Source organism: Gemmatimonadaceae bacterium (assembly GCA_036003045.1).
Classification (GTDB): Bacteria; Gemmatimonadota; Gemmatimonadetes; order Gemmatimonadales; family Gemmatimonadaceae; genus JAQBQB01.
This window is the reverse complement of the sequence record DASYSS010000042.1, coordinates 57,672-115,342: the sequence shown is the minus strand read 5'-3', so window position 1 is coordinate 115,342 and position 57,671 is coordinate 57,672. Positions and strand designations below refer to the sequence as shown.

Here is a 57,671-nt window from a genome sequence, read left to right as displayed (position 1 = left end):
GTCTACGACGCGCTCTTGTCCAAGCGGAGCTACAAGGGCGCGCTGTCGCACGAAGCGGCGCTCGAGATCATGCGCTCCGACCCGGGGCAATTCGACCCCGCCCTATTCGGATTGTTCGAGGACCTCATGCGCACGCGCGCCCCGTCGATGCGGCAGCGCGTCACGGCGCAGGCGCATCCGACACCGGAACACCGCGTCACGCCGGCGCGAGAGCTCACCGTCGCTGGGCCGTCGGACGACCTCACCGGTCTGCTCACGCGGCGCCCCTTCATCGAGATCGCGAACACGATTCTCGGCGAGCGCGGCACCTTCGCGACGATGTCGCTCATCGTCCTCGACGTCGACGAGTTCAAGCAGGTCAACGACCAGCACGGACACTTGCAGGGTGACGCCGTGCTGCGCGTCATCGCCGGCACGTTACGCGAGCTCGCGGCGTCGTCGGGGATCATCGGCCGATATGCCGGCGACGAGTTCGTGATCCTGCTGCCCCACGCCTCGATCGACGAGGCGGGCGAGCTCGCCGAACGCATTCGCGCCACGGTGCGACGGACTTCGATTCCGCTGCGCGAGCGCTCTGGCTCCATCTCGGCGACGTTGTCGATCGGTGTCGCCGGCGCGCGGCCCGAACACCGCGACTTCGACGCGCTCTTCGCCGTCGCCGATCGCGCGATGTACGAGGCGAAGCGCCGCGGGCGCGACACGGTGGTGTCGGCGTCTGAAGGCGACAGCACGTCGCAGGGCCCGGCGATCAACCTGAAGCACTTCGTCGGCCGCGAATCCGAAAGCAGGCGTCTTCTGCGAATCCTCGAGGCAGTCGAGAACGGACCACAGCTCGTGTCGGTCGTCGGCGAAGCCGGCGTCGGTAAATCGTCGCTGGTCCGGCGCCTGGCCGGCGAAGCGCGTCTGCGCGCCGGCTGTCTCGTGGCGGGTCAGTGCAGCGAGGCGGGGAACAAGCCGCCGTACGCGCCTTGGGCCGAAGTGCTCACCGCGATCGACTCGCTCGGCATCGTCGGCGCGCGCGAGTGGCACGAGCTGCCCAGGCTCGTGTCGTCGATGTCGACCGCGGCGCTGGCGCCCGAGGCGAACCGGTACGCGCTGCTCAACGAGATCGTTTGGTATCTGCGGCTGGCCTCGGAGACGAATCCCGTCGTCGTCCTTCTCGACGACATGCAGTGGGCGGACGCGGGGAGCTGGGACGTCCTCGAGCACGTGATGTCGCAACTCGAAATGGAGCACATCCTCCTGTGCATGACGATGCGAACCGAGGACATGCGGGGACCGGCACTGGAGCGTCGCAACCGGCTGCTGCGCGACGAACGTTTCAACGAGGTCCCGCTGTCGCGGCTCTCGGACGGAGATCTGCGGCAGTGGCTGTCCGGCGTGTTCGGCGGCGAAGCGAGCCGCGAACTGTCGACGTATCTACAGCGCTACTCCGAGGGGAATCCGCTGCTCGCCACGCAGGTCGTGCGCATTCTCCTCGACGCGGGCGTGGTGCGCTTCGAGCACGGGCGCTGGGGATTGTGGTCGGAGCCTTCGCGTGAGCTGACGACCGCGCTGAGCGGCCTGATGGGCCGCAGACTCGATCGGCTCACTCCAGAGGCGCGCTCCATCCTCAACACCGCCGCGGTGATCGGGCGCGTGTTCGACATCGACCTCGCCGTCGCGGCGGGTGCCGGTACCGAAGACGAGGTGCTCGACGCGCTCGACCAAGGAATCGAGCACGCGGTCCTCGAGGCGACCGACTCGAGCGGCTGCGAGTTCTCGTTCACGCACGGGCTTCTGGTCGACGCGGTTCGCCGGTCGATCAATCCGCGTCGGCTGGCGCGCATCCACGAGCGGGTCGCCGCGGCGATGGAAGAGCGCACGCCCGACAAAGCGCCGGCCATCGCGGTGCATTACGAGCGCGCGGGTCTGCCGCTCAAGGCGTATCCGCACGCGATCATGGCCGGCCACGAGGCGCTGTCGATGTACGCGCAGGCCGACGCCCGGCGATTCTTCGAGATCGCCGAACGGGCGGCTCCGGGTCCGGGAGAACGCGCGAGCGCGCTGCTCGGATTGGCCGAAGTGTCGGAGATAGAAGGGCGCCACGCGCTGACGGAAGAGCTGTGCGACCGCGCGCTGGCCACGATCGGCGACGGATCGAACGACCATACGCTGCTCGCGCTGCGCCGCATGCGCGAGCGAACTCGCTCGCTGCAAGGACGGCCCGCCCGAGAAACGATCGCCGTGTGCACCGAGCTGCTCGAGAAAGCGCGGTCGCTGGGCGACCGCGCCGAGGAGTCCGCGCTGCTCACCATGATCTCGCATTGCCAGGATCGCCTCGGCGACGGCGCCGCCGCCGAGGGAGTGGCGCGCGAGGCCGTGGCGGCGGCGGAAGCGGCGAACGACTCGCGACTTCTCGCCGAATCGTTCACGCGTCTGGGCAGCGCCATCAAGGACACGAACGCCACCGAAGCGCAGGATTTCTACGGACGCGCGCTGGCGCTCTTCCACGCCGCGGGGGACCGCAGCGGCGAAGCGCGTTGCCAAATCAACATCGGCAAGATTTATCAGCGCGCGGGCGACATGGCGGCGGCGGAAGCCGCCTACGACCGCGGCCTCGAAACGGCGCAGTCGGCGCAGGCGGGCGATCTCGCCGGACTCGCCTCGCTGAATCTCGGGACGCTCTACCTGCGACGCGGCCAGCTCGCGCTCGCCGGCGAGCGCTATGGCGACGCGCTCGAGCGTTTCGCGGAGTCGTCGAACGAGACGGATCGGTTGTCGACGCTGTTCAACATGGCCCATCTTGCGCGCGAAGCGGAGGATTGGGGGACCGCCTCCGCTCTCTACGAGCAGGTGATGGCGGTCGCGGCGCGCATCGGACAGCCGGACGTCGAGCTGGGCGCGCGCGCCGGACAGGCGCTCGCCGCTCTCGCCGTTGGAGCGCGCTCGGTGGCGGAGGACGCCATGCGTTGGATTCGCGCCAACGTCGAAACGCGCCCCCAGTGGTGGTTCCAAGGGCGCGATCTGGTCGACGCGCTTCGCATCCGCCTCGCGGCGGAGCGAGGCGATGACGCACACGCGATGCGGCTGCTCGCCGACGCGGTCACGCTGGCCGGTCAACACGACATCTATCTCGCGGCGTATCTGGTGTCGGAGTGCGCGCCCTCGCTACGCCGCGAAGTCTCGCCCTTGGTCGCGCTGATCGACCAGCTGCTGCCCGAGGTCGAAACGTTCGGGCTGACCGGCGCCCGCAAGCGGCTCATCAACGCCCGAATGAGCTTGTTGGCGAGCGCCGCCGCCTGATCAGCCGCCTTGTTCGGCACTACGGATTCCGCCCGCTGCGGCCGATACTCGGTGAGATAGCGCTCGTAAACGCCCTAGGAGACACTTTCGCGTGAAGCATCACGGACCTTTCTTCGGATGGACCCGGTGACCGCGCCCTCGCCTCGGCGCCCAGTCGGCGCGCGCGATACCGGTTTCGAGTTCGCACCGGTCATCGCCGGCAGCGCTGTGATGCGCCATACGATTCAGACGGCTCACCGCGTCGCCGGAACTCCGGTGCGCGCGCTGATGCTGTACGGCGAAGCGGGCGCCGGAAAGGACCTGCTGGCTCGCTGCATTCACGCGGCTGGCGCGGGCGCCAACGATCCGTTCATCGCGATCAACTGCGCGTCGATTCCGTCGGCAATATTGGAGATGGAGCTCTTCGGCTCGGACCCCGCCCACCGCGACGCGCCGCGTCGCGCCGGAGCGCTGGAGCTGGCCGGACGGGGCACCGTCTATCTCGACGAAATCGGCGAGCTGCCGCTGTCGTTGCAGGACCGGCTTGCCCGCTCGCTCGAGGAGTATGGTGTGCCGAGACTCGGCGCCGCTCCCCCGACCGACGTTCCCGTCCATTGCCGCGTCATCGCCGCGACCCGATCGCGTCTCGAGGACGCTGTCTCAGCGGGAACGTTCCGCGACGATCTTGCCGCACGTCTCGCCGTGCTTCGCATCGAGCTGCCCCCGCTCCGCGAGCGCGACGATGACGTGCGGCTGATCGCGGACCACTTCCTGTCTCAGAATCAACGCATCCGCGGCGAGGCTCGCCGTCAGATCGGCCTCGACGCGCTCGCCGTGCTCCGGGCTCACCGCTGGCCCGGCAACGTGCGCGAGCTGAAGCACGTCATCGACCGCGCGGCCAACTCGGCCACCGGCCCGGTGATCGGCGCCGAGCATTTGATGATCAACCAGCAGCGTGCGGGCGCGAGCGCGCTCCACGGCACGGTGAGCTTCGGCGACATTCGCATTCCCGGCGAAGGGAAGCGTCTTCGCGACATCGAGCGCGAGGCGCTCGAACTCACGCTGCGCCTGACCGAGAACAACCAGAGCGCCGCCGCGCGAATTCTCTGCATCTCGCGCCCAACGCTTGCGAGAAAGCTCAAGGCGTATCGGTTGAGGGACGCGCAGGGGAAGTAGCACGACGGGTGGACGCGTGGACGGGTGGACGGGATGGTCGGCTAACAGCGGACCATCGACCCGTCGCCGTTTTGTCCCGGTCCACCTGTCCACCCGTCTACCTGCCTTTCGGCTGCTGCTGCGTCAAACAGTGCAGCGTGCCGAGGCCCCAGACGAGATCCACGGCGTGGATCCCGACTACTTCGCGGCCGGGGAAGAGCTCCGCGAGCGTGTTCAGCGCAACGCGGTCGTTGGGGTCGTTGAACGTCGGGACGATGACCACGCCATTGCCCACGTAGAAATTCGCGTAGCTCGCCGGCAGGCGCTCACCGTTCATCGTGACGGGGCGTGGGAAGGGGAGTGTCGCGACGTGCTGATTCCCTCCTCGGTCGAAGCCGGCAAGACGGAGTCGATCGAGGTTGTCCTCGGAACGACGATGATTCTCGTCGTCGGCGGGGTCGGGCTCGTATGCCAGAGCGATGACGCCCGGCGCGGTGAATCGGGCGACGTCGTCGACGTGGCCGTGTGTGTCGTCGCCGACGCATCCCTCGCCGAGCCAGATCGTCTGGCGGATTCCGAGAGCGTCTCGAAAGACCTCCTCGTACCCGTCGCGTGAAAGTCCGGGATTGCGCACCTGCACGTCGGACAGCAGGCACTCCTCGGTAACCAGCAGCGTGCCCTCGCCGTCGGTGTCGATCGCGCCGCCCTCGAGGACGACGCGATCGTCGTTGTCCGGCCTCTTGGGTTCGTCGCGCGACAACCCCGTGATGCCGGCCACTGCTTCGCCGACCTTGGCGTCGAGCGCGTAGTTGTCGTACTTGGCCCACGCGTTGAAGCGCCAGTTCACGAGACGAACGCGTCCGTCTTCGTCGACGACGCCGGTCGGTCCGGAATCGCGGAGCCAGACGCGATCAGTCGGAAGGACGTGGAGTCGATAGTTGTCGTGAGCTCCATGCGCTTCGATCGTCTTGCGAGCCGACTCGCGCAGATCCTCGTCGTGACAGAGAATCTCGACGCGCTCGTGCTTCGCGAGCACGCGCACGATCTCGGCGTAGACCCAGGCGATCGGCTCGATTTTTCCGGGCCAATCGGGCTCGTGATGCGGCCACGCGATCCACGTCGCCGCGTGCGGCTCGAATTCCGCCGGGAAACGAACCGTCATTTCAGGTTGGGATCGATCAGTGGTCGGCGCCGATGTAGCGGCTGAGTATCGGCGCGTAGGCGTCGATCCTGCGGTCGCGCAGGAAGGGCCAATTGCGCCGCGTCTCCTCGATCAAGCGCGGATCGCACGTCGCGATCAGCGTCGTCGGATCGGTGGCGGCTTCGGCGATCACCCGGCCGAAGGGATCGGCGATGAACGAATGGCCGAAGAACTCGAGCCCTTTCGTGCCCGGTTCGTCCTCGTGTCCCACGCGGTTCGGCGAGGCGACGAACACCCCGTTCGCGATCGCGTGCGCGCGCTGCGCGGTCCGCCACGCGTCGACCTGCGCCCGTCCGAACTCGGACTTTTCCGACGGGTGCCAGCCGATCGCCGTCGGATAGAAGAGAATGTCCGCGCCGAGGAGCGACGTGATTCGCGCGGCCTCGGGGAACCACTGGTCCCAGCAGATCAACACGCCGATCGTCGCGTAGCGCGTCTTCCAGACGCGAAATCCGTTCGCCTGCGCCGCGACGCGCAGCGTCTCGTCCGCCGCGGCGTCGCCCGGCGTGAAGTAGTACTTCTCGTAAAAGAGCGGATCGTCGGGGATGTGCATCTTGCGATACACGCCGAGCAACGATCCGTCGGCGTCGATGATCGCTGCGGAGTTTCGATAGACGCCGCGCGCCTGCTTCTCAAACAACGGGACGATCAGGACGATCGACAATTCCTTCGCCAGCGCCTGCATCCGCTCCGTCGTCGGGCCGGGAATCGGCTCGGCGATGTCGAAGCGCTCCGCGCTCTCCGCTTTGCAGAAGTACGGCGCGTCGAAGAGCTCCTTGAGACAGACGATCTGCGCGCCGCGCGAGGTGGCCTCGCGGATGCGATCGATCGACGCCGCGACGTTCTTCGTCACGTCGCCGGTGGCGCCGTCCTGAATGATTCCGACTGTGAATGGCGCGTTCATGGGCGGAAAACTAACGACGCCGGAGAGCGCAGATTTGCGCCGGCGCCGAAGCGCCGAACGTCAGCGGACGATCACGCCGACGACGACGTCGTTCACGTTGGTGCCCGTGTCGCGCCGCGGAATGAGCGCGCTCGCCGCGCGCAGTGCCTTGTACGACTCGTGCGCCGCGAGCGCGTTCGCGGGGTCGCGGCCACCCTCGGCGACCGCGCTCCACGTCGTGTGGTCGACGATGGCGCCGGCCGCGTCGGTGGCGCCGTCCCGGCCGTCAGTGCCGGCAGCGAGGAGAGCGATGCCGGCCGCGTCCGCGCCGGCTTGATGAAGCACGCGCGCCGCGGCGAGAGCGAGCTCCTGGCATCGGCCGCCGAGGATCGTCGCGCCGCTCGAGCCGCTCAGCGTCACGGTCGTCTCGCCGCCCCACGCGAGGCACGCGTTGTTCGCGCCCTGCGACGCCGCGCCGATCAACGACCGCGCGATCGCTTCGCCGGCGCGCGCCGCTTCGCCGTCGAGTCGCTCAGGCGCGATAGACGCCGTCAGTCGCAGCTCGTCGGCTTTGGCGGCGACGCCGTGGAGCGCGAGCCGATTGTTCATGATGACGCGGCCGGTGATGTGTGCGAATGCCGGGTGCGCCTTGGCCGGAGTCTCCGGAACGGTGCCGCGCGTGACGCCGGTGAGATACTCGCGGCACGCCGCGGGGAGACGCGCGAAGAGATTGGCCTTGTGCAGCAGATTGGCGACGTCGGCGACGGTCGACCCGTCGGGAATGCACGGCCCGCTCCCGATCACGCTCAAGTCGTCGCCGGCGACGTCGGAGATCGCGAGACAGTGGGTCGTGGCCGGCGCGAGCGCGAGGGCGAGTCGGCCCGCACCCCAACGCGAAAATCGCTTTCGCACCGTGTTCATCGCGGCGATGTCGAGACCGGAGCCCAGCAAGAGCTCCTGGAGCACGACGAAATCCGATTCGCTGATCGCGCGCACCGGCGCGCCGATGAGGCTCGACGCGCCGCCGGAGAGGAGCACGATCGCGACGTCCGACGAACGCCGGCCCGATGCGATCTCTCCGATCTTCGCCGCGGCTTCGAATGAGTGGCGGCCGGGCAACGGGTGATCGCCCCGCATCGAAACGATCGTCGGATACGGGGACGGCGCCTCGTCCGGAGCGACGATCAACCCGCCGACGATCGAGTGCAGCGACCGAAGCGTCGACGTCACCGCGGCCGCCGCCATCGGACGCGCCGCCTTGCCGAATGCGAAGATCCACAGCCGCGACCCGCGCTCCAGCGCCAGCGCGTCGACGGCACGCGCCGCCGCCGGCCCCGGTGCGGCGGCGGCGACCGCGGCATCATACAACTCTAAAGCGAGCGCTCGGCCGGCGGCCGCCGGCACATCGATCGCCGTCACCCTAGTGCTGCGGCCCCAGCGATTTCAGGGCGTTCGCGACGTCCGTGCCAAGCTCGGTGTATGCGTCACCGGCCAGCACGTTGAACTTCATCATCCGCGCGGCGATTTTGCCGTCGGGACCGACGACGAAAACGTTGCGCGTATCGAGCTTGTTGTCCGCCGAGCCATAGAGCTTGGCGACCGCCTGATCCGGGTCGCTCGCGAACAGATTCGGGAATCCCGAATCGTGCGCCCAATTGGCTTGCGTCGTATCGGCGTCGGTGCTGATGCCGATCACGACGACCTTCTTTCCGGCGTTGAAGAGCGTGGCGTACTGATCACGGTACGCCTCCATTTGGATCGTTCAGCCTTTTGTCCGCGCCTTGGGAAAGAACGCGAGCACGACGATCTGTCCGCGGTAATCCGCGAGTCGAACGGGTTCCTTCAACACGCCGAACCGGGTCGCTCCCGGAAGCGTGAAATCGGGAGCCGCCTGGCCGACGTTCGGCGCGGATGCCGCGCCGCCCGGCTGCGGAGCCGCCGGCTGTTGCGCGCCGGCGAGTGCCGCGCCAAACGCCGACGCGGCGATGGGCAGCAGAACGCCGCTTCTCTTGAAGCGCATCATGAGGAGAGAGCCCCGGTGGAATGAGGTGCGAGACGAGCCAGAATCGAAACTAACAGGAACCGACGCTAACGAAAACGAAAGTATCTCGCACGCGCAGGACAGCCACCGCCCGGCCCGCCGCCGATTGTGGACAGTCGATGTCCCGAATCGGGACGCCCGCGAGGGCCAACCGCCGATTTCGCGGCTTAGAAGCCGGAACGGCACGTGCCATATGCCTCTGATGCATGGCACGAGCGGCACTGACGCGAATTTCATTTCGGGGGGAATGGTCATGCGTACTGTCAGGTGGTTGGTCTTCGCGCCGGCACTGGTAGCCGTGGCGGCATGTGGCCGCGGCAACACCGCCGATGACGCGCTGAAAAACGATCTCGCGCTGGCATCGCAGGCCCAGGCCTACAATCCGAACTTCAACCCCAACGAGGCGGGGTACGCGCAGCAGACCGCGCCGCAATACGCGTCGTCGAACGCGCCGCGAGCGGTGCAGACGGTCGCCCGTCAGCCGGTCTATCGCCGGCCGACGTCCACGGCGCGACGCTCGAGCTCCAGTAGCAACTCCCGCTACTATCCGGCTCCCGCGACACCGCCGGTCGTCGTCGAAAAGCACACGCAGCGTGACGCGGCGATCGGAGCGGCGGCGGGTGCCGTCCTCGGCGCCACGACGAGCCGCGACAAAGTCAAAGGCGGCCTCATCGGCGCGGCGATCGGAGGCGTGCTCGGCGGCGTGATCGGAAACAACGTGGACATCACCCGGAAGTCGGGTTGGTAGGGCGAGCGTCGTTGTAAGGAACTGACAAAGTGGCGCGGGGGAGGTGGCGCGAAGAGCGCCGCCTTCCCCGCGCCGCGTTTCGTGTGTGCCATTCGTCACGACCTCGCTCGCGCGGAACTGTGCCGTCTCTACCTTATATGAGCCTCGTCGCAGTCGTTGGAGCACGCCTTATGAAAGCAACCAAAACCCAGTGGCGCTTGGTCGCGGCCATCATCGCCGCGATCGGGCTTCGAACTTCGCCCGGTCTCGGGCAGACCGCGTCGGTGCAAGGACAACCGACGCCGAGCGACCGCGCGGCGATGGCCAAGGCGAAGAAGGACAGCGTCAACCGTCCCTACACGCGGCCCGACATCGATTTCATGCGCGGCATGATCGCGCACCACGCACAGGCGCTCGTCATGGCCGGGTGGGCGCGTACGCACGGCGCGGGTCCGTCCGTTCAGACCCTCTGCGACCGCATCACCAACGCGCAGAGAGACGAGATCAACATCATGCAGATGTGGCTCCGCGACCGCGGACAGCCGGTGCCCGAGGCCAAGCCCGTTCCGATGAAGATGACGATGGACGGGGTGGAGCACGAAATGCTCATGCCCGGCATGCTCACGGACGAGCAGCTCAAACAGCTCGATGCCGCGCGCGGCCCGGAGTTCGACAAGCTTTTTCTGCGGTTCATGATCCAACACCACCAGGGCGCCGTCTCGATGGTCGACGACCTGCTCAAGCACGACGGCGCCGCGCAGGACGAGCTGGTATTCAAGCTCACCAACGACATCCACGTCGATCAGACGACCGAGATCGCCCGCATGCGGCGGATGCTCACTCAAATCGTGACCGGCGATTCTCCGTAGTCGGCGTGTCGCGGGTCGCAGCGTCATTCAATTCCAACAGTCGTTCGCAACAGGAGTCCCACCATGCCATTGATGTCCGTTTTTTCTCGGCTCGCCTCGAGGCGCGCGATGGCGCTGCTCGGTACGGTCGCATCCGGCTTCGCGGTTCTCGCACCGGCCGCCGGGGCGCAGGCGGCCTCGCTCGGCGTGGCGGCGCCGAACCCCGACAGACGCATCGGTCTCAAGGCCGGCATCTGGGACGCGGGGCAGGCCGAGTGGAACATGCATCTGCTCTCGACGACTCGGCCGTCGGAGAAATTCCTCGGCCAGGTCAATTCCGATCTCGCGTTCAGCGGACCCTATGCGATCCAGGGCAGTTTCGCCGGCTATCAGGTGTGGGACATCAGCAATCCCGCCCGCCCGGCGCTCAAGACGGCGTTTTTCTGCCCGGCGTCGCAGAGCGACGTGTCGGTCTACAAGAACCTGCTGTTTGTGTCGGCCGAAGCGGAGACCGCTCGACTGGACTGCGGCGGACAAGGCGTCGAGGCCTCGGTGAGCTCCGAGCGCATTCGCGGAATTCGAATCTTCGACATCACCGACATCGCCAACCCGAAATACATCGCGAACGTGCAGACCTGTCGCGGATCGCACACGCACACGGTCCTGGCCGATCCGAAGGACCCGGACAACGTCTACGTCTACATCTCCGGTTCGGCGGGCCCACGCGACCCGAAAGAGCTGGCCGGATGCTCGAACCTGTCACCCTCGAAGGACCCGAATTCGCCGCTCTTCCGCATCGAGGTCATCAAGGTTCCCCTCGCGCATCCCGAGAAAGCAGCAATCGTGAGCTCGCCGCGCATCTTCAACGACCTCACGAAGCCGGCGATTCACGGCCCGACCGCCGCGGACAAGGCGGAGCTGGACCAGGCCCGCGCTCAGGGCCGCTTCGTGGTCGACATCGAGGGCGAGACTCACGTCCTCTCCGACCGATTCGTCAAGCCGATTCTCGACAGCGTCGTGAAGGCGCGCGGGGGTTCGGCTCCGACGGCCGCCGACAGCGCGACGCTGCGGCGCGAGCTGCCGGGGATCATCAAGGTGATGTTCGGCATCACCGACGACGATCCGAACGCCGGCCCCACGCAGTGCCACGACATCACGGTGTACCCGTCGATCGGCTACGCCGGCGGCGCCTGCGAGGGTTACGGTCTGCTGCTCGACATCCATGACCCGGCGCATCCCGTGCGCATCGATGCCGCTGCGGATTCCAACTTCTCATATTGGCATTCGGCGACGTTCAGCAACGACGGGACGAAGGTGCTGTTCAGCGACGAGTGGGGCGGAGGTGGTGCGCCGAAGTGCCGGTCGACCGATCCGAAGGAGTGGGGCGCCGACGCGATGTTCACGATCGACGCGAGCCACAAGATGCACTTCCAGGGCTACTACAAGATGCCGGCGGCGCAAACGCCGCAGGAAAACTGCGTCGCCCACAACGGCTCGCTGATCCCGATTCCGGGCCGAGACGTCATGGTGCAGGCGTGGTATCAGGGCGGTCTCTCAGTGTTCGACTGGACCGATCCCAAGCACGCCACGGAGATCGCGTATTTCGACCGCGGTCCGATCGACGGAACGCGTATGTCCATGGCCGGCTCGTGGTCCGTCTACTGGTACAACGGCGCGATCGTGAGCTCCGAGATCGCGCGCGGTCTCGACGTGCTCGAGCTCACGCCGAATCCGATGCTCACGGCGAACGAGATCGACGCCGCCAAGACGGTGCACATGGACTACCTCAACGCGCAGGGACAGCCGAAGTTCGTCTGGCCCGCGTCGTTCGCGCTGTCGCGCGCCTACACCGACCAACTCGAGCGCTCGCACGGACTCTCGGCGAACGGCCTCACCGCGGTGCGTTCCGCGCTGTCCGAGGCGGAGCTCAAGTCCGGCGTCGACCGCCGCGAGTCGTTGAACAAGCTTGCCGGCCGCCTCGACGGCGACGCCCGCGGATCATCGGACCCGGCAAAGGTTCAGCTGCTCGCAAAATCGGTCCGCGATCTGGCGTCGGCATCGAGGTAAGGGAATCGCCGCAGCCGGCGCGCCTCACAGAATTCCGGGCGCGCCGGTTTTTTTCGGCCGGACCGGTGCGTCGCGCGCGCTGTAGCTTTCGGCATGGATCCACTGGATCTCTCGCGCGACGAGTTGCTCCGTTATAGCCGCCATCTGATTCTGCCCGACGTCGCCCTCGACGGTCAGCAACGAATCAAGGCAGCGCGCGTGCTGCTCGTCGGGGTGGGTGGTCTCGGCTCACCGGCGGCGCTGTACCTAGCCGCGGCAGGCGTCGGAACGATCGGCATCGTCGACTTCGACGTCGTCGACGTGTCGAATCTCCAACGCCAGGTGCTGCACGGCACCGCGGCGGTCGGCCGACCCAAGCTCGAGTCGGCGCGAGCGCGAATCACCGATCTGAATCCGAACGTCAACGTCGAGACGCACGAGACGCGTCTCACGTCCGACAACGCGCTCGAGATCCTCGGCCGGTATGACGTGATCGTCGACGGCACCGACAACTTCGCGACGCGCTACCTGGTCAACGACGCCTGCGTGCTGCTCGGCAAACCGAACGTGTACGGCTCCGTCTTTCGCTTCGACGGACAGGCATCGGTCTTCTCGACGGCCGACGGGCCCTGCTACCGCTGTCTCTTTCCGTCGCCGCCGCCGCCGGGCAGCGTGCCCAGTTGCGCGGAGGGCGGAGTGCTCGGCGTGCTCCCGGGTCTCGTCGGAACGATTCAAGCGACCGAAGCGCTCAAGCTGATTCTCGGAGCGGGCGACGCGCTGATCGGTCGGTTGCTGCTCGTCGACGCGCTCGGCATGAACTTCCGCACCGTGCGCGTGCGGCGCGATCCGACGTGTCCGGCGTGCGGCACGCGCGAGATCACCCGGCTCATCGACTACGACGAGTACTGCGGCACTTCACCGACAACGACTACCGCGAACATGACACGCGTTCCCGAGATGACGCCCCGCGAACTGGCGGAGGCGCTCGCGCGCGGCGACGACCTCGAGTTGCTCGACGTGCGCGAGCCATATGAGTGGCGACTGGGCGTGCTTCCGAACGCCAAGCTCATTCCACTCGGCTCGCTCCCCGCCGCGATGTCCTCGCTCGACGGCGAGCGCGACATCGTCGTGTACTGTCGCTCGGGAATCAGAAGTGCCGACGCCGTGCAGCGGCTTTGCGCCGCCGGTTTCCGCGCGACGAATCTCACCGGTGGGATTCTGCGGTGGAGCGACGAGGTAGATCCGAGCGTGCCGAAATACTGAGGGGAGGTCGGGAGGCCGGAACTACTCAAAATCTCATGAGTCGTTCCGGCCCTGTGGCCCCGCGGCCCCTTCACGGTTTCACCAGCGCCTCCAACGCCGCCCAATCCAGTTTGTCGCGAACTCGAATCGCGTCCGCCAGGTGTCTCTCGGCGGTCGCTCTCTCCTGTTCGCGCTCTTCGCCGGCGTATGTCTGGTAGGTCGAGTCGGCCACGCCTTGGAGCCCGGGGAGGCAGATCCACAGCACCTGCGGAAGGTTGGGCGAGAGGGACGCGTCGTAGAACGCGGGATTCGGTTGCATCGGTAGAATCACGTCTTCATCGGCCTTGCTGCCCAGCGTGTAGTAGCCTCGGCCGTGGTCGATGAGATACGCGGGCGACTTTCGTTCTTCGGGCGAGAGCGCGTCGAGGCTCGACCGGAGCTCGGCGATGTGCGCCGCCTCGGCCTCTCGACCTTGTTTGACGATGTCTTGGATATTCTGATCCGAGCCGCCGGCGACCGCCCCGCGGAGGCCGGCCTCCTGTTGTTTCTCGGCCTCATGGAACGCGTCGGTCATCTGCTGGATCGTCGCCGCGTCCGCGCCTGCTGCACGCAGGGCGTCGATGGTCTTGCGGTTCGACGCTTCGCGCTGCGGGCGGTCGCGCAAGAACTTCTGAAGCGCATCACTCGCCGGTGTCGACGTGGTCGCCGCGTGCTGCCCGGCGTGGAAAGAGGATGCGGCCTTCGCTTTGAGCAGCTCGAGGGTGTAGTACCGCTCCTTCGTCAGCGGAACGACCGGCGGCGCCGGCCCACGGGAGACATACGTGCAGGCGCCGTTGTACACGGGGCGTCCGCGGAAATCGCCTGTCTTCTTGAGATCGTACATGATGCGTGGGCCGTGGTCGGCTTCTTCGTCGGTACTCTCGATTTCAGCTTCGCTGCCGACCGTGTTGATCGCGACGTGGAAGGACACGATGCCTCCCGTCGGCCCGATCTCCTTACCCCCGTGTCCATTGTCCTCGAGCCCGAAGTAGGTGAGCTCCCCGAGGACTGCTTCGTGATAGGGCATGCCGGGCGCGTCGCCGGAGAGCCGCTCGCTGGCGAGCCGTCGCAGTACGACCGAATAGCCGATCGGATTCGCGAGCGCGGCGTCGCTGCGCAGGAGGTCGAGCACGCGTTGCGCCGACGCGAACGCCAAGGTGCGCTGCGCGCCCGGCGGCATCTGCTTGCCGTGTCCGACGTCGGGCTTGGCCGAGAGAGTGCCGGGATGAGCCTTCGGGTCGCCCTGGGCGAGCGCGGCGGTCGAGCAGAGCGCGGCGGTGGCCCAGAAGGCAAAGGGACGAATCGGTGGCATCGTAAAAGTGGTATGTGCGTTTTTGTCAGGGAAACGCGGCGGTGCGCCCCGACGCGATGTCCGTGATCGCGAGCTGCCGCGTCACGAGTGACAAGTGCCCGACACCTCGGGCTCCATAGGGCGTCGCCGTCGGCGCGTTGAATCCGGCGAGCGAGGCGCGCTTGAGCCACACGACGATTCCCGCCGCGCCGTCGCGCCCGAGGAACGAGATCACGGCCTCGGTCAACTCGTGGCCGCTTTCGACGGCCGACGCGACCTCCGAGTCGTCGCCACCGGCCGTCTTGTCGATCGGATCGATCGAGATGTGCAAGTCGTCTCTCGGGAGGCCCGTGCGCTCGTCGACGGCCCACGCGGCCGCGATGCGCTGATCACCGGACGCGAACGTCACGTCCAGACCCGCTGCGCGCGCGCCGCCAGCGAGTCGCACGCTCGTTCCCGCCACCCCGTTCCGCACCCACGACTCGGCCACGCCGCGCGGCACTGGTGAGATGTCCGAGTAGTTGAGTCGTCCGTTTGCGGTTCCGTGGGGCGGCACGCCGGTCACTCGCGTCGCCGTCAGATCGAGCGTGATCAACGGATAGCGTGTTCCACGCTCGTCGGCAGCGGTCGAGAGCTCGACGCGGGTGAGATGCGCGTCGTCGAACGCGACGGCGGTCGATCGTTCGCCGGCCGGTGGAACGATTCGTACCTCGAGCCGCTCGCGCGAGAAGAGAGCTTGGTACAGCGGCGCGACGCACGACGATGCGACCCGAATCTCGAACGTGCGATGGCGAGAGCCGCTGGGCGTCGTCTCGCCGAACGAGCGCAGTCTCACGCCGGACGCTCCAGCCTCCGAGCACGCCGCGGGCGGGATTGCGCCGTGCACGCTGCCGACGAGCGACACGGTTCCACCGTCGACCACCGGCGTCGCCCCAACTCCGAGCCCCGACGACGGAGCAAGAGCGAGGGCGAACGCCGGCACGGCGGACCGCGCGCGCATTCTCATCGCCGGGCCGAGCCGGTGTTCAGTTCTTGACCAGCTCGACGCGGCGATTCTGCTGGCGGCCTTCCGGCGCGTCGTTCGACGCGGCCGGCTTCGTCGAGCCGAAACCCTTGCTCCCAAGTCGCGCGGCGTCGACGTGATAGTTCGCGATCAAAAACTGGCGAACGGCGGCGGCGCGCCTGTCGCTCAGCGTCTGGTTCGACGCCGCCGAGCCGACGTTGTCGGTGTGTCCCTCGATGGTGAGCTTGAGATCCGCGTGGTCCTTGAGCATCTGCCCGATGAGATCGAGCGTCGGCTTCGACTCGCCTCGAATGCGATCGCTGCCCGTGTCGAACAGAATGCCGTGCGTCGCGACGCGTCCGTCGGCCATGATGGCGTCGTAGAGCGGCTTGCCGCCGGCGGCAATCCGGATGTTCGACAAATACCCGGGCTGATCCTCGCTGCCGGGAAGGCCCACGACCACGACCTTGCCGCGACCAATGTTCGCGTTCGGCACATTCGACACGCGAACGCCATTCACGTACATCTTCACGTACTTGCCGTCGGCCATCACCGCGACGTGCGCGATGGGCTTCACAGCGGCTTCGGGCAGATCCGACCCTGAACTCACACCGCCACCCGCCAATTGCCCGCTGCCCGGCGAGAACGAAGCCTGCGCCAGATTGTCGACCGCGTCAGGGTCGGCAAAGTTCACTTCGAGGTTCCAGCCGCTGGAGCCGCTGTAGTCGGCTTCGAAGGTGAATCGTTGCGGGAGAACTTCCGGAAGCGGGATGGTGACGACTCCGCTGCTGTTCGTGCGCAGATACTGCTGCCCCTGCCACTTCGCGACCTCGAAGTTGCCGTGGCGAAGCTCGAGCCGCTTCGGGAAGTCGCCGATGGCGTCCTTCGAGAAGTCCTCGGCGAAAATCACCCGGTCGCCGGGAACGAAGTCGTAGTTGACCAGCACCGTGTTGTCGAACGCCGGCACCGACGTGCTCGTCGCGGCGGTGCCGTTCGATGTCGCGGATGCGGATTGCATCGCGGCCGGCACACCGCCCGCCGCGTCGACCGCCTTCGCGGAGTCGGCGGCCGACACCGGTTTTCCGTTCTTGTCCACGACCTTCACGGTCTTTCCGGCGCCCAACGCTTTGTGGATGCATTGGGTGTTGGTCGCCGCGCACGTGATCGCGCCCGTCGCTTTGTCGAGCGCGGCGTCGGTCAGGCTGTCCTCGGCGTTGTTCACGCGATCCTGAATCTTCTGTTTTGCGCGATCGATGAGGCCTTGCGCGTTGGCGCCGGCAAACGGGAGGGCGGATCCGAGCAGCATTGTCAGGACGAGAATTGCGCGGACGCGTCCGGACGACTGTCGGGTCGGCGTGATGACCGGGAGTTGGGGCATGTGGAGAGACTCCGGAGGTGATTCGTATGAGAGCGGGACTGGATCCGGCCGCGCGCGGCCTCGCGAACGCGGCGCTATATTAGGCGGCCGCCGTCCACGCGATCTCACCATGTCAACATGTTGACGCGCCGTTACTTCCGGCTCCGCACGCTCGGCCGACTGACGCTCACCGTCGTGGATGGTGAGACTGAGTCGCTCGCGGAGATTCGGCCGCGTCATCTCGCCGTGCTGACAGTGATCGCGCTGTCCGCGAAGGACGTGTCGCGAGACAAGCTCGTCGCGATGTTCTGGGGCGGCGAAGACGAAACTCGCGCCCGACACTCGCTTTCGAACGCGCTCTCCGGTCTGCGCGCTGTGCTCGGCGCGGACGCGATCACTTCACGGCGCGACCACATCGCGCTGTCCGACGACGCGCGGGTCGAAGTCGACAGCGCGCAGTTCAGCGCCGCGATCGAAGCCGGCGATGACCGGCGTGCGGTCGCGCTCTATGGCGGCCGTTTTCTCGACGCCGTCCATGTTCCCGACGCGCCGGACTTCGAGGACTGGGCGAGTCGCGAGCGCGGTAAGCTCGAGCGGCGGTTCGTCGAAGCGTGCGAGCGACGGGTCGCGCGGCTCGAGAGGGATGGCCAGTCGAACGAAGCACTGGTGCTTGCCGAGCGGTGGCTCGACGCCGCGTCGAGCTCCACTTCGGCGGCGGATTCGATCGCACGACTTACAGCTCAGCGTAGGGTCGCGGAGCCCGCGCGCGTTCCGGCGTCGCCGCGCGTCGAGGCGCCGTCGGTCGAGGCAGAGCCGACGCCTTCCTTGAAACCGACGCCGATCGCGGGGAAACGCCGGCGGCCGCTCGTTCTCGCCAGTTTGGCGGCGGCGATCGTCATCGCGGTCGTCTGGCAATTCCGACGCGCATCGAGCGAAGCGGCGGCGGCAACGCATCCGGTCGTCGCCGTCACATCGATCGAAGACGTGCGCGGGGACACGTCGATCGAGTGGCTGCGCGTCGCGCTGCCGCGGATGATCGCGAGCGATTTGGACGGATTGCGCGGCGTGGAATCCGTCGCCCCGGCGCGCGTACGCGACGTCGTCGCGCGGCTCGCCGGTTCCGGCTCGGCGCGGCTCAACGAACAACAGGCGGTGGACGTCGCGCGCCGCCTGCGCGCCGGGTGGTCGGTGACCGGCGGTCTGTCGGTCGCGCCCAACGGCTACGTCCTCGACGTGACCGTGAGAAACGTCGGCGACGCGGCGGAGTCGGAGGCGTTCACGATCCTCGCGTCGAATCCCGTCGAGCTCGGGCGACAGGCGGCCGCGCGCGTCGCGACGATTCTCGCGGCCGGTCCCCGAGGGACGGCGCGTTACTCGGGCATCGAGACCTCGAACGCCGACGCGTACCGCCACTTCACGCGCGGCATGATGGCCGCCGCCTCGGAGAAGTTCGCCGACGCGGCCGGCCAACTCGATTCGGCAATCGCGGAAGATTCCGGTTTCGTCGAGGCGATTCGCGCCCGTCAGAACATGGCCAACGCCGTGGGAGACGACTCCGGCGCGCATCGCCTCGGGCTTCTTGCCACCCGACACGAAGATCGTCTTCCCGAGCTCGAGCGGCTCGCCGACGAGATCCGCAACGTCGACAGCCTCGGCGAGAGCACGCGGGCCGACGCGTTGAGCGCGGAGTTGGTCGCACGATTCCCGCACGATCCGCGCGCGTACAGCGCGAGGGCGGATCTTCTCACCGCGCACGGACGCTGGGCGGAGTCCGAGACCGTGTTGTCGCGCGAGCTCGCCCTCGACTCGCTGGCGATGGTTGCCGGCGACGGTCCCTGCACGCCGTGCGAGGTGCTCTGGCGCCTGTCGCAGGTTCGTCTCGCGAAGGGCGATCGCGTCGGCGCGGAGGCATCGGCCCGTCGATGGGTGGCGTTGCAGCCCGACCTGCCGGCCGCGTGGCGAAACTTGTCCGCGACGCTCGCCGCGGTCGGCAAATCAGCGGAGGCGGCGGAGGCCGGCTATCACGACGTCGCGCTCTCGAGAAACGCGCTCGCCGCGGTCGACTTCGCGCGAACGATGCTCTCCGCGCGCCGCTACGACATCGTGGACTCGTTGCTGCGCTCGTGGAAAGGCACGCGCGATCCCGTCTTGCTCGACGGAAGCCGCGACGTCGGCGTGATGTTGGAGCGGGAGCGTGGCCGCATCGCCGAGTCAGTGGCGTCGCTCTCGACGCTGCCGCCGAACAACGGACTCGTTCTCGTCAGAGCCGACGGCCTCGCGCGCATGGGACATCTAGCCGAGGCCCGCGCGATCTTCGAGCGCGTCGGACATCCGCCGGGCTCTTCGGCGTCTGGGTTCACCGCGCCCGAGGCGCGCGGCTTCTCGTGGTCGCACGCCCTCGAAGCCGACGCGCTCGTTCGAGCCGGCGACACGGCCCAGGCCCGGTCGCTCGTCGATTCGATTGCGCGGTCCGGCGCGCAGAGCTACTACGGCCGTGACAAGGTGCTGCACCACCATGTTCGCGGCGTCCTGCTCCTCGCCGAGGGCAAGTACGCCGACGCCGAACGCGAGCTGGTCGCCGCCGAGTGGTCGGCGAACGCGTGGACCCGCACGAACGTCGAGCTGGCGCGCGCGCGTCTCGCGCTCGGCCGTCCCGACAGCGCCATTGCCGCGCTTCGGGACGCATACATGGCCCCGGTAGACGCGATGGCCCGCTACGTCCCGCGCACCGAGATCGACTGGTGGATGTCCCGCGCGTTCACCGCTGCGCACCAACCCGACAGCGCCGCGGTGTATGCGGCCTACGCGCGCGATGCGTGGCGCAACGCCGACCCGCAGTTCCGCGCGCGCCTCGACTCGCTTTTCGCGCCTAGCCGCTAGCGGCTAGGTGCGCGGAGTCTTCGGGGTGGGACTATGCTCCACGGACCAGCGCGGTATTGCCGACACTGCCCAGCAGCGGAGCGATCCCGTTTAAGCCACGCCCACACCTAGACCCGCGCGGAGCTTGCTACCTCCCCGCCACGAGCTGCCGGAGCACGTAGGGCAGGATGCCGCCGTGGCGGTAGTAGTTCATCTCCTCCGGCGTGTCGATCCGCGCGAGAGCCTTGAACTCCTTTGTCGAGCCGTCGCCTCCGGCGGCGCGAACGGTGAGCGTGGACTTGGGTTTCAGCCCCGCGCCGAGCCCGACGATCTCGAACGTCTCGAAGCCGGTGAGCCCGAGCGACTGGCGAGTTTCGCCATTCGTGAACTCCAATGGCAGAACTCCCATGCCGACGAGATTCGACCGATGGATCCGCTCGAACGACTCCGCGATCACCGCGCGGACGCCGAGCAGGACGGTGCCTTTGGCCGCCCAGTCGCGCGACGAACCGGTGCCGTACTCTTTGCCGGCGAGGATGACGAGCGGGGTGCCCGCCTTCTGGTAGGCCATCGAGGCGTCGTAGATGAACTGCGCCTTGCCGCCCGGCTCCGTCGCCGTCCAGCCACCTTCGGTGCCCGGGGCCATCTCGTTTCGCAAACGGATGTTCGCGAACGTGCCGCGCATCATCACTTCGTGGTTGCCGCGGCGCGCCCCGTACGAGTTGAAATCCTTCTTCTCGACGCCATGCTCGACGAGCCATTTCCCGGCCGGACTCGACGCCGGAATGTTGCCGGCGGGCGAGATGTGGTCGGTCGTGATCGAATCGCCGAGCATCGCGAGCGCGCGCGCGCCGGTGATCGGGGGAATTCCCGGCGGTTCGGTCGTCATGCCCGCGAAGTACGGCGGATTCTTGACGTATGTGGAATCGTCGGCCCACGCGTACGTCTCACCCTGCGGCACGTCGAGCGTGCGCCACTCGTCGTCCCCGTTGAACACGTCCGCGTACTGCGTCTTGAAGAACTCCGCCTTCACGCTACGGCTGATCTCGTCCTGCACTTCTTGCGGCGTGGGCCAGATGTCACGCAAAAAGACGGGACCGTCGTTCCCGACGCCGAGTGGTTCGCGCGTGAGATCGAGATCCATGCGCCCGGCGAGCGCGTAAGCCACGACGAGCGGCGGCGACGCGAGGTAGTTGAAGCGGGTCTGCGGATTGACGCGACCCTCGAAGTTGCGGTTGCCGGAGAGCACCGCCGCCACGACGAGCTTGTTGGCGTCGATCGCTTGTCCGATCGGCTCGGGCAGCGGGCCGGAGTTGCCGATGCAGGTCGTGCATCCGTACCCGACGAGCTGGAAACCGAGTTGGTCGAGGTACCGCTGCAAATCGGCCTGCTTGAAGTAGTCCGTCACGACCTTCGACCCCGGCGCGAGCGACGACTTCACCCACGGCTTCGTCTTGAGTCCCTTCTTCACGGCGTTGCGTGCCAGCAATCCCGCGGCGAGCATCACCGATGGGTTCGACGTGTTCGTGCAGCTCGTGATCGCCGCGATCACGACGGCGCCGTGTTTGAGCGTGAACGTGTTGTTGTTGTACTGCACCTGCGCGCCGCCTTCGGTGGAAACCGCCGGCTCGGCGACGGCGACCCCCCCGCCGCCACTCGCCGCCGCGGCGCGGCCGCCCTCTTTCCCGGACGAACCGGCGCCGGCGAGCTTCTCGAGTTCTGCGCGCACCGCTTCCCCGTACATCGACTTCGACCTCGAGAGCGGTACGCGGTCCTGGGGGCGCTTCGGCCCGGCGAGGCTCGGTTCGACCGTTCCGAGGTCGAGCTCGAGCGTGTCGGTGAATTCGGGATCCGGCGTCGAATCGGTTCGGAAGAGGCCCTGCTCCTTGGTGTACGCCTCGACGAGCTTGATGTGGTGCTCGGGGCGGCCGCTCAGGCGGAGATACTTGAGCGTTTCCTCATCGCACGGGAAAAAGCCCATCGTCGCGCCGTACTCCGGCGCCATGTTGGCGATCGTCGCGCGGTCCGCCAGCGGCAGCGACGACAACCCCGTTCCATAAAACTCGACGAACTTGCCGACGACCTTCTTCCTGCGAAGCATCTCGGTGGCGGTGAGCACGAGATCAGTCGCCGTCGCGCCCGGCGGCAGCTTGCCGTGCAGCTTGAACCCGACGACCTCCGGGATGAGCATCGACACCGGCTGGCCGAGCATCGCCGCTTCCGCCTCGATGCCGCCGACGCCCCAGCCGAGCACGCCGAGCCCGTTGATCATCGTCGTGTGCGAGTCGGTGCCGACGAGCGAGTCCGGGTAGGCGACCCGTTGTCCGTCTTCCTCTCCGACGAACACCGTTTTGCCGAGGTACTCGAGGTTCACCTGGTGGCAGATGCCGGTGCCGGGAGGCACGACGCGGAAATTCTTGAACGCTTCTTGTCCCCAGCGCAGAAAGACGTATCGCTCCTTGTTGCGCTCGAACTCGAGCTCGGTATTGATGAGAAACGCCGCCTGCGTGCCGTACTCGTCCACCTGAACCGAATGGTCGATGATGAGATCGACTTGCTGAAGCGGGTTGATGCGCTGCGGATCGCCGCCGAGCGACGCGATCGCGTCGCGCATCGCGGCCAAATCGACGACGGCGGGTACACCGGTGAAGTCCTGGAGCAGCACGCGCGCGGTTCGGAACGCGATCTCCTTTTCGCCGTGTCCACGCACGTCCCATTTGGCGAGCGCGAGCACGTCGTCGTGTTTGACGAACGCGTCGTCTTCGTTTCGCAGCAGGTTTTCGAGCAGGATCTTGAGGCTGAACGGCAGACGCGCGGCCTGGCCGCCCGACGGCTCGTCGAGCGCGGCGAGGCGGTAGACGACATACTGCTCGCCGTCGACGGCAATGGTCGCCCGGCTCCCGAAGGAATTCTTGGTTGTCATTTGAACTTGTCTCTCGACTCGAGGCGCTTGGCCCAGCGAGGTGACTGACGGAGCCACTGGCGGGACGCGCACGTCGACCGCCAGGCTGCGAATTAATCTAACGCGAACGGCCCCGGCGCGGGGAACCCTTGACCTTGGTTGCCCGCGGCCGCCGGCGTCCCGGCCGGGCAGGAAAACTCGACGCAGACGACGCAGACGCGAACAGCAATGACGCAGATGAACGACAGAGGCTTTGACCTACGCCGTTCGCCGTTCGTCTGCGGGATCGCCTTTCAATATCCGCGTCATCTGCGTTGAATGTTCCTCGTGCGCCAATCGCAGCTCGCCGACCGGCGCAACGCCGACCGACTGCGGGCTAGGCGGTCCGCTTGTGGTACAACCGGATCGCCAATGCCAATACCGCCGCGCCATAGACCGCCAAGATTCCGAGGGCCGGTGCGATGTCCATGAAACCCGCGCCTTTCACGAGCACCGCCCGCGAGATCGACACGAAGTGGCGCACCGGATTGAGCATCGACGCCACTTGCACCCAGTGCGGCATACTGTCGATGGGCGTCAGCAAACCGCTCATCAACAGGTAGATCATCAGAATGAAGAACGAGACGAACATCGCCTGCTGCTGCGTTTCGACGCCGGTCGAGATCAAGAGCCCGATGGCGAGCGCGACGACCAAATAGACGCCGGCCGCGCCCAGCAACAGCGCCGGATTGCCGCGAATCGGCACGCCGAACACCAAATGGCCGACGATCAAGCCGAGCGCCATGTCGATCAGCGCGAGCACCCAGAAGGGAAGCAGCTTCGCGGTGATGAATTCGGCTCGCGTGATCGGCGTGACGTTGAGCTGCTCGAGCGTTCCCATCTCGCGCTCGCGCGCGATGTTCTGCGCGGTGAGCAGCGTTCCGATCATCGTGACGAGGGCGACGAGGATCCCCGGCACCATGTAGTGCTTGTAGTTGAGCGTTGGGTTGTAGAGCGATTGAATCCGCGTCTCGATGCGGGGAACGCCCGGCTTCGGCGGCTGTTCCTCCGGCGGGCCCGTCGCAATCGTGCGCACGTTCGGGTGGATCTGCGCCGACAACTCGCGCGAATAGTCGGTCAGGATCTGAAGCGCGTACGACTGCACGATTCCGGCGGCCGACCCCTTTTCGGCGTTCACGTCGAGTCCGATCGGCGCCGCGCCGGTTCGCACCAGCGATCTCTCGAAGTCGTTCGGGATCGTCACGACGAGCGTCGCGCGGCCGCCGAGCATCGCGTCGTTCGCCGAATCCGGCGAGCCCGATTGGCCGACGATGTTGAAGAATCCCGACGACCCCAGCCGGCTCACGACGCCGCGCGACGTGCTCGAATGGTCGAAGTCGACGATGTACGCCGGCGATCGCTTGATCTCGAACGTCGCGACGTTCGAGAGTAGGAGCAGCTGGATGAGCGGCATGACGATGATCTGCACGAGCGACGCCTTGTCGCGCGTCACGTGCAGAACCTCGGCGTGAGCCAGCACGAGCACGCGCCGTAGGAATGGGGACCCCCGCCGCCGCGCCACGCTCATTGGAGGCGCACCTTGAACGACCGCGCGCTGGCGACGAGCAGCACGAGCGTCATCGCGACGAGCACCAGCGTTTCGCGCCACAGATAGGTGATGCCGACGCCCTTGAGCATGATCCCGCGCGCGATCGTGACGAACCAGCGAGCGGGCACGATGAACGTCACCCACTGCAACACCGTCGGCATGCTCTCGATCGGAAACACGAACCCCGAGAGCATCTGCGTCGGCAGCATGGTGCCCACGAGCGCGCCGAGCAGCGCCACGCGCTGCGACGACGTACGCGCCGAGACGAGGATGCCGAGCGAGAGCGCGACCAGAATGAACAGCGTCCCCTCGGCGAGGAGCAGCACCAGGCTGCCTTGCATGGGCACGTGGAAGACGACGCGCGCGACGAGCAGCACCGTCAGCACGCTCACGAAGCCGATGCCGAGATACGGCGCGACCTTGCCGACGATGATCTGCCACGGACGCAGCGGCGATACGAGCAGCGCTTCCATCGTCCCCGTTTCCTTTTCCCGCGTGAGCGAGAGCGCGGTCATCAGCGCGGCGATGATCATCAACACCATCGCCATCAGCCCCGGGACGAAGAGATTCGTGCTTTCGCGCGTCGGGTTGAATCGCGAGCGCGCCTGCGGCACGATGCGGACTGTGCCCGCCGGCTGCGGCTGTTCGGCTTCGTATCCCTGAATGACGGCATTCACGTAGAACTGCCGCGACGTGCCCGAGTTCGGCTCGGTCGCGTCGGTCGTGACGAGGAGTTGCGCCGGTTGCCCCGACGCGAGGCGCCGGCCGAACTCGGGCTCGAACTCCACGGAAACCTGGACGGTGTCGTTCTTGAACAGAGCGTCGAGGTCGGACGCGCGGGACACGACCGCGACCGTCCGAAACACGCCGCTCGCGTTGAACCGGTCGCGGAGCTCGAGGGTTGCCGCGTCGGGTGACGGATCGACGATCGCGAGTCGAACGTCGCGTACGTCGGTCCGAATCGAGAAGCCGAAGAGAATCACCTGCACGATCGGCATGAAGATCAGCACGGCGAGCGTGCGCCGGTCGCGCAGGATGTGGTAGGTCTCCTTCCGGAGCAGACCCCACAGCGCTTTCACGAGGCGGCCCCTCCGCCCGCTCTCGACGACTCGGCGCTTGGCCGCGCGAGACGCACGAACAATTCGTCGATCGACGACACGCCGGCCTGTTGCTTGAGATCGGCCGGAGCGCCCATCGCCTCGATCCGCCCCGACACCATGATCGAGATGCGGTCGCAATACTCGGCTTCGTCCATGTAGTGCGTCGTGACGAGGACCGTCGTGCCCGCGTGCGCGGCCTCGTAGATCAGCTCCCAGAATTGGCGGCGCGTCACCGGATCCACGCCGCTCGTCGGCTCGTCGAGAAAGACGACCTTGGGTTCGTGCAGCAGGGCGACCGACAGCGCGAGCTTCTGCTTCCACCCGAGCGGGATCGACCGAACGAGCTCGCGTTCGGCGCGCGCCAGCCCGAGGCGGTCGAGGATGCGTCGCGTACGTTCCTTGAGTTCCGACGGCGGAAGATCGTAGATGCCGCCGTACAGGCGGATGTTCTCGCGAACCGTGAGGTCGTCGTACAGCGAGAAGCGCTGGCTCATGTAGCCGATTTCCTGCTTGATCGCCTCGCTGTCGGTCGCGACGTCGTGTCCGGCCACGCTGGCCTCGCCCCCCGTCGGGGCGAGGAGGCCGGTGAGCATGCGGATCGCGGTCGTCTTGCCGGCGCCGTTGGCGCCGAGGAACCCGAACACTTCGCCGGGCTTCACGTCGAACGTGATGTGATCGACGGCCGTGAACGTGCCGAAAGTGCGCGTCAGCTCGCGCGCGCGAATCGCGTCACCCGCGCCGTTCATGCCGCGTTGCCTCGGGGTTCGGCCGACTCTTCTCCTTCCGGCGCGCCCATGCGAGCCATGAACACGTCCTCGATCGTCGGCTGCGCGGGCGAGATGCTCGCGTCGGTGATTCCCGCGGCGCGCAACGCATCGGCCGCGTCGGCGGTGATGCGATCGGGCGCGGCGTTCGGGCGCGCGTCGACGAAATGCAGCGTCTCGCCGAACGGATAGACCGACGCGGTGTTTCGATAGGCGCGCAGCGCGCGAATCGCGGCGTACCGGTTCGCGGCGCGAACCGCGAACAGGGGACGCCCGTACGACGCCGTGATCGCCTTTGGCGCGTCGATGGCGAGGACGTGCCCGCGTTGCATGAGCGCGACACGGTCGCAACGGTCCGCTTCGTCCATGTACGGCGTCGAAACGAGGATCGTCAGCCCGCCCGCGCGGAACTTGGCGAGCAGCTCCCAGAATTCGCGCCGCGACACCGCGTCGACGCCGGTCGTCGGCTCGTCGAGAAAGAGAATTTTGGGGCGATGCACGAGCGCGCAGCACAGGGCGAGCTTCTGCTTCATGCCGCCCGACAGTGCCGACGCGCGGCGCGTTCGAAAGGGCTCGAGCTGGACATAGATCGGGGCGATCTGCTCGTACTCGCGCTCCACCGTCGTCCCGAAGACGGATGCGAAAAAGCGCAGGTTTTCTTCGACGCTGAGGTCGGGGTAGAGCGAGAAGCGGCCCGGCATGTAGCCGATCTGCCGCCGCAACGTCCACAGATCTCTCACGACGTCTGCTCCGAGCACGCGAGCGCTGCCCGAGTCCGGGAGGATGAGCGTCGTGAGAATGCGAAAGAGCGTCGTCTTCCCGGCGCCATCGGGGCCGATGAAGCCGAACACCTCTCCGGCGCCCACGCGGACCGACACGTCGTCGAGCGCGACGTTGGTGTCGTACCGCTTGCCGACCCGCTCGACGACGACCGCGTCGCGCGAATCGGCTCCCCCCACCGCGGTCGTCATCGCGACGCCGTGACCGCGGTGAAGCGAACGTCGACCGGCATGCCGATCTTGAGCACGCCGTTCGGATTCGGCACGCGCAGCTTGATGGCGTAGACGAGATTCGTGCGCTCGTCGCGCGTTTGTATAGGCGTGGGGGTGAACTCCGCCTGCGAGCTGATCCACGACACTACACCGGGCAGCGTTTGGTGCGTGTCGGCTGAGTCGAACGTGACCTCGGCGCTCTTTCCCAGCTTCAGCTGCGCGAGTTGCGGCTGCGTGACGTAGGCGCGGAGCTCGACCGTGTCGAGGTTGGCGATCTTGTAGAGCGGTTGGCCGACCTGCACGAATTCGCCGCGCTTGGTGTAGGTGGTGAGGACCGTTCCGCGGAGCGGGTTCGAGACGCGGCTTCGGCGGATCTGGTCGCGGATCTGCGCGGCGCGCGCGTCGTTCGACGCGACGTCCTCAGACGCCGTTCGCACCTGCGCGTGTCCGGCTTCGATCTGCGCGAGGAGCGTCTTGTAGTCGCGCTCCGCCTGATCCAATTGCTGCGAGGTCGCCGCCTGCTGGGCGACGAGCCGTTTCGTCCGTTCGTAGTTGCGCTCGGCGATGTCGCGCTGCGACTCGAGAACTCCGAGCTGGCGCGCGGTTTCGGTCACGCGCGCGCCGCTCGTCGCGCGCTGCGAGGACGCCTCTCGCAGCTGGAGCACGAGCGCGCTCGTGTCCACGACCGCGACGACATCCCCCGCGGCGACGTGCTGCCCCTCGAGCGGCTCGAACGCTTTGAGCTGGCCAGCGGTCTGCGCGCCGACCACGACCTCGGTTGCCTCTACATTCCCGAACGCATCCGGCCCGGGCTCCTTGTTGCAGCCAGCGACGACGAAGGCGCTACCCGCCGCGAACGCCCGCGCGAGCAATCGACGATTGCGTGTCATTGCGGAATCTCCAGGCCCAACATGTTCAGGTAGCCGGCCCGCGCCTGCGCCAACTCGACGCGGTGCTGCGCGCTCGCGAGTCGCGCGGCGAGCACATCGGCGTTGCGATCCACGTACTCGGAGGTCGTGACGACACCCTCGCGCAGCTTTGCCGCGGTTTCGCGCTCGATCTCTGTGCGCAACGCGACGATGCGGTCGTCGAGCGCGATCGCGGTATCGAGCCGAGTCATCGTGGCGAGAAAGGGCTGGACGCTGCGACCGATCTGGTCCGCGAACGCACGCTCGTTCGTCGTCGTGATCTGGCGCTGAAGTTCCAGTACCTGTCGCTCGCGCGTCGTGGTGCCCCACGTCCAAGGCTTCCACTCGAACTGCAGCCCACCGAGTGCGTACGGCTGAAAACCGGAGGCCAACTGATTCAGGCCGGGACGCCCATACCCGACGCGCCCGAACGCCGAGATCTTCGGGCGATCCTGCGCGGATTCGACCGCTTCCTGTGCCGCGAGATGGGCGCGGGTCGCCTCGAATTGCGCGAACTCCGGCCGCGAGCGAGTGTCAGCCGGCGGTGTCGCTTGAGCGCGTGCGACCGCGGCGGCCAGGTCCGGCAGCGCCAGCGTCACGGAATCACTGATCGGGGCGTGTACGAGCTCGGCGAGCCGCGAGAGCGCGGCCGTCCGATCGGCGCGTGACTGGGCGAGGTCTTGACGGCGCTGGAGGATCGTCGCGGCGATGGCGGCGGTGTCTCCGGGAAGGGCAGCGCCGTCTCGCAAGCGGATCGCCGTCTCGCGCAGGCGGGCGTCGAGGTCCGCGATGGCGAGAGTCGTTTGCGCGCCGCGCTCCTGCGACAACAGCGCGCTGAAGAACGCGTCGTTCACGTCCTGTCGCACGCTGAACAGCGCCACGCGCAGCTCGGCCTGCGTCTCCGCCAACTGCGCGCGCTCGGCGGCGCGGCGCGGCGCGACGGTCGGTGTGACGAGCGGCTGCTGCGCGTTCAAGTGCGCGTCGTACGTGTCGTACGGCGGCGCGGGGATCGTGATGTTCGGGATCCGCACCGGAATCGTCGTGACCGCCGACTGGTACTGCGCTTGTCCCGACAGCTCGAGCGCGGGCTTCTTGTCGGCGTCGATATTCTCGAGGCGAAGGGCGCTCGCCGCCGCGGAGAGCTGAAACTGCCGCTGGCGTGGATCGGTGGCCGTCGCCTGTTGCAGCAGCGCAGACAGGCGGACCGAGTCGCGCGGGCCGGCCCAGGAGGATTGCTGCGCGCGGCCGGTCGCGACGAGCGACAGCGTGGCCAGCGATGCAAGCGCGACCGATGAACGAAGAGTCGTCATGGTCGAAGTGCGTTGAGGATGAAGTCGGGGAGCGTCGCCTTGCGCTCGCGGATGAACCGCTCGAAGCCGCGATCGTCGAGCTGGAGGACGGTGGCGAGCATCGGTCGGGCGACGAAGGGAAAGACGCAGAGCGACGCGAGGTTCGCCAGGAACTGGTCGAGCGAGATCGGCCGGATGCGCCCCGCGCGCGCGGCCTCCTTCAACTGTCGGTCGAGCGTGCCGAGAAAGTGCTCGCCGATTGCCTGCGCGCGGAGTTGGGCGATGGCCTCGAGAAGTTGCTTGGCGCGCTCGGGGTGCTGGTTGATCTCGCTGATGACGTAGCCGGGCGCGTACGGCGTGGCGGAGAGCTGGTCGAGGTAGAGCGCGACCACCTGTCGCACTTTCTCGTCGAGCGCGGTGGGGCCGCCGAGGATCGCGCCGACGCGCCCGAAGAGTCCGGACGCGACGCGTCGGAAGATCGCCTCGGACAGGCGCGCCTTGCTGCGGAAATAGTAGTGGAGGAGGGCTTTGTTGACGCCGGCCTCCTCGGCGATCTCCTGCATGCGCGCGCCGTGAGTGCCGCGTCGGACGAAGACGGCGTGGGCCGCGTCGAGGATCCGCTGTTCGGTGTCGCGGTCGCGCACCGGCGGCGCGGCCGGCTTCGGCGCGGTTCTTGTTTTCCGCCGGGTTAGACTGGATGGTTTAACCATACGGTTAACAACGTATGTGCGAGCGCCGAATGGCGCAAGGCGAAAAAAAAGGACGGGCGCCTTTCGGCGCCCGTCCTCGAACGATGCGAGAGGACGTTACGGGTTCGGCGGTCCCGCCGGAGGCTGTCCGCCGCCGGCACCACCGCCGGCGCCGCCACCACCACTGCCCGGCGTCGGCGTGCCGATTCCCGCGCCGCCACCCATCAACTGCACCGGCTGCGCGGCCGCGCCGGTCGGCGCCTTCTTTTTGATGAACGGAATGCCGTTCGCGATCCACTCGGCTTCCGGCGTTCCCTTGAGGTAGTGGTCGTAGAACTGGTGCATCCGCACTTCGACGTCGTACTGGTTGTCGTAGCGGGTGAAGCCGTGGCCCTCGCCCTCGTACGACAGGAAGATCACCGGCTTCTTGAGGAAGCGAAGCGCGTTGTAGAACTCGACGCCTTGGAGCCATTCGGTCGAGCCGTCGTTCGTGCCCTGGAAGATCAGGAGCGGCGTGTTCATCGACGGCGCGTGGAAGACCGCCGACTGATCCATGAACAGCGAAAGATTGTCGTACGGGTTCGCGCCGAAACGTCCCTGGCCGTACGTGTCGTAGCGGTGCTGGTTGGTGCCCGTCGTCTTCCACAGCTGGTTGAAGTCGGCGACGAGGTCCACCGCCGCGGCGCGGATCGCGATTGCCGCGAACATCTTCGACTGCGTCGAGATGTACGCGCCGCCCTGACCGCTGTAGCTGCCGCCGTGGAGACCGACGCGCTTCGGATCGGCGTACCCGAGGTCCTCGGCGCGCTTCACCGCCGCCTCCACCGAGTTCAGCATGTCGGTGTGCGAGCGCCCGGTGTGGAAATAAATGTCCGGGAGCAGGACGAGGTATCCGTTGCTCACGTAGTCCGCGTACTGCGGCGCCGACGCGTAGCGCGGCACCTCGTAATGGTTCTGCTGGTCCGACAGTTTTTCGTAGAAGTACACGAGCATCGGCAGCTTCTGGCCCGGCTTGTAGTCGTCAGGAACCGCGAGCGTGCCCTGCAGCTTGTGGCCGTCCTTGTCCTTGTAGTCGATCAGGATGCGGTGGCCCCACTTGAATTCCGACTGCTGGGGGTTCGCGTCGGTGAGCCGCTTCGGGTCTTCGAACTTGCTGTTCGTCACCCAGTAGTCGGGAAATTCGACGAACGTCTCGCGCGTGAACAGAACGCGGTCGGCATTCTTCGCCTTGACCGGCCGCCCGAAGCTGCGGTCCTCGTACACGAGCTTCGTGAGCTGGTCGCCCTCGAGGCGATAGTAGCCCGCCTTCTTGTCGTCCTCGTTGAACGCGGAGAGGAGCACCGGCTTCGAGAGATCGATCGTTCCGCCGCCGCCGCCGCCGCGCCCGCCGCCGCCCCCCCCGAACCCGCCGCCACCCGCCGCCGGCGCGTTGTCGTCGGGCTCGAGGCGAACGTAGCGGAAGCGAACATCGCTCTTCGCCCCGACGCCGTTCGTGAGGTTGCGCGCCGCGCCGCTTCCGTCGAGCGAGACGAGCCAGAGATCGTACTTGTGGTCGAGTACCACCGACTTGCCGTCTTTCGTGAAACCGCTGATGCCGTACGACGGCTTCTCACCGACGTGATCCTCTTCGGCGTTGACGAAGCTCACCGGCGCCGACTGCGTGATCGCGACGTGCTTGTTCGCGGCGATGTCGTACGACCAGATCTGCTTGTCCTTCCAGTACAGGAAATACTTCCCGTCGGGCGACAACCCGAGTGAGCGCTCCTGTCCCTTGAGCACGGAGGTGCGCTCGCCGCTCGTCGTGTTCACGCGATAGAAGTCGGAAAGCTGCGGCTTCCAATCATCCACATACTCCTTGTCGTCCTGTCCGATCGCCCACGCGCCGTCGCGCGTGATCTGCACGCGATCCATCCGCGCATCGGCAAGCGGAACGACTTTCTTCTGCGCGAGCAGCACCGCCGCGGTGAAGGTCCGGTTGCGGTCCTGCTGCGCGCGCACCATCTGCACGGGTTGGATGTACGGATCCTTCCAGTGCCAGACGTCGACGTTGCCGATCGGCTCCACGGCCGCCGTCGAATCGCGGCGAGGCGGTGAGGCTTCCTGCTCCTTGAGGCCGACGAAGATTCGCGAGTGGTCGGGACTCCACTGGAGCGTCCCCTTCTCGCTGATCACCATGTTGTCGGCCAAGCCGGAAAGCGCCTTCCGATCCAGCACGAACGACGCCGGCTCGGCGCTCTCGAGCGACGCGAACGCGACGACCGCGTTCTCCTTTTCGGTGAATCCGCGGCGATCGGTGCCGCGGAGCGCCGCCACCGACGTGCCTGAGTCGTCCCAGGTGAGCCGCGTGTAGTCGGCACGCGAGTTGTCGAGCGAACGACGCTGCCAGTTGGACGTCGACACGATGAACAAGCCGTTGCCGTCGCGATCGGTCCCGGAGACGGTGTACGCGAGCATCGTCCCCGGCTTGTTGAACTCGGCCGACGAGACGCCGCCGATCAGCTCATCGCCTCCGTCTCGCAGGTGGTGCAGAATGAGATCCGTGCCGTCGACGCGCGCGGGCACAGCGCCGCCGCGTCCACGACCGCCACCGGCCGCGCCGGCTCCGCCACGGCCGCCGGCGGCCGCGGCGTCGGGCGGAGCGCCGGGACGGGCTTTGCGAACCATCAGCGCGACCGAACCTTTCGAGAACGCGAAAGACGCGACGTTGTCCCACGATTCGACCGCGCCGGTGGCGAGGTTCCTGAGCTCCAGCCGCGACGGTCCGTTCGCCGGCGTCTCGGTCTCGGACGCGTTGGCGCGCCCAGCCGGCGCCACGAAATACGCGACCCACCTCGAGTCGTCGGAGAATTGCGGTCGCGACGCGCGGGCAATCTTCGACTCAGCGTGCGCCGAGAGACTCTCGAGGTACAGGGTGTCGTCGACGCGGCGCTGTTGATACCCGTACGATGCCCAGTTTCCGTCGTCCGAGACGGCGACGTCGCGAATCGAGCGCCACTTGGCGTAGTCGGCGACGGTCATCGCACGCTTGTCGTCGTTTCGCGCCGCCGCTGCGGGTGCACCGGTCTGCTGCACGGTCGCCTGCGCGCGTTGCGCCGCGATGGGCGACGCGAGCGCCAGCAAGGCCGCGCTCCATCCCAATCGCAGCGCGATGCGGGAATGGAAACGCACGGGAAAAAGAATGGGTATAGGCCGCGGGGCAGCGTGTGGGTTGGGGCGGGGGCGGGGGCGGGGGCGGGGGCGCATGCTGTTCTCCTGAGCGTTGCGCGTGCGGGAAGGCCGTTCGATCTTGCCGAGATGACTACGCGAAGTGATCCAATTCAGTTGACAACGAGCCTCATGTCAATCGACTCGACCAGCGGCTGTGAAGCCGAGGTCGTGTCTTGGCTCGACAAGTACCTCGCCGATGGTGGATGGCGGACCCGGCGCATTCCGGTCTCGCCCGGTCGGTACGACGTCTTCGCGACCGAGGTCGAGAGCCCGCTCGTCACACTGACCACGCATCTCGACACGGTGCCGCCGTACATCCCGCCGCGCCGGCAGGGCGGAAAGCTGTACGGCCGGGGCGCGTGCGACGCAAAAGGGATTGCCTCATCGATGATTTGCGCCGCCGAACGACTGCGTGAGACCGGCGTTCCGGTGGCGCTGCTGTTCGTCGTGGGCGAAGAGGTGACGCACGACGGCGCGCACGCCGCCAATCAGGCGATCGTGTCCGGTCTGGTGCCGCCAACCAACCGCGTACTCGTCAACGGTGAGCCGACCGAAAGCACGCTCGCCGTCGGAACCAAGGGCGCGATTCGCGTCACGGTTCGAACGCGCGGGCACGCCGCGCACTCCGCGTATCCGCACCTCGGTCACTCTGCCACACGTGACCTCGTTCGGTTGTTGGCCGAGGTCGACGCCATCGAGTTCCCGACGGACGAGCTGTTCGGCCCGACCACGGTGAACATCGGTGTTCTGAGCGGCGGCGTCGCGGACAACGTCGTGGCGCCGGCCGCCGAGGCCAGACTCATGATTCGGCTCGTCACGCCGCCCGAAGACGTGAAGTCGATCATCGAGCAGTGGGCCGGAGGCCGAGCCGACCTCGAGTGGGGGCCTGTCGTTCCGCCGATCCGGCTCGGGGTGGTGGATGGCTTTCCGACGTCGGTGGCGGCGTTCGCCACCGACATTCCGGCGCTGACGAATTGGGGAACGCCGTACTTGTTTGGTCCGGGCTCAATCCACGTCGCTCACCGCGACGACGAGTGCGTGTCGCTCGACGAGCTCGAGGCGGCGGTGGGGGCGTACGAGCGGATCGCGATCGCGTCGCTCGAGGCGTCGGTCTGATCCGGCGAGGGGCGCGGAGGGGTCCGCCCCGGCCGGCCGACTTGGCCCTAATACCGTTTGGTACTATATTCTGCTTGTAACGCCTTTTGGTACTAGGATGGCCTTGCGCGCCCCATACCCGACCGCATCGAGCTCGCCCAGCCCTGCGCGCGTGTCGCGGGCCGGTCTGGCGACCTTTTTTCGCATCGCCGCCGAGTGGGATCTCGACACCGCGCAGCAGATGGCGCTGCTCGGGTTGCCGTCGCGGACGACGTTCTTTCGCTGGAAGAAGGCGTCGCCGGCTTCCTTGCCACCCGATACGCTCGAGCGGCTCTCGCACGTCTTCGGGATCTACAAGAGTCTTCAGATTCTGTTGCCCCACGCCGCGGCGGCGACCTGGATTCATCGGCCGAACGACGCGCCGCTCTTCGGGGGACGGCCGGCGCTCGAGCTCATGACCCGTGGCGTGGCCGGGCTCTTTCTCGTGCGTGCGTATCTCGACGCAGAGCGGGGCGGCGACTTTGTCTGAGCGGCCGGCGCGCCGCGACACGAAGGTCGTGCCGCTCGCGCCGTCGGCCGACCGTCCGATTCCGGTTCGGCGAATTCACTGGAAGAGCGCCGTTCGGATCATCCCGAGCGTCTTCCCGCCGGCCGACCTGTTCAAACGGGTTGCTGCGCCGGCGGATCGTGACGCCGTGCACGCGATCGAGGACGCATTCAATCCGCGCCTGCGCCCCTCCGCCGGTCCGGCGGCGGGGTTGAACGCGAGCGAACGCGTCGTCGGCCCGGGTGCGACCTACATCATGGCGGCGTTCACGCATCTCTCGCCCGACGGCAGCCGGTTCAGCGACGGCACGTTCGGCGTCTTCTACGCGGCTCAGCGCGAGGCGGTGGCGATCGCCGAGACGCGGTATCACCGTGAACGGTTCATGTTGGCGACGCGCGAAGCGCCGTGCGAGCTCGACATGCGTGTGCTGAGCGTGGGCGTGAGGGCGCCGCTGCACGACCTGCGTGGCATGCGGGCGATCCTGCCCGACGTTTACCGCCTCACCGACTACTCCGCCTCACAGTTGCTCGGCGGCGTGCTGCGGGCGGGTGGGTCGAACGGCGTCGTCTACGACTCGGTGCGACTCGAGGGCGGACGGTGCGTCGGAGCATTTCGCCCGCGGGTGCTCTCACACTGCCGCGAGCGGAAGCACCTGCGCTATGTGTGGGACGGCGCGTCGATCGCGTCCGTTTTCGAGATCAAGCGGCTCCCCGCTCGCCCTCCGGCTCAGCCTTAGGCGGCAGAATTCGCTCGATCTTTCGCGCGATGATGGCGTTGGTGGGGCAGAAGCGCACGAACTCGCCGTCGGCCGGCGACCAATTGGCCGTGTGTGCCAGGGCGTACGCCTTGCCTTCGCCGTCGAGCGCCATCGCGCTGGGCGCGAGCGCGACGCACAGGCCGCACCCGATGCACCCGTCGCGGTTCACTTCGATCTCGAACAGCCGCCGCGGATAGACGCCGCCGGGCTGGTCGTAGAACGCGTCGATGTCTTCCAGGGCCTTGAGCGCGGCGCGGTGTCCTTCGTCGATCGTGGCGGCGATGTTCGCGAAGCTGAGCCAGTCTTCGCCGACGCGCGGGCGCACGAGGACCATCGGCGGGCCGCTCCAATGCGTCAGTGGGTATTGTTGAAGCGCGTGCATCATCGTCGCCGCGGCGCGCAAATAGATGTTCGCGAAGCCGAGCGACAGAGCGTTCTGGATGGGCCGCAAGTCGCTGCTGCCGACGTCCACCGCGATGACGAGATCGGCGTCGGCCGCCGCGATCAGCACCGGGAGGTTGTCCACCACGCCGCCGTCCACGCAGAGGCGGTCGCCGACGCGGCCCGGCGGGAAGTAGCCGGGCAGCGCGCACGACGCATACACCGCGTCGCGGACGGAGACGTTCTGCAGGCCCTTGAGCCCCCAGATCACCTGCATGCCGCGCTCGATGTCCACGGTGTTCACGAGCAGCCGGCCGGGGAGGTTGGCGAACGTCCCCTCCGGCACGACGGCATGTGTCAGATCGCGGAGCGGCTCCTCGAGGTAGATCGACGGGGACCGCATTCGCTCCATCAGCATTCCGAAATGATTGATTCGGAACAGGTCGCGCCGCCGCAGCGATTGGGCGCGGTCCACGAGCTCGGCCGCCGACATGCCCGCGACGCGAGCCGCGGCCATCATCGCGCCGATGCTCGTGCCGGCGTACGTCGTCGGCACGATGCCGCGCTCCTCGAGCGCCTGGATGACGCCGATGTGCGCGAATCCCTTCATCCCCCCGCCGCCGAGCACGAGCGCGATGCGGCGCTCGCGTGGGGTGGGGGTCGGAACAGGGCTCGGAGTCGTGGGCGTGCGGGTCATACGTGGAATATCGGCGGCGTCGCCGTTCGGCGAAACGACCGGTGGCGGACCGCGCGACGCGAATCTAGTGTTGTACGCGTCGGCCGGTGAATTCTTGAATTCGCGACGGCGCCGCCGCGTTCCCGCTCATTCGACGATCGACATTTCGCCCGCGCCACGCCGACGATGGTTCCTTCCGACGACGCCGATCGAGGCACCCGCGGGCGCGGCGAGCAATCGCTGGTCCGCGCGTTGGGGACGTGGGGGATGGCGGCGAGCATCGTCAACATCACGATCGGCGGCGGCATCTTCCGCTTGCCCGCGCCGATCGCCGGCGTTCTGGGACCCGCTGCGCCGATCGCGTATCTCGTGTGCGCCGTCACGATGGGGCTCATCGTACTCTGCTTTGCCGAAGCCGGGAGCCGCGTCTCGCTCACCGGCGGCGTGTACGCGTTCGTCGACTTGTCGCTGGGCCCGGCCGTCGGGTTCTTCGCCGGATTCATGCTGTGGTCGGCTATTACGGTTGCGGCGGCGGCGGTCGCGGCTTTTTTCGCCGATGCACTCGGGTCGCTCGTGCCCGTCCTCGCGGCGCCCGGCGTCCGCATCCCGTTGCTGATCATCGTGCTCGCCGCGCTGGCGGCGCTCAACGTCGTGGGAGTGCGGGGGGCAAGTCGCTTCAACACGGCGGTCACCGTCGCAAAGCTGGTGCCTCTCGTCGCGCTCGTCGTGTTCGGCTCGGCGGCCGTGGTTTCGTCGAACATCGTCTGGCATGCGGCGCCTCCGGTTCGCGACGTCGCGCGGGCATCGACGCTTCTCATTTTCGCCTTTCTTGGCGTCGAGAGCGCCCTCGCGCCCAGCGGCGAAGTGCGCGATCCGCGGCGAACGATTCCGCGCGCCATTTTCATCGCGATGGCCGTCGTCACCGTGATCTATCTGACCGTGCAAATCGTCGCGCAGGGCGTTCTCGGTAGCACGCTCGCCGGCCGAGCCGCGCCGCTCGCCGACGCCGCCGGGGTGGCGTTGGGCGCGCCCGGGCGCACCTTCGTGCTCGTCGGCATGGTCGTGTCGATGTTCGGCTACGTGGCCGGTGTGTCGCTCGCGGTTCCGCGCATGCTGTTCGCCTTCGCCCGCGACGGATACCTGCCGAGCGCACTCGCGCGCGTGCACGAGCGGTTCAGCACCCCGTATATCGCCATTGTGGCGCAGGCGGCGATCGTCATTGTCCTCTCGACGACGGGGACCTTCGAGGAGCTCGCCGTCATCGCGAACGTGGCGACGCTCGCGGTCTACGCGGCGTGCTGCGTCGCGGTGCTCGTGCTTCGCCGGCTCGAATCGACGGGGACGCGACCCGCGGAGGTTGCGTTCCGCGCGCCGTTGGGCGGCGCGGTACCGGTGCTGGCCCTCGTCGCGATCGGTTGGCTGCTGACGAGCCTCACCCGCCTGGAGTGGACCTCGCTCGCCGCGATCGCCGCCGTCGCGTCCATCATCTACGTCGGGAGCTCGCGCGCTCGGCGTGTCTCGCGCGCGACTGCGGAGCCGGCCACGTGAGCGCCACGACCAGCACGGACGTGCGAGACGCGCTTCTCCAGTTTCGCGCCGAGTTTCCGATTCTCGAGCGCACGACGTACCTCGTCTCCAATTCGCTCGGGGCGATGCCGCGCGCCGTGCCCGAACGACTCGCCGAATACGTGGACCAATGGGCCGAGCGCGGCGTCCGTGCATGGGCGGACGGCTGGTGGGAAATGCCGGTGTCCGTCGGCGACGAGATCGCTCCGCTCATCGGAGCGCCGTCCGGCAGCGTAGCCATGCTCCCGAACGTGACGATCGCGCAAGCGTCGGTTCTGAGCGCCTTCACGTATGCGCCGCCGCGCGACGCCATCGTGATGACCGAGCTCGATTTCCCGTCCGTGCGCTACATATATGACGGCCTCGCCAAACGCCTCGGCGCGCGGGTCGTGGTCGTCCCTTCCGGCGACGGAGTCGGCGTGGACATGGATCGCCTCTTGTCCGCGATCGACGAACGGACCGCGCTCGTCGCCATCTCGCACGTTCTCTTTCGCTCGGCGTACATCCTCGATGTCGCGGCGATTTGTCGCCGGGCGCGCGAGGTGGGGGCTCGCGTATCGCTCGACGCGTTTCACTCCGTCGGCGTGATGCCGGTAGACGTCACCGCACTGGGCGTCGATTTTTTGAGCGGCGGCGTGTTGAAGTGGTTGTGCGGCGGTCCCGGGGGCGCGTTTCTGTACGCGTCGCCCGAGGCGAGCAGGTCGCTCATGCCATCATTCACCGGCTGGCAGGCGCACGAGCGTCCGTTCGGATTCGAGTCGGACATGCGCTACGCCGAGGGCGCCTGGCGCTGGTTGAACGGCACGCCGCCGATTCCCGCGTTGTTCGCCGCCGTCGAAGGTCCGCGGATCGTTCGGCGGGCCGGCATCGACGCGATTCGCGCGAAGAGCGTTCGCCAGACGTCGCGTCTCATCGAGCTTGCCGACGCGCGCGGCTACCGGGTCTCCGCGCCGCGCGACTCGGCGCGCCGCGGAGGGACGGTCGCGTTCGACGTGCCGCATTCGTACGGCGTATCGCGAGCGCTTCTGGCGAACGACGTGATCGTGGACTATCGACCGAATGCCGGAATTCGCATCGCGCCGCATTTCTATACCTCCGACGCGGAGCTCGAGCGCGCCGTCTCGATGATCGACGACGTTCTGCGCGACGGTGCGTGGAAACCCTTCGAAGCCGAGAGGAGTGTCGTCACATGATTCGTGCGGTCGTGGTGGCTGCCGCCGTCGCCTTGTCCGTCGCGGGCGTTTCGCGAAACGGGCCGCCATCCCAACGCTCGCGATTCGCGCGCGCCGACACCGCCGGGCTTCACCGCTCGCTCGACGCCGTCGCGTCGGGGCACCGCGGAGTGCTCGGCTACACGGTCTGGAACATCGACACGGGCGAACGGCTTTCGCTGCGTGGCGACGAGACCTTCCCGACGGCGAGTCTGATCAAGGTTCCAATCCTGGTCACGCTGTACGATCTGGCCGAGAAGAAGCAGCTCTCGCTCGACGATCCGCTGACGGTGTTGAAGATCGACCAGGTCCCGGGAAGCGGCGTGCTGCAGTTCATGCACTCCGGGATGTCGCTCAGCGTGCACGACGCCGCGTCGTTGATGATCGTGTTGAGCGACAACACCGCGACGAATCTCCTCCTGGACCGCATCGCGATCCGCCGCGTCTGGACGAAGATGGAAGCCCTCGGCTTGCCGCACACGAAGGTGCACTCGAAAACCTTCCTCCGTCTGACCAGCGTCGCGATGGACAGCTCGGTGAAGTACGGGTTGGGCGTGAGCACACCGAACGAGATGGCCCACCTCTTCGAGCTCCTCGCGGACGGAAAGGCCGTGAGTCCCGCGGCGGATTCAGCGATGCTCGAGATTTTGCGCAACAACGCCGACGGCGATTCGATGCAACGCGCCATCGATGGGATGAGCGTTCCGCACAAAACCGGCGCGACTGATTCGGTGCGAACGGAGTGCGCGCTGTTCAGGCTTCAGTCGCGGGTGGTCGCGTGCGGATTCACGAAACAGAATGCCGACATCCGCTGGGTCGTGGACAACGAAGGCCAGGTGGCGCTGGGGAAAATCGGCGCGTTGGTCGTCGCGGCGTGGCCGAAAGCGCAGGCGGCGAAATAGTCGGCGCGGGAGCGCGGCAAGGGTGGTCGAAATGTCCGGTGTCGAGTTCGCGCCGCCCATTGTTGGCTGGGCGCAACGGTATGCCACCCTCAACCCGCTGAATCGCCGCTCCGCCTCAGTCCAAAAGTCCGAATCTCCCTGGCTCGGCTAATGCCTTTCTGTCCGGCCGAGGATCATCATGTCGCCACGACGACCATTTCTTTTCATCGCGCTCCTTTTGAGCATCGCCGGCGGTCCGGTGCTCTCCTGGGCACAGGTCACGACACTGCCCGCGGCGCCGGGGACCGTGGTGCAACAGGGCGCCGCTGCCCCGGCCGTGCCGGCGAGGGTAAAGGCTCCCACCGCGGCTGCGGCGAGCGACCTCCCTCTCCTCGCGCTTCTGGGACTGGGGCTTCTCATCACGGGCGCCGGCATGGTCACCAGCATTCGACCCTCGAGGCAACGTGCGTAGATATCTCGGACTCTCGCTCTACGCCGCCGGGGGGCTGATGCTCTCCTACTCGGCGGGCCGATACGTCGAAGGTTGGCGTGATGCACAGCGCGCGCGAGACTCGTGGAACAGCCAGGGAAAAGTCGCGGTCGCGCTCGTGCGTTCGGCGAATCACAACCGGCCCGGCCGAAACTGGATCGACGACGGCGCGCCTGTTGCCCGTCTGGTCATCCCCAGCATCGACATGGACGAAATCGTCCTCGAAGGGGCCGACGAGCTGAACGCGGGTCCGGGGCACGTCGCGGGGAGCGCGTTCCCGGGGGAGATGGGGAACGCGGTCATCTCCGGTGAGCGGGACCGGTACTTCAATCACCTCGACTCGGTCAGCCCCGGAGATACGGTCGTCACCGAGTCGGGACTGGGCCGCGATGCCTGGATCGTCGTCTCGAAGCGAATCGTACGACGGGACGAGCGGCTGATCGCGCACGCGTCCGACACCACGCTTACCCTCACGACGTCGTGGCCCATCCGCTACGTGGGACCCGCGCCCGAGCGCCTGATCGTCACGGCGACTCACGTCGCGCTTCCCGGACGCAACGCGCCGAGCCACTGAGCCGGCCCGACCGCGCTCGCGCGGCCGCCGTCGTTAAACTCAAGGGAGGCGAGCTCTCGCTTCCCATGACACGTCCTCCTGCCGATCACCGGCCCGCGATCATTCGCGTGCTGCCCCACATCGCTCGCGCCATCGACGAACGAGCTCCGGTTGTGGCGCTCGAGAGCTCGGTGTTCGCACAGGGCCTGCCTATTCCGGAGAACCGTGAAGCGGCGCGCCGCATGGTGGCCGCAGTCGAAGTCGCCGGTGCGGTCGCCGGAATCACGGCGGTCGCGCACGGTACTCCGACGATCGGTCTCCGCGAGGACGAGCTCGAGCGCTTCCTCGCGCGAGACGGCATTAGAAAAGTCTCAGCGCGCGACATTCCCGTCGCCATGGTGCGGCGTCACGATGGGGCGACGACCGTGGCTGCGTCGGTCGCGTTGGCGAGCGCGGTCGGCTTCGAGGTGTTCTCGACGGGTGGGATCGGCGGCGTGCACCGCGACTCGCCGTTCGACGAGTCCGCGGATCTCGCTGAGCTCGCGCGGACCCCGATCGTCGTCGTCTGCGCCGGCGCAAAGTCGATCCTCGACTTACCGGCCACCTGGGAACGCCTGGAGAGTCTGGGGATTCCGGTAGTTGGTTTTCGGACGTCGGAGCTGCCGGGATTTTTTACGGCCGAGACCGGCATCAGGCTCGACGCGAGGGTCGACAACGCGCTGGAGGTGGCCGCCGTATTTCGGGCACACCAGGCGTTGGGGCGACGCCAGGCACTTCTGGTCGTTCAACCCCCGCCTCCCCATCACCGTCTGCCTCGCGAGGACGTGGAAAGAGCCGTTGCGACCGCCCATCAGAGCATCGTCGCCGGCGACATTCGAGGGGCCGACGTCACACCGTTTTTGTTGTCAGCCGTAACTCGTTTGACCGGTGGAAGTTCGCTGGGCGCAAACTTGGCATTGCTGGAGCAAAACGCGGCGTTGGCGGCCGAGATTGCCGTCGCGCTCGCGGCGTCGCCGGAAACGCGCGGCGCAACGATGTCCGACTAACCGCCGAACCGTCGTTCACTATTGAACTTCGCAGTGCCCAGATTGTAGTATAGGCGTACACCTCAAGAGCTGGAGGCTTGCTGACGATGGCCACCCCGTTCCTGAGTTCTGAAGAGTACGATGAACGTGCGCATCAGCTGTACAATGACGGCCAGTATGATGACGCGCTGACAGTACTTCGAGAGGGACTCGCGCTCTATCCGAATTCGGTGGAGCTGCATGTTGGGGTGGGGTACGCGCAGCTCGCGCGCGAAGAGTACGCGTGGGCGCGCCAATCCTTCGAGCAGGCAGCCGTGCTCGAGCCCGAGCACGAAGACGCGCTCGCCGGACTCGGTGAGACTTTGCTCAAGCTCGGCCAGGACGATTCGGCGATGCGATGTTTCCGCCGAACCCTCGAGCTTGGCTACGCAGATGATCTCGATCTGATGCTGCAGATCGGACGTTCCCTCTTCCGCGAAGCATCCGTTCGCGACAGCAAGATGATGTTCGAGGCGGCCAAGGAATTCTTCGAGACGGCCGTCCAGCAGGCTTCGGATTCCGCCGAAGGCATCGCGTGCATCGGCTACTCGCAGCATCGGCTCGGCGACGACGAAGGCGCGATCGCGTCGCTCCGTCGTTCGCTGCAGATCGATGGCGACCACACCGAGGCGCGCATCTACCTCGCCAACGTCCTGTACGACCAAGGCGAGAACGAAGCGGCCCTCTATCACTTCGAGCGGACCAAGCCCGAAGACCATTGGGACGAGCTGGGAATCTGGCGGCTGATGGAGCTCAAGCGATCGTTGTATCGCCTCGGCGACAACGATCCCGAGCTCAAGCCGTGGGAAGACCGCTTGGCCGAGTTGGCCGGTGACCTCGACGACGTCGACACGCTTCTCATGGAGCTCGACACGCCGGGCCCCGCCGACGGCTCGCCGGCGCCGGAATCGCCGCGCGGTCAGCTCGAGTTGTTCGGAACGCTGCTCAGCTCCCTCGCCGAACAGCGGCAGGGGCTCGAGCATCAGGTGATCGCACCCGACGGCAGCCGTTTTGCTGGATCGTGGGACGACATCGTCCGTCGCTTGCGCGACGAGACCGGCAATCCCACGGACTCCGTGAGAGAATTCATGGACGTCGTATCCAAACACGGCTTCCGCCAAACCGGCGTGCGCATTCCGACGAACGACGCGGAGAGCTTCATCCGCGGCAGCGCCATAGCGGGGCTGCTCCGAATCGTTCGGTGACCACGGCGGCGCAGCGTAGCGCCCACGCCGCGCTCGACGCGGCGAGACCCGCCGTCGCTCGTCTCGACTCGATCCGCGGTCCGGAAGACACCGCCGCGGACCTGATCGACATCTGGACGGCGGTCGAGTCGTCGTTGCGCGCGCTCTCCGGCTCGAACGCGATGTCCGGCCAGGGGCTCATTCGCGAGGTCCGACAGCGGCAGCTCATCGATTTCGATCAGGCGAACGCGCTCGCCGAGCTGCAGGCAGTCCACGACCGTCTTCAGAGCACGAGCTACCGGCCGTCGGAGTCCGACATCGCCGCGGCACGCGCGGCGGTCTCGAAGCTCGATGGCGCGCTCGTGGATGCTACGTCGCCGGTGCCGAGCGCGACCGGACCGCGAGACCCGATGCTTCGCGAGGCGGCAACGACGCCTTTCACCGCGTCCCCCCCCCAGACGGCGGGGGCGCCGCCGCCGCTCGTAGCGCGGCGAAGACTCAACGTTCCGTCGTGGGCGATTCTCACGTCGGCCGTCGTCGTGCTGGCGATCCTCGCCGGCGGCGGATACTTCCTCTTCGGCCGACGCGGGAGCGATCCGCTCGAGGAAGGGATCGCCGCGTACCAGCGCGGACAGCGCGAGGTGGCAGCGAACGCGTTCAGTCGGGCGGAGCGCGAGAATCCGCGGTCGCCTCGCCCGCACATCTACTTGGCACGAATGGCGCGCGACGTCGGCAATTATTCGTTGGCGACGCAGGAGTTGAAGCTCGCCATCGAGGCCGATCCGAACAACGCGCTCGCCTTGCGAGAGATGGGTGCGAACCTGCTGATGCAGAACAACTACGAGCTGGCGCGAACCTTCTACGTACGCGCCGTGCAAGCCGATCCCAGCGACAAAACCGCGATGGGATATCTCGGGTGCACGCTGATGCGACTCGGCCGCACGACCGAGGCGACCGCGTTCATGAATCGCGCCGGGCAGGGGCCGTGGAGCAGCTGCACGCCCGCGCCCGCGCCGAAACAAATGGGCGACCCGGCGGGGCCGGCCGGACTCGTGAAGCCATAGTTTGACGACGAACGTCCAGTCTCCGTCGACGGCGATGCCTTCGACGTCGGTCGTGCGCACGCGACTGGCGAACGGGCTCACCGTGCTCGTACGCCGCGACCCGTCGGCGCCGGTCGTCGCCATCGTCACGTTCGTCCGCGCCGGATACTTCGACGAAACGGACGACGTCGTCGGCATCTCGCACGTGCTCGAGCACATGTACTTCAAGGGCACGCCGACGCGCGGCGTCGGTGAGATCGCCAAAGAGACGAAAGCCGCCGGCGGATATCTCAATGCCGGCACGATCTACGATCACACGAGCTACTACACCGTCCTTCCATCGTCGAGCCTCGAGGCCGGGCTCGACGTTCAGTCGGACGCGTACGCCCATTCGCTGATCGACAGCGACGAGCTGGCGCGCGAGCTCGAGGTGATCATCCAGGAAGCCAAGCGAAAAGCAGACAACCCGCCGGCGGTCGCGACGGAAACGTTGTACGAGCTCCTCCACGACCGGCACCGCATTCGACGCTGGCGCATCGGCCGCGAGCCCGGGCTGCGCGCGCTCCGCCAAAACGACGTCGTCGGCTTCTATCGAAACTTCTATCGCCCGGGCAACACGATTCTCGCGATCGTCGGCGACGTCGACCCCGACACCGTGCTCGCAGACGTGAGCCGACGTTATGGTTCGATCGCGGCCGGCGATCCCACGCGCGACGCGGGGCCGAGTGAGGACGGCGTGGGCGGGTTTCGCTACCGCGACCTGACCGGCGACATCACGCAGACGCAACTCGCGTTCGGGTGGCGAACGCCGGGCACGAATCACGCCGACACTCCCGCGCTCGAGTTGCTCGCCGCTGTGCTCGGTGCGGGACGCGCATCGAGACTCTATCGCGCGGTTCGCGAAAGGCGTCTTGCGTCGGCGGTGAGCGCCTACCATTACACGCCGACCGAGATCGGGGTGTTCGTCGTTCACGCCGAGTCCCCGCCGGCCGCCGCCGGCGACGCGGCGCGCGCGATTTGGGAGCAGATTCGCGTGGCGCGCGACGGTGAGATCGGCGATCACGAGCTCGAACGCGCAAAGCGAGTGTTCGAATCGCGTTGGATCCGCCGCCTCGAGGACATGGAAGGACAGGCCAGCCATCTCGCGGAGTGGGAAGCGCTGGGCGACTGGCGTATCGGCGACGACTACTTCGAGCGAGTGATGCTCGCGACGCGCGACGACGTGACGCGTGTCGCCAGAGATTATCTCCGGTCCGACCGCACGGGCGTCGTCGTCTACCGCCCGGTCGCGAGCGACTCATTGGCCGGGACGTCCGATGAAATGCTCGCGCTCCTCGATCGCGAGCCGCGTCCGGCACCGCTCACTCCCGCGCCGGTGTACACAGCGCGAGTGCTCGGTCCGGCTACGCCCGCCGAGTTCGTCGGAGAGACCGCTGGCGTCTTCGAGTATCGCTCGCCGGAAGGAATCCCGGTCCTCGTTCGCAGGAAGCCCGGCTCGCCGCTCGTGCACGCCGGTGCCTTCATGATCGGCGGTGTTCGTGACGAGGAGTCCGCGCTCGCCGGACTGACGACGCTGATGCTCCGCACGGCGCTCAAGGGAACGGCGTCGCGTAGCGCCGAGCAGATCGCGGAAGAGGGCGAGATGCTTGGCGGCAGCGTCTCCGGAGCGGCGAACCTCGACAGCTTCCGCTGGAGCATCTCGGTTCCGTCGCGCCACGCTGCGGCCGCCGTCGAGCTGCTGGCCGACGTGGTGCAGCATCCGACGTTCGGCGCCGAGGTGCTGGAGACGGAACGCGCCATCGCGCTGGCCGACGTCGCGGCGCTGCGCGACGACATGTACCGCTTTCCGATGCGTCTCGCGACGGAGGCCGCCTTCGTGGGCCATCCGTACGGATTGCCCGGCGGCGGCACCGACGACTCGTTGCATCGCATCACCGGCGACGAGGTGCGTGACTGGCACGCCAAGCGTGCACTCTCGAGTCCGTGCGTCATCGCGCTCGTCGGGGACGCGGATCCGGCGTACCTCGCCGAGTTGGCGGCGCGCGCGTTCGGCGACCTGCGTCGCGCGCCGGTGACGCCGATCCCCTCGCCATCCTGGCCCGCTTCGACGGCCACGGCGGTCGAGACGCGCGAACGCGCGCAGACGGCGATGGCGCTCCTCTTTTCCGGTCCGTCGCGATCGGATTCGTCGCGCTACGCCGCCGCGATGATTTCACTGGTCGCGAGCGGCCTCGGCGGACGCTTCTTCGAAGAGCTGCGCGACAAGCGCTCGCTCTGCTACACGGTGAACGCGTTCGTCGCCGAACGCGCCCTGGCCGGGGCGTTCGGCGCGTACATCGCGACGTCGCCCGAGCAGGAGGACGCGGCGCGCGACGGTCTTCTTGCCGAATTCGCGCGCCTGCGCGACGAGCCGGTCTCGGAGCCCGAACTACGACGCGCGCAAAAGTACGCCGTCGGGCTACACGCGATTCGACAACAGAGCGGCGCGGCCGTGTTGGCGGACGCGGTCGACGCGTATCTCTTCGGAACGCTGGCCGAGCTGGATGAGTACGAATCGCGCATTCGCGCCGTGACGCCGGCGGCCATGCAGGGCGTGGCCGTCGAGCACTTCGATCCGTCGCGGCGGGTGGAAGGAATTGTGCGGGGGACGGGGAAGAAAGTCTGAGTCGGGGGGCCGAGGGCAGGGGTCCGGTCTCCCAGTCTCCCGTCCACCTATCTCACCGACTCTCTCAGCCCCGATAGCGCCCGCATGACGGTACCAGTGGCCATCCGATAGCGCCCATCGGGTGTGCGAAGTCCTCGCGCTTGCAAATAATCGCTCGCTTCGTACACGATGGTTCCCTTGACGGCGGGATGGTCGGTGCCCCACGCCAGCACCTGCCAAATAGCGTCGGACTGACTGCGCTCGCCGTAGGCGAGCGGGTAGCCGCCGGTGGCGAAGATCCACATGTCTTTCGTCGTCGGCGTCGCGCGCATCCAGCGATCGGCGGTGCGCGTGTCGGTCTGAATGCCGCCGCCAACGTAGGGCGATGGGAAGAACGAGAATCCGACGATGTCGATCGGCGAGTGCGCCCGCGCTGCCCACGCAAAGAGCACGCTGTCGCCGTGGCGATAGTCGGACGCGGCGACTCCGATGCGAACCTTCGGATCGACGGCCTTGGCCGCGCGAACCGCGTCGATCAAGTACGACTCCCAGCGCGCGGGCTGGAGCGAGCCCACCGCCTGCGCGCCGGAGCCGTAGGGATCTTCGGCCGGCAGCAGAATGTCCGGATGAAGCCGAGCGACGACGCGGCGGACCGTGAGCAGCCGCTCGCCTTCGTCGAGCGGCTTCGTCTGGATCTCGGGGACGAGAATGCGCGGATAGCCGATCGCGACGATGATCGTCGTGCTGTCGCGGCGCCAAGGATCGATCACGCGCGCGAGTGAATCCAGCGAGCCACGGCTGATGCCCGGACGGACGACCACTTCGACAGCGTCCACTTCCATCGTGTCGGCGAGCGCCGAGTCGGCGCGGATCGCGGCGGCCGGCGGGCCGCCGGAAAGGTCGGGAAAAATTTTGAGCCCAATGGCGAAGTCGCCGTTCGGCCGTTCGCGCAGCGGATCGCGCGAATGAGCGGCGTACGTCTGCAAATGCACGACCGCGCGCGGAAGACCGACGACGACGATCACGCCCACCCACGCCAGCGCGTACACCGAAACGATCGCGCGAAAGGGCGCCGTGAACTTGTACAGCGCCGGGAACGCCGGCGAAATGATCGGCACGTTCAAATAGAGCGGCGAAGCCAACACGCTGGCGCTCCCGCCGGCGAGCACCATCGCCAGACTCTGCGCGCCGAGGAGCGCGACGAATGGCTGCGCCGACGTGTGGCCGTGCGCCACCATGTAGCGGACGATGCCGATGCCGGCGATGACCACGTTGTACGTGGCGATCGGCAATCCCAACGCGAACAGAAATCGCGGCAGGCCGAATCCGGCGACGTGCGGCGTCGCGGATTCACGAATCAACTCGCCGGGGACGAGGCCGCGGACCAGCGCGTACACCGACTGAACGGCGTAGAGCACGAGAACCGCCGGCCAAAGCCAGTCCATCGTGGAGACCGCGCGATTCGTCAGCACCGTGGACGTCGCGAGGTACAAAACGAGCGCGGGCACGATCACGAGCGCCGCGAATCCGCACATGATCTGCAACGGCCGCTCGGCCTGATCGTTTTGCGCGATCCGGCCGGCGAGCACGATGTTCCAGATGAGGATGATGCCCGTGAACGCGAGATGCGCCGGGGCCAGGAAGTTTCTCATCCGCGGCTGCGCACCCCGGTTGTGACCTCGAGCTGGTCTACGCGCCGCACGGTGGGGGTGGGGGCTGTTGCGGTCCGCCTCGGCCCGCTCCCCCGCCGCCTCCACCGGCCGCGCCCCCGGCGCCACGTCCAGCCGCGGCCGCACCGTTCGCCGGACGCGGCGCGTTCGGCGTCGGCATCGACGCGGCCATCGAACGAGCGCCGCCGGGTCCGATCGCACGAACCGCGGCCCATTCGTCGTCGAGCTGACGTCGAAGGGTGCAATGCGTGATGTTCCCGAGGGGAATCACCTTTGACCACGTCGGCTCGATCGTGAGCCGAACGAGGAGCTCGTACCCGGTAGCGCCCGGCGACGGGTCCCAACTCAACGTCCACGCCTGACCTCCCGACGCTCCCTCCGCGACGTTCCGTCCCTGTCGGGACGCGCGCGCGTTTGCCGGGGTCGCCGGCGCCATGGCGAGCGATGCGACCGTCATCGCGTTCACGCGCGCGACGTTCGCCACGTAACCGAAGTTGACGTGCGCGAAGTCGTCCGTCGGGAGATGCTGGCGGTTGTAGTTCTCGACGCGTTCGGTGAATCGCAGGCCGGGATCGCCGAGCATGACGTAGGGCTCGTGGTCGCCGCCGCGCCCGATACGATCGAGACGCCATACGGGAAGCACTTCGAAGTTCGGCAAGTACACGCGATCCAATCCCCACGCGTAGCGCGCCAGCTCGCGACTCGACGAGTTGTCGGGGTCGGCACCGAAGATTCGCATGCTCGTCGAATCGGTGTAGCCGTCCTCGGCGACGACGTTGCCGACGATGTCGTCGGTCATTCCCGCGACGACCTTGTAGCCCTTCTCGTGCAGCCATTCGGCGAGCTGCCGCGATCCATTCAGCCCCTGTTCCTCCGAGGCCACGGTCACGAAGATGATCGACGCGTCGAGCCCCTTGGGAAATCGCATCGAGAAGACGCGGGCCAGCTCGATCACCGCCGAGCTGCCGGAACCGTCGTCGTCGGCGCCGGGCGCGGTCGAGGTCGAGTCGTTCGTGCCGTTGGGAATGCCGCAGACGCACGAGTCGTAGTGTCCGCTCATCACGACGACGCGGGTCGTGTCGCGACCGGGGAGCCAGGCCAGCACGTTGACGATGTTCGCCTGGAGTGGATTCGCACGCCCGACCATCTGGACCTTCTCGTTGTATTCGACGCGCAGGCAACCGCCGCACGCCTGCGAATACCGCTGGAACTCGGAGTAGATCCAGCGGCGCGCGGCGCCGATGCCGTGCGTCGGCGAGGTCGTGTCGGAGAAGGTGTTGCGCGTGCCGAACGAGACGAGCGTCGAATCGATGCGGCGGATGTTTTTCGGATCGACCGCGGCGAGCGCCGCCGACACGTCGGGGACGCCGGAGAGACCGATGCGCTGGTCGATCGTGGCTATCGGGCCCGAGGAGGGGCTGACGGTGGCGACCTTCGCCACCGTCGTCGGCGCGCTACACGCGGTTGCCACAATTCCGGCAGCCGCCGCGAGAGCGCAACTAACGTTTCTCAATGCGTTCACGGTCGCTTTCGAGGGAGAATCGGCGAAGCTATGGAGGCCGTTTCACGCTGGCAAGCGCCGCTCGACACGCGCGCCGGTCGAGTGAGGGCATGCGGCCGCGACGGCGCCGTTAGGTTTGGGCCATGATATCCCGAGAGAGGCTCCGAGCTCTCCCGAACATCATCTCATCGTCGCGCGTCCTGCTCGCCGCGGGCTTCGCCGTCGTCACCGACGTCGACAAGCGGCTCGGACTCGTCGGGCTCGCCGCGGCGACGGACGTGCTCGACGGCTGGCTCGCGCGCCGCGCGAAGTGGACGACTCGTCTCGGCGCGCTGATCGATCCGTTGGCCGACCGTATTTTCGCGCTCGTCGCGGTAATCACCTTTCTCGATTCGGGCGCGCTTTCGATTCGCGGGTGCCTGGTGATGCTGTCGCGCGACATCATGACCGCGATCGGATTCATCGTGGCGCGCGTCGTCACCTGGCTGCGTCCGGTCCACCTGCGCGCGCGGCGCGCCGGCAAGCTGGTCACGGTGCTCCAGTTCATCGCGTTCGTTGTCTTGCTGCTCGAGCCGCAGCGCGTTCTGCCGCTGCTCTGGCTCGTTGGCCTCGCGTCGGCCTACTCGGTGTTGGACTACACGTTCGCCTTGTGGCACGCGCGCGCTCGCTAGCGATTCTCATCGGCGTCGCGGTTCCCGCCGCCCTGGCGGCGCAGCAGACGCCGCTGGTCTACCCCGAGCTTCGCGCCGACGCCATCGTCGCAAGCGGAACGACGGTGCAGGGAGGCGCGGGCGTCGTTTTTCCGGCCGGCGTATACGTGCGAGTCGGCCTCGACGGCGGAGTCGGAACGACATGGCGCGATGCGTCCTCCTTCACGACCGGACGCATCGACCTCGTCGCGCGATTCCTGCTCGACCCACTCCGCGAGACCGGACTCGCGTTCTCGGCGGGAGGCGGCTTGAGTGCGCCGATCGAGCACGACGGGTTCAGAACGCCTTACCTGACGATCGTCGTGGACGTCGAGGGCCGGCGACGCGGCGGGTTTACGCCGGCGCTCGAAGTCGGGCTGGGTGGCGGCGCGCGAGTGGGAATCGTGCTGCGACGCTCGCCGCCTCGCTGGCGGTAAAGGCCCTCAGCGGCGAGCGAAAACGCCCCCGAACCTCGGGGGCGTCGTCTATCAGCTATGTCTAGGCGGCTGCGGTGTCGTCGCGCTTCTTGGGCGGCTGGGAGAACCGCTCACCCAACTTGCGCAGCTCGTCGATCTGGCTCGTGCCGAGCTCGGGATATCGGTCGGCCATGTAGGCCATCGTCTCGGTGAACCAGTCGCTCTGATCCTCGGGCGCCGATCCCACTACGCCGCAACGCATGATGTGCTGGAACAACTCGTCGCGCGCTTCCTCGAACGGCGTCGGTGTCGCGAGGCGCGTCGACCTCACCGCTCCATTTCTCTGTTTGGCCATGTACCTGGGTTGGGGTGTGAGAGACTTGGAAAGGCTAAAGCTAATCGAGTCAGTTCTGCTACGTGCGCCACTGAGCAATCGTTGCGCCGCGCTTTCGCGCGTTCAGCGACTGCGCGGGCGAGTCTGGCGCGCGCCGTCGGCCGGCGGTGCAATCAATCGGCCCGGGCAATCGTTCCCGCGGCGCCGACGAACTCCAAGATCATGTTGGCCAAGGTCTCCGGCGCCTCTTCGGGGACGAGGCGGCCCGTGCCGGGGAGACGCACGAGGCGGCTTCCGGGGATCGTGTCCGCGAGCCGGTCGGCCATCTTCGGACTGAGGAAACGATCCTGGTCGCCCCAGACGATCAGGGTCGGGCAATCGAGCTGTCCGAGCTCGACGTCCAGCATGTCTTCGCCGTCCACGGCCCGTGCCAGCGACAGGAGGTGATTGAGGCCCTCCTGACCGACGTACGGCGCCATGTACCGGGCCACGAGATGGTCGGGCATCTTGTCCGGGGCGGCAACGCTGCGCTCGAGCAGTTCGCGAACGAGCGGTGCCGCGCCGAGGAGTCCGCGGGACACACGGATGGCGAACCGCGCCGTGTTTCGCTGCAACATTTTGACGTCGTCCGCCGGGACTTCGTCGAACGCGATCGGATTGACGAGGACGAGGCGCTCAACGCGCTCCGGGCGGCTATAAGCGAGATGCATCGCCACCGCGCCGCCGAGGTCGACGCCGACGATGGTGGCTTTGGTGAGCCGGAGCGCGGTGAGCGCATGGTCGAGATAGTCGGACTGTGAGGCGATGCCGAACTGCGCGTCGAACGGACGATCGGATTCACCGTAGCCGAAGAGGTCGACCGCGAAGGCGGTGCGATTCGCCGATGCCAGCTCGGGCCCGACCTCGCGCCAGAGGAAGGAGCACGTGCCGAAGCCGTGCACCAAGAGGATCGGCGAGCCGCCGTGACCGTATCGCTCCACGTGCATGGAGCCTGGACCGACTGGAATTCGGAGAAGATCAGCGTCCATGCGGAACGGGCGTTCTCGAGAGGCTGGGCTCGCGCTCGGGCAGACGACACCTCACCGCGTAGAATGGTAACGCTTTCGTGCGCTTCGATCGTCAGAAGGTCAAACCGCGTGCGAGGATCGCGGCCGCGACGGTGTGTCGTTCTACCATTCGTGTCTGCGCGGTGGCATCTTTCGCTACAGACGGAGCTTTTCTTCAGGCGGATGCATGTCGGAGCAGGAACAGACCTACGACGAAGGGCGGGCGCGAAATCTCGAGGCGCTCTTGCGGGCGTTGGCTGAGCGCATCCGCGAGCTTGACCGCCAGGGCCGTTTGCTCGAAGACGCGGGCGAGCTCATGCGACTCATCGGCGACGTGCGCAGCGAGCTCTTTCACTATGAAGTACGCATCACGTACGACACGCCAGAGATCGCCGAACACCGGCGCATCGTGCGCGACGCACAGGAGACGGATCAGAGCACATGGCAAGCAAGCGAGTGGACCCCACCCCCTCCGCCCCCGCCGGACGAGGACGAAAACAAGGAGCCGTAAAGGCCTCCAAACAGTCGACGAGCAATCGCGCGTTCTATTTGCTCGTCGCCGTGATCGCCATCGGTGGCGTCGCGTGGCTGACGTACCAGTCGACTCGCGCAAACGACGTCGTCGCCGCGAGCCCCGTCGATACGACGTTGCCCAAGGTCCAGTCGGAGGGGTACGTCATGGGCAGCTCCACGGCGCGGCTCGAGGTGACGGAGTTCGGCGACTTCGAGTGTCCGGCGTGTGGCCACTTCTCGACGATCACCGAGCCGGACATCCGCAAGAAATTCGTGAACACCGGCCTCGTTCGCTGGCGGTTCATCGACTTTCCACTGTCCGTCCACCGGAATACGTGGCAGGCGTCTCGCGCCGCCGCATGCGCCGACGAGCAGGGCCGCTTTTGGGATTTCCACGACTACCTGTATCAGACGCAGGATCAGTGGAACGGTGAGGTGACCGACAATCCCGACAAGTTCATGAAACAGGCGGGCCGGCAGCTTGGTCTGGATGCGTCGAAGTTCGATCAGTGCATCGACTCGAAGAAATACCAGGCGAAAATTCAGGCGCACTTGGCGCTCGGCGACGCCCGCAAGGTCAACTCGACGCCGACGTTTGTCATCGGGTCGAGCCTGATCGACCGAGTGCCCACGTACGACCAGATGGCGAAAGTGATCAACACGGAGTTGGCGAAGGCACCGGCCGCGCCGCCGCCCGCCGGCGACACCGCCAAGTCGGTTCCGCTTCCGTCCGCGAAAAAGCCTGGATGACGCGACGTCAGTGGATGGTCGTGATCAGCCTCGCCGGGCTGTTCCTGGGCATCTACCTCTCGCTGTACCACTACGGGGTCGTCGGCACGCTCGCCTGCAACGTTGGTTCGTGCGAGCGGGTGCAAACGAGCAAGTGGTCGTCGCTGCTCGGATTGCCCGTCGCGGCCTGGGGCGCGGGCTTTTACGCGCTGATGCTCGTTCTGGCCATCATGGGAATGCGCCCCGCACACGAGAATTCGCGCCTTCTCGCCGGCTGGATGCTGGTACTCTCCGTGTGGGGCGTGATCTTCACGCTGTGGCTCACGTCCCTCGAGGCGTTCGTCATCCACGCCTGGTGCGAATGGTGCCTCGGCTCCGCCGGCCTCGTCGCGCTGCTGTGCGGGGTGTGCATCGTCGAATGGCGCGCCGTGCGCGACGCGACCGACGCGGCGGCGTAGCCATCCAACTGTAACTGCTCACCGCAGGGGACGCAGAGGTCCGCAGAGGAAAGCCGATCGCTCTAATCCCCCGCAAAGAGTCAGCTTGTTTGTGGGACGCCGTGGCACCCTGTTGGCGCGTCCCGCCCAAGTGTCTCATCGCGGCACGCGCGCAGATTCCGACAAAAAATCGGCTCTTGGCGCGAGGGAATTTGTGTTTCCTCTGCGGACCTCTGCGTTCTCCGCGGGCTCTGCGGTGACGCAGTTTTGTCAGGGCGGAGCGAGACTACGCGCGCTTGATCGTCCGCTGTTGAGGCGCCCGGCCTTGAGACGCGTCGTTGAGGCGGAGGCGGGGGCGTTCTTCGGCTTCGTCGGCCGACTCGAGCGCGCGGCGGCGGTAGGGGACGAGATCCTGCCCGAGGATCACCAGCGTGCGTGTCGCGACCGTGCTCGCGAGCGGTTCCGGAATCGCCATCTCGCGGATATAGCTGTCGATCGCCCGGTCGAAGGTCATATCCTCGGCCAGCGTATCCACGAACATCAGCGCGTTGTCGACGTGCGTACGAATGATCGCCTCTTCGGCGCGCGCCTGCGCCAAACCCAGCCGGCGTTCAGCCGCGGGCTCGAGCTTATGCCGGAATATCCGGTCCGGAAACAGGTTCCGTATGAAGGCGAACATATGCGTTGAATCTAAGCCCAAGACGATCGGCAGCGGATTCAGCCACAAGGTGTATCGGATTCATGCACCGAGTTCAGCTTTCTTGCGCCTCGTATTGGTCCCTGAGTGCCGCGACCACATTCGGATCGGCGAGCGTCGTCGTGTCACCCAGGGCCTGTCCTGTAGCGATATCTCGCAATAAACGGCGCATAATCTTGCCCGATCGCGTCTTCGGGAGGTCCGCCGAAAAGAGGATGTCATCCGGCTTGGCAATCGCGCCAATTTTCTCGGCGACAAAGTTTCTTAGCTCGTCGCGCAGATTGGGACTTTGATGGAACCCCTCGCGAAGCGTCACGAACGCCGCGAGCGCCTGCCCCTTGAGCTCGTGTGGGCGGCCGACGACAGCGGCCTCGGCGACGGCGGGGTGTTCGACGAGCGCCGATTCGACTTCCATTGTTCCGATGCGATGTCCCGCGACATTCAACACATCGTCGACGCGGCCCAGAATCCAGTAGTAGCCGTCTTCATCGCGCTTGGCGCCGTCGCCGGGGAAATAAAGGTCGGGCCGCCCGGGCCACTTCGAGAAGTATGTCTGCACGTAACGCTCGTCGTCGCCCCAGATCGTGCGGAGCATCGAGGGCCACGGCTGGGTGAGAGCGAGCAGTCCGCCGCCGACATCGATCTCGTGCGCCTTCGCGCTGAGGAGCGCGGCGCTGTAGCCGGGAAGCGGGATCGTCGCGCTGCCGGGCTTCGTCTCGGTGACGCCGGGCAGGGGAGAGATGACGATCGCGCCGGTCTCGGTCTGCCACCACGTGTCGACGATGGGGCAACGTCCCGCGCCGATCTTCTCGTGGTACCACATCCACGCCTCGGGATTGATCGGCTCGCCGACCGAACCGAGCAGTCGGAGCCGAGAGAGGTCGTGACCCTCGGGCCACTGGTCGCCCCACTTCATGAAGGCGCGAATCGCCGTCGGGGCGGTGTAGAAGATCGTGACACCGAGCCGCTCACAGATGCCCCAGAAGCGGTCCTTCTCGGGCCAATCCGGGGCGCCTTCGTACATCACACACGTCGCGCCGTTCGAGAGCGGTCCATAGACGAGATACGAGTGCCCGGTGACCCAGCCCACATCAGCCGTGCACCAGAAGACGTCGTCTTCCTTGAGGTCGAAGACGAGCTTCGTGGTCGTCGTCACGCCGACGAGATATCCGCCGGTCGTGTGGACGATTCCCTTCGGTTTTCCCGTGGTGCCCGACGTGTAGAGGATGTAGAGCACGTCCTCGGCGTCCATGCGTTCGGGCTCGCAGTGCACGGGCGCGTCGCGCATCACCGAGTGCCACCAGTGGTCGCGGCCGTCCTTCATGTGCGCGAAGGCGTCGTCGTCGGTCGATCCGCGGCGCCGCGCGACGACGACGACGTTCTCGATGCTCGGACAGTCCTCGAGCGCTTTGTCGGCGTTCCGCTTGAGTGGCACGAGCCCGCCCCGTCGATAGCCGCCGTCGGCGGTGATCAACAGCTTGGCCTTCGCGTCGTTGATGCGATCGCGAAGCGACTCGGGGGAGAATCCGCCGAACACGACAGAGTGAATGGCGCCGACGCGCGTGCAGGCGAGCATCGCGATGGCGACCTCGGGAACGAGCGGCATGTAGATGGCGACACGGTCGCCCTTCGTCACGCCGAAATGTTTGAGCACGTTCGCGAACTTCTGGACTTCGACGTAGAGATCCCAATAGGTGAGCGTGCGGCGGTCGCCTGGCTCGCCCTCCCAGATCAGCGCCGCCTTGTTGCGTCGCGCCCCGGCGATGTGGCGATCGACGCAGTTCACCGAGATGTTGAGCTTTCCCCCGACGAACCACTTGGCGTGGGGCGGTTTCCAGTCGCAGACCGTCGTCCATTTCTCGAACCATTCCAGCTCACCGGCCTGCTCCGCCCAGAAATCCTCGGACGCCTGGTCGTAGAGGTGGTTGTCGGAAACGAGCGCGTCGCGGCGAAAGTCCGCCGGAGGCGCGAATTTGCGATTCTCGTGGAGGAGTGCGTCGATCTCGATGGTGTCGGTCTTCTGCATGGTCTGCCCGAATCTCCGATGGCAAGCAAGACGAGAATCGTGATAATACGGACGCCCGGCGCGGCGGGTAAGCGGAGCGAACTTGTCTTATCTTAGGGCATGCTCTCACCCTCCGGCTCGCTTGTC

Annotated in this window: 48 protein-coding genes (2 of these 48 cut by a window edge); 25 read left to right on the top strand and 23 right to left on the bottom strand. The window is 67.0% G+C overall.

The features are described 5' to 3' along the window. On the top strand, window positions 1-3,285 hold the 3' portion of the coding sequence (locus VGQ44_10745) for an HD domain-containing phosphohydrolase (GenBank protein HEV8447293.1). The gene continues 1,419 nt to the left of window position 1, outside the view; the window shows 3,285 of its 4,704 coding nt (coding positions 1,420-4,704); its start codon lies off the left edge, out of view; its stop codon occupies window positions 3,283-3,285. A 117-nt stretch (window positions 3,286-3,402) separates the two neighbouring features. After that, window positions 3,403-4,440 carry a sigma 54-interacting transcriptional regulator gene (locus VGQ44_10740; protein HEV8447292.1) on the top strand — a complete coding sequence of 346 codons (1,038 nt, stop codon included), beginning with the start codon at window positions 3,403-3,405 and terminating at the stop codon, window positions 4,438-4,440. A gap of 97 nt (window positions 4,441-4,537) precedes the next feature. On the opposite strand, the gene VGQ44_10735 is transcribed toward VGQ44_10740, so the two are convergent. Genes VGQ44_10735 through VGQ44_10720 form a run of 4 tightly spaced genes read right to left on the bottom strand, consistent with a single transcriptional unit; the run spans window position 4,538 to window position 8,523 of the window. Further along, entirely contained in the window at window positions 4,538-5,581 is a 1,044-nt protein-coding gene (locus VGQ44_10735) for an agmatine deiminase family protein (protein ID HEV8447291.1), read from the bottom strand. Between the two features lie 16 nt (window positions 5,582-5,597). Next, window positions 5,598-6,524 (bottom strand): carbon-nitrogen hydrolase, encoded by a 927-nt coding sequence (locus VGQ44_10730; GenBank protein HEV8447290.1) that lies wholly within the window; start codon window positions 6,522-6,524, stop codon window positions 5,598-5,600. 60 nt (window positions 6,525-6,584) lie between these two features. Continuing rightward, window positions 6,585-7,922: a DUF4147 domain-containing protein gene (locus tag VGQ44_10725; protein HEV8447289.1), complete on the bottom strand. Its 1,338-nt coding sequence runs from the start codon at window positions 7,920-7,922 to the stop codon at window positions 6,585-6,587. A gap of 1 nt (window position 7,923) precedes the next feature. Then, window positions 7,924-8,523 (bottom strand): redoxin domain-containing protein, encoded by a 600-nt coding sequence (locus tag VGQ44_10720; protein HEV8447288.1) that lies wholly within the window; start codon window positions 8,521-8,523, stop codon window positions 7,924-7,926. Window positions 8,524-8,797: 274 nt separating this feature from the next. Between VGQ44_10720 and VGQ44_10715 the strand changes: the two genes are divergently transcribed. The 4 genes from VGQ44_10715 (at window position 8,798) to moeB (ending at window position 13,428) form a co-directional block, all read left to right on the top strand. Next, window positions 8,798-9,292 (top strand): YMGG-like glycine zipper-containing protein, encoded by a 495-nt coding sequence (locus tag VGQ44_10715; protein HEV8447287.1) that lies wholly within the window; start codon window positions 8,798-8,800, stop codon window positions 9,290-9,292. A gap of 170 nt (window positions 9,293-9,462) precedes the next feature. Continuing rightward, on the top strand, window positions 9,463-10,140 hold the full coding sequence (locus VGQ44_10710; protein ID HEV8447286.1) for a DUF305 domain-containing protein: 678 nt from the start codon (window positions 9,463-9,465) through the stop codon (window positions 10,138-10,140). Between the two features lie 63 nt (window positions 10,141-10,203). Next, window positions 10,204-12,186, top strand: a complete 1,983-nt coding sequence (locus tag VGQ44_10705; protein ID HEV8447285.1) for a hypothetical protein — start codon at window positions 10,204-10,206, stop codon at window positions 12,184-12,186. A 102-nt stretch (window positions 12,187-12,288) separates the two neighbouring features. Beyond that, on the top strand, window positions 12,289-13,428 hold the full coding sequence (gene moeB, locus VGQ44_10700) for a molybdopterin-synthase adenylyltransferase MoeB (GenBank protein ID HEV8447284.1): 1,140 nt from the start codon (window positions 12,289-12,291) through the stop codon (window positions 13,426-13,428). Window positions 13,429-13,498: 70 nt separating this feature from the next. On the opposite strand, the gene VGQ44_10695 is transcribed toward moeB, so the two are convergent. Genes VGQ44_10695 through VGQ44_10685 form a run of 3 tightly spaced genes read right to left on the bottom strand, consistent with a single transcriptional unit; the run spans window position 13,499 to window position 17,118 of the window. Then, the gene (locus VGQ44_10695; protein HEV8447283.1) at window positions 13,499-14,758 is read right to left on the bottom strand and encodes a hypothetical protein; all 1,260 of its coding nucleotides are present in this window, start codon (window positions 14,756-14,758) and stop codon (window positions 13,499-13,501) included. A gap of 25 nt (window positions 14,759-14,783) precedes the next feature. Next, window positions 14,784-15,737 (bottom strand): hypothetical protein, encoded by a 954-nt coding sequence (locus VGQ44_10690; protein HEV8447282.1) that lies wholly within the window; start codon window positions 15,735-15,737, stop codon window positions 14,784-14,786. Between the two features lie 25 nt (window positions 15,738-15,762). Next, complete coding sequence (locus VGQ44_10685; protein ID HEV8447281.1) at window positions 15,763-17,118, bottom strand: OmpA family protein; 1,356 nt, start codon at window positions 17,116-17,118, stop codon at window positions 15,763-15,765. A gap of 117 nt (window positions 17,119-17,235) precedes the next feature. Between VGQ44_10685 and VGQ44_10680 the strand changes: the two genes are divergently transcribed. Beyond that, the gene (locus tag VGQ44_10680; protein ID HEV8447280.1) at window positions 17,236-19,977 is read left to right on the top strand and encodes a hypothetical protein; all 2,742 of its coding nucleotides are present in this window, start codon (window positions 17,236-17,238) and stop codon (window positions 19,975-19,977) included. 127 nt (window positions 19,978-20,104) lie between these two features. Here the strand turns inward: VGQ44_10680 and acnA are convergent, their stop codons facing one another. The 9 genes from acnA to VGQ44_10635 all read right to left on the bottom strand — a co-directional run bounded on the left by acnA (window position 20,105) and on the right by VGQ44_10635 (window position 33,356). Continuing rightward, a complete protein-coding gene (gene acnA, locus VGQ44_10675; GenBank protein ID HEV8447279.1) occupies window positions 20,105-22,879 on the bottom strand; it encodes an aconitate hydratase AcnA in 2,775 nt (924 codons plus the stop codon). Between the two features lie 355 nt (window positions 22,880-23,234). After that, window positions 23,235-24,425: an ABC transporter permease gene (locus VGQ44_10670; GenBank protein ID HEV8447278.1), complete on the bottom strand. Its 1,191-nt coding sequence runs from the start codon at window positions 24,423-24,425 to the stop codon at window positions 23,235-23,237. Continuing rightward, window positions 24,422-25,525, bottom strand: coding sequence for an ABC transporter permease (locus VGQ44_10665; GenBank protein ID HEV8447277.1), 1,104 nt, complete (start codon window positions 25,523-25,525; stop codon window positions 24,422-24,424). Before VGQ44_10665 ends, VGQ44_10670 begins: the two co-directional genes overlap by 4 nt. Further along, on the bottom strand, window positions 25,522-26,292 hold the full coding sequence (locus VGQ44_10660) for an ABC transporter ATP-binding protein (GenBank protein ID HEV8447276.1): 771 nt from the start codon (window positions 26,290-26,292) through the stop codon (window positions 25,522-25,524). The genes VGQ44_10665 and VGQ44_10660 overlap by 4 nt, the downstream gene beginning before the upstream one ends. After that, a complete protein-coding gene (locus VGQ44_10655; GenBank protein ID HEV8447275.1) occupies window positions 26,289-27,281 on the bottom strand; it encodes an ABC transporter ATP-binding protein in 993 nt (330 codons plus the stop codon). Before VGQ44_10655 ends, VGQ44_10660 begins: the two co-directional genes overlap by 4 nt. After that, the gene (locus VGQ44_10650; GenBank protein HEV8447274.1) at window positions 27,278-28,192 is read right to left on the bottom strand and encodes an HlyD family efflux transporter periplasmic adaptor subunit; all 915 of its coding nucleotides are present in this window, start codon (window positions 28,190-28,192) and stop codon (window positions 27,278-27,280) included. The genes VGQ44_10655 and VGQ44_10650 overlap by 4 nt, the downstream gene beginning before the upstream one ends. Then, entirely contained in the window at window positions 28,189-29,520 is a 1,332-nt protein-coding gene (locus tag VGQ44_10645; protein ID HEV8447273.1) for a TolC family protein, read from the bottom strand. The genes VGQ44_10650 and VGQ44_10645 overlap by 4 nt, the downstream gene beginning before the upstream one ends. Continuing rightward, a complete protein-coding gene (locus tag VGQ44_10640) occupies window positions 29,517-30,143 on the bottom strand; it encodes a TetR family transcriptional regulator (GenBank protein ID HEV8447272.1) in 627 nt (208 codons plus the stop codon). The genes VGQ44_10645 and VGQ44_10640 overlap by 4 nt, the downstream gene beginning before the upstream one ends. Window positions 30,144-30,305: 162 nt before the next feature. Continuing rightward, window positions 30,306-33,356, bottom strand: a complete 3,051-nt coding sequence (locus tag VGQ44_10635; GenBank protein ID HEV8447271.1) for a prolyl oligopeptidase family serine peptidase — start codon at window positions 33,354-33,356, stop codon at window positions 30,306-30,308. Window positions 33,357-33,524: 168 nt separating this feature from the next. Between VGQ44_10635 and VGQ44_10630 the strand changes: the two genes are divergently transcribed. From VGQ44_10630 to VGQ44_10620, 3 genes are all read left to right on the top strand, one after another. Next, window positions 33,525-34,511 carry a M20/M25/M40 family metallo-hydrolase gene (locus VGQ44_10630; protein ID HEV8447270.1) on the top strand — a complete coding sequence of 329 codons (987 nt, stop codon included), beginning with the start codon at window positions 33,525-33,527 and terminating at the stop codon, window positions 34,509-34,511. A 97-nt stretch (window positions 34,512-34,608) separates the two neighbouring features. Beyond that, on the top strand, window positions 34,609-35,019 hold the full coding sequence (locus tag VGQ44_10625; GenBank protein ID HEV8447269.1) for an MbcA/ParS/Xre antitoxin family protein: 411 nt from the start codon (window positions 34,609-34,611) through the stop codon (window positions 35,017-35,019). Next, window positions 34,979-35,773, top strand: coding sequence for an RES family NAD+ phosphorylase (locus tag VGQ44_10620; GenBank protein ID HEV8447268.1), 795 nt, complete (start codon window positions 34,979-34,981; stop codon window positions 35,771-35,773). Before VGQ44_10625 ends, VGQ44_10620 begins: the two co-directional genes overlap by 41 nt. Here VGQ44_10620 and VGQ44_10615 read toward each other — a convergent pair. After that, window positions 35,736-36,872: a patatin-like phospholipase family protein gene (locus tag VGQ44_10615; GenBank protein ID HEV8447267.1), complete on the bottom strand. Its 1,137-nt coding sequence runs from the start codon at window positions 36,870-36,872 to the stop codon at window positions 35,736-35,738. The two genes, VGQ44_10620 and VGQ44_10615, sit on opposite strands and share 38 nt — an antisense overlap. A gap of 165 nt (window positions 36,873-37,037) precedes the next feature. Between VGQ44_10615 and VGQ44_10610 the strand changes: the two genes are divergently transcribed. From VGQ44_10610 to VGQ44_10570, 9 genes are all read left to right on the top strand, one after another. Next, window positions 37,038-38,399, top strand: coding sequence for an amino acid permease (locus VGQ44_10610; protein ID HEV8447266.1), 1,362 nt, complete (start codon window positions 37,038-37,040; stop codon window positions 38,397-38,399). Continuing rightward, window positions 38,396-39,610, top strand: a complete 1,215-nt coding sequence (locus tag VGQ44_10605) for an aminotransferase class V-fold PLP-dependent enzyme (GenBank protein ID HEV8447265.1) — start codon at window positions 38,396-38,398, stop codon at window positions 39,608-39,610. The genes VGQ44_10610 and VGQ44_10605 overlap by 4 nt, the downstream gene beginning before the upstream one ends. Continuing rightward, entirely contained in the window at window positions 39,607-40,530 is a 924-nt protein-coding gene (locus VGQ44_10600) for a serine hydrolase (GenBank protein HEV8447264.1), read from the top strand. The genes VGQ44_10605 and VGQ44_10600 overlap by 4 nt, the downstream gene beginning before the upstream one ends. Before the next feature lie 178 nt (window positions 40,531-40,708). Next, window positions 40,709-40,981, top strand: a complete 273-nt coding sequence (locus VGQ44_10595) for a hypothetical protein (GenBank protein HEV8447263.1) — start codon at window positions 40,709-40,711, stop codon at window positions 40,979-40,981. Then, window positions 40,974-41,573, top strand: a complete 600-nt coding sequence (locus VGQ44_10590) for a class D sortase (GenBank protein ID HEV8447262.1) — start codon at window positions 40,974-40,976, stop codon at window positions 41,571-41,573. The genes VGQ44_10595 and VGQ44_10590 overlap by 8 nt, the downstream gene beginning before the upstream one ends. Window positions 41,574-41,638: 65 nt before the next feature. Further along, window positions 41,639-42,598, top strand: a complete 960-nt coding sequence (locus tag VGQ44_10585) for a pseudouridine-5'-phosphate glycosidase (GenBank protein HEV8447261.1) — start codon at window positions 41,639-41,641, stop codon at window positions 42,596-42,598. A gap of 86 nt (window positions 42,599-42,684) precedes the next feature. Next, a complete protein-coding gene (locus VGQ44_10580) occupies window positions 42,685-43,821 on the top strand; it encodes a tetratricopeptide repeat protein (GenBank protein ID HEV8447260.1) in 1,137 nt (378 codons plus the stop codon). Further along, entirely contained in the window at window positions 43,818-44,864 is a 1,047-nt protein-coding gene (locus VGQ44_10575; GenBank protein HEV8447259.1) for a tetratricopeptide repeat protein, read from the top strand. Before VGQ44_10580 ends, VGQ44_10575 begins: the two co-directional genes overlap by 4 nt. A gap of 34 nt (window positions 44,865-44,898) precedes the next feature. Further along, window positions 44,899-47,508: a pitrilysin family protein gene (locus VGQ44_10570; protein HEV8447258.1), complete on the top strand. Its 2,610-nt coding sequence runs from the start codon at window positions 44,899-44,901 to the stop codon at window positions 47,506-47,508. A gap of 47 nt (window positions 47,509-47,555) precedes the next feature. Here VGQ44_10570 and VGQ44_10565 read toward each other — a convergent pair whose 3' ends face one another. Together VGQ44_10565 and VGQ44_10560 are read right to left on the bottom strand one after the other, a co-directional pair. After that, window positions 47,556-49,139 (bottom strand): hypothetical protein, encoded by a 1,584-nt coding sequence (locus VGQ44_10565; protein HEV8447257.1) that lies wholly within the window; start codon window positions 49,137-49,139, stop codon window positions 47,556-47,558. Window positions 49,140-49,176: 37 nt separating this feature from the next. After that, window positions 49,177-50,598: a M28 family peptidase gene (locus tag VGQ44_10560; protein ID HEV8447256.1), complete on the bottom strand. Its 1,422-nt coding sequence runs from the start codon at window positions 50,596-50,598 to the stop codon at window positions 49,177-49,179. Between the two features lie 203 nt (window positions 50,599-50,801). Here VGQ44_10560 and VGQ44_10555 point away from each other — a divergent pair, with 203 nt between their 5' ends. After that, entirely contained in the window at window positions 50,802-51,329 is a 528-nt protein-coding gene (locus VGQ44_10555) for a CDP-alcohol phosphatidyltransferase family protein (protein ID HEV8447255.1), read from the top strand. Then, a complete protein-coding gene (locus VGQ44_10550; protein HEV8447254.1) occupies window positions 51,308-51,784 on the top strand; it encodes a hypothetical protein in 477 nt (158 codons plus the stop codon). Before VGQ44_10555 ends, VGQ44_10550 begins: the two co-directional genes overlap by 22 nt. A gap of 61 nt (window positions 51,785-51,845) precedes the next feature. On the opposite strand, the gene VGQ44_10545 is transcribed toward VGQ44_10550, so the two are convergent. Both VGQ44_10545 and VGQ44_10540 read right to left on the bottom strand, forming a co-directional pair. Next, complete coding sequence (locus tag VGQ44_10545) at window positions 51,846-52,094, bottom strand: hypothetical protein (protein ID HEV8447253.1); 249 nt, start codon at window positions 52,092-52,094, stop codon at window positions 51,846-51,848. 176 nt (window positions 52,095-52,270) lie between these two features. After that, window positions 52,271-53,125 (bottom strand): alpha/beta hydrolase, encoded by an 855-nt coding sequence (locus VGQ44_10540; GenBank protein ID HEV8447252.1) that lies wholly within the window; start codon window positions 53,123-53,125, stop codon window positions 52,271-52,273. A gap of 205 nt (window positions 53,126-53,330) precedes the next feature. On the opposite strand from VGQ44_10540, the gene VGQ44_10535 reads away from it, so the two are divergent. The 3 genes from VGQ44_10535 to VGQ44_10525 are packed head-to-tail and all read left to right on the top strand — an operon-like array spanning window position 53,331 to window position 54,843. After that, on the top strand, window positions 53,331-53,654 hold the full coding sequence (locus tag VGQ44_10535; protein ID HEV8447251.1) for a hypothetical protein: 324 nt from the start codon (window positions 53,331-53,333) through the stop codon (window positions 53,652-53,654). Beyond that, window positions 53,600-54,406, top strand: coding sequence for a thioredoxin domain-containing protein (locus VGQ44_10530; protein HEV8447250.1), 807 nt, complete (start codon window positions 53,600-53,602; stop codon window positions 54,404-54,406). The genes VGQ44_10535 and VGQ44_10530 overlap by 55 nt, the downstream gene beginning before the upstream one ends. Further along, window positions 54,403-54,843, top strand: coding sequence for a vitamin K epoxide reductase family protein (locus VGQ44_10525; GenBank protein HEV8447249.1), 441 nt, complete (start codon window positions 54,403-54,405; stop codon window positions 54,841-54,843). Before VGQ44_10530 ends, VGQ44_10525 begins: the two co-directional genes overlap by 4 nt. Before the next feature lie 265 nt (window positions 54,844-55,108). Here VGQ44_10525 and VGQ44_10520 read toward each other — a convergent pair whose 3' ends face one another. After that, window positions 55,109-55,501, bottom strand: a complete 393-nt coding sequence (locus tag VGQ44_10520; protein HEV8447248.1) for a hypothetical protein — start codon at window positions 55,499-55,501, stop codon at window positions 55,109-55,111. 73 nt (window positions 55,502-55,574) lie between these two features. Continuing rightward, window positions 55,575-57,545 (bottom strand): acetate--CoA ligase, encoded by a 1,971-nt coding sequence (acs, locus tag VGQ44_10515; protein HEV8447247.1) that lies wholly within the window; start codon window positions 57,543-57,545, stop codon window positions 55,575-55,577. A gap of 99 nt (window positions 57,546-57,644) precedes the next feature. Here acs and ccmA point away from each other — a divergent pair, with 99 nt between their 5' ends. Beyond that, window positions 57,645-57,671: the 5' end (the start) of a heme ABC exporter ATP-binding protein CcmA gene (ccmA, locus tag VGQ44_10510; protein HEV8447246.1), read on the top strand. 735 nt of this gene lie beyond the right edge of the window; the window shows 27 of its 762 coding nt (coding positions 1-27); it begins with the start codon at window positions 57,645-57,647; the stop codon falls past the right edge of the window.

Coding starts and splice junctions, on each gene's coding strand:
- VGQ44_10740 (HEV8447292.1), top strand. CDS start 3,403: ATGGACCCGGTGACCGCGCCCTCGCCTCGGCGCCCAGTCGGCGCGCGC.
- VGQ44_10735 (HEV8447291.1), bottom strand. CDS start 5,581: ATGACGGTTCGTTTCCCGGCGGAATTCGAGCCGCACGCGGCGACGTGG.
- VGQ44_10730 (HEV8447290.1), bottom strand. CDS start 6,524: ATGAACGCGCCATTCACAGTCGGAATCATTCAGGACGGCGCCACCGGC.
- VGQ44_10715 (HEV8447287.1), top strand. CDS start 8,798: ATGCGTACTGTCAGGTGGTTGGTCTTCGCGCCGGCACTGGTAGCCGTG.
- VGQ44_10710 (HEV8447286.1), top strand. CDS start 9,463: ATGAAAGCAACCAAAACCCAGTGGCGCTTGGTCGCGGCCATCATCGCC.
- VGQ44_10705 (HEV8447285.1), top strand. CDS start 10,204: ATGCCATTGATGTCCGTTTTTTCTCGGCTCGCCTCGAGGCGCGCGATG.
- VGQ44_10695 (HEV8447283.1), bottom strand. CDS start 14,758: ATGCCACCGATTCGTCCCTTTGCCTTCTGGGCCACCGCCGCGCTCTGC.
- VGQ44_10690 (HEV8447282.1), bottom strand. CDS start 15,737: ATGCGCGCGCGGTCCGCCGTGCCGGCGTTCGCCCTCGCTCTTGCTCCG.
- VGQ44_10685 (HEV8447281.1), bottom strand. CDS start 17,118: ATGCCCCAACTCCCGGTCATCACGCCGACCCGACAGTCGTCCGGACGC.
- VGQ44_10680 (HEV8447280.1), top strand. CDS start 17,236: ATGTTGACGCGCCGTTACTTCCGGCTCCGCACGCTCGGCCGACTGACG.
- acnA (HEV8447279.1), bottom strand. CDS start 22,879: ATGACAACCAAGAATTCCTTCGGGAGCCGGGCGACCATTGCCGTCGAC.
- VGQ44_10670 (HEV8447278.1), bottom strand. CDS start 24,425: ATGAGCGTGGCGCGGCGGCGGGGGTCCCCATTCCTACGGCGCGTGCTC.
- VGQ44_10660 (HEV8447276.1), bottom strand. CDS start 26,292: ATGAACGGCGCGGGTGACGCGATTCGCGCGCGCGAGCTGACGCGCACT.
- VGQ44_10655 (HEV8447275.1), bottom strand. CDS start 27,281: ATGACGACCGCGGTGGGGGGAGCCGATTCGCGCGACGCGGTCGTCGTC.
- VGQ44_10650 (HEV8447274.1), bottom strand. CDS start 28,192: ATGACACGCAATCGTCGATTGCTCGCGCGGGCGTTCGCGGCGGGTAGC.
- VGQ44_10645 (HEV8447273.1), bottom strand. CDS start 29,520: ATGACGACTCTTCGTTCATCGGTCGCGCTTGCATCGCTGGCCACGCTG.
- VGQ44_10630 (HEV8447270.1), top strand. CDS start 33,525: ATGTCAATCGACTCGACCAGCGGCTGTGAAGCCGAGGTCGTGTCTTGG.
- VGQ44_10625 (HEV8447269.1), top strand. CDS start 34,609: ATGGCCTTGCGCGCCCCATACCCGACCGCATCGAGCTCGCCCAGCCCT.
- VGQ44_10615 (HEV8447267.1), bottom strand. CDS start 36,872: ATGACCCGCACGCCCACGACTCCGAGCCCTGTTCCGACCCCCACCCCA.
- VGQ44_10610 (HEV8447266.1), top strand. CDS start 37,038: ATGGTTCCTTCCGACGACGCCGATCGAGGCACCCGCGGGCGCGGCGAG.
- VGQ44_10600 (HEV8447264.1), top strand. CDS start 39,607: ATGATTCGTGCGGTCGTGGTGGCTGCCGCCGTCGCCTTGTCCGTCGCG.
- VGQ44_10595 (HEV8447263.1), top strand. CDS start 40,709: ATGTCGCCACGACGACCATTTCTTTTCATCGCGCTCCTTTTGAGCATC.
- VGQ44_10585 (HEV8447261.1), top strand. CDS start 41,639: ATGACACGTCCTCCTGCCGATCACCGGCCCGCGATCATTCGCGTGCTG.
- VGQ44_10580 (HEV8447260.1), top strand. CDS start 42,685: ATGGCCACCCCGTTCCTGAGTTCTGAAGAGTACGATGAACGTGCGCAT.
- VGQ44_10570 (HEV8447258.1), top strand. CDS start 44,899: ATGCCTTCGACGTCGGTCGTGCGCACGCGACTGGCGAACGGGCTCACC.
- VGQ44_10565 (HEV8447257.1), bottom strand. CDS start 49,139: ATGAGAAACTTCCTGGCCCCGGCGCATCTCGCGTTCACGGGCATCATC.
- VGQ44_10555 (HEV8447255.1), top strand. CDS start 50,802: ATGATATCCCGAGAGAGGCTCCGAGCTCTCCCGAACATCATCTCATCG.
- VGQ44_10540 (HEV8447252.1), bottom strand. CDS start 53,125: ATGGACGCTGATCTTCTCCGAATTCCAGTCGGTCCAGGCTCCATGCAC.
- VGQ44_10535 (HEV8447251.1), top strand. CDS start 53,331: ATGTCGGAGCAGGAACAGACCTACGACGAAGGGCGGGCGCGAAATCTC.
- VGQ44_10525 (HEV8447249.1), top strand. CDS start 54,403: ATGACGCGACGTCAGTGGATGGTCGTGATCAGCCTCGCCGGGCTGTTC.
- VGQ44_10520 (HEV8447248.1), bottom strand. CDS start 55,501: ATGTTCGCCTTCATACGGAACCTGTTTCCGGACCGGATATTCCGGCAT.
- acs (HEV8447247.1), bottom strand. CDS start 57,545: ATGCAGAAGACCGACACCATCGAGATCGACGCACTCCTCCACGAGAAT.